Raw genomic sequence first — 56432 nt, forward strand, 5'->3', positions numbered from 1 at the left:
ACCTCCGGCTGGCCGGGGGCCGATTGGATCGCCGACCTCCTGCTCGCCCAGGGCGGAAAGGACCGCTACGAGCAGTGGCTCTCAGGAGACCTGACGTGGACGTCGGGGCAGGTGGCCGCGGCGTGGACCGCCTGGCGCAACCTCGTCCGCGACAGTGTCCACGACGCGCCCACGCTTGAGTTCGCCGACGCGGCCAAGGGAATGACCCGGTCGCCGGCAACCTGCTCCCTCGCGCACGGCGCGCTGTCCGCCATGGGTTTCGCGGGATCCGCGAGCCCTGGGAAGGACTACGACTTCCAGACCCCCGACCTGAAGCACCCGCTCGAGGTCTCGGCGGACTTCGTCGGAAGGTTCACCGACAACCCGGCTGCCACCACGCTCATCAACTACCTGTCGAGCACCGACGCCCAGCGGGACTGGGTGCAGGTGCCCGGCAGCTACGCGATCTCCGCGGACAGCCAGGTGCCGGACGGGGACTACCGCAACACCGTCCAGCGGCGGATAGCAGCGATGCTCCGGCCGAGGTCGGGATACACCCTGTGTTTCAGCGCCGCTGACGCGATGCGTCCCGACGTGTCGGCCGCCTTCTACCGGGCCGTACTGGACTACGCGGCCGACGCCCAGGCCCTGAGCCGGCTCCTCGACGACCTCGCCACCGTGCAGGAGGAGCAGAAGAACTCCCCGGTGTCACCCGACAGCCTGTGCGCGCCTGCCTGATCCCGTCACAAGGTGCTTCAGCACCAGTCACTCCCCTCCATGGCAGAGCTTTCCCACCCCGTTCACCACACCAGGAGACACCCATGCCGGACGCCGTCACGTTCACCCTTTCCGACGGAACCGTTGTCCTCGTGACACCCACCACTCGGGAAGGAACGGGAGTAGTCGGCCTCGGCGGTCGGCTCGAAGCCGCGCGGCAGAGCCTCCTCGACGCCCTGGTCCCGGTCACCTCCGCCGCCTCCGACGTGATCGACGGCTTCCGTACCCTCACCCACCGCCCCGACGAGATCGAAGTCAGCTTCGGCGTCGTCCTGGACGGCAAGCTCGGTGGCGTCCTCGCCAGCACCAGCGCCGGTGCCCACCTCGACGTCACCCTCCGCTGGAGCGGCTCTCCCGCCACCCCGCCTCCGGACGGCCCCGTATCTTCCTGACCGGTCACCCCGGCGCGGCCTGAGAGCACGAACGCCGCCGCCGGCAGATCGAACCAGCCCTGGCGGCGCCGCCGCCTCAGCCTCATCGCGCTGCTGGCAAGCATCCTCGGAATCCTCGCAACCGCCGTGGTCGCCGCCCCGGCTTCTACTACATCGTCCTCAGCGAGGACCAGAATTTGTGCCTGACCCACCTCACGCCCTTCAACAACTCGCAGCTCACCGATCCCCGGCGCCAACACCGGCTGGTCCGTCGCGGTCAACACCTGGCCTTGCGGGCCCTACAAGGACCAGCACTGGGCGTTCGTCTGAGTGCGTTGTCGCGGCAAGAGGGAGCCCCTGCTCATCGAGCAGGGGCTCCCCCCGTGACCTGCCGGCCGCCTGGCCACTGTGAGATGTCCGCTGACCTCGGGTGGTGGGGAACCGCAGAGGGCCGGATGGTGTCTTGGGTCTTGCGGGGTAGGAGAGTACGAGCATTGGGGCGGGCGTCGGCGTGAAGCGTGTCAGCAGGGTTATCGGTGTGGTCGCGGTGGTGGCGGCGATGGCGGCGGGTGTGAGTGCCTGCGGTGGCGGGTCGGACTCCTCCGGGGGCCGGGCGGCGGATCAGCTCGCCACGGAGAAGGCCAGCGTGGCGCCCGCGCCGAAGTCTTCGCAGCCGAAGAGCTCACCGACGCCGCAGCGGCCGAAGATGCTGCTGAACACCATCGCGCCGTCGACCGGTACGACCGTGGGCGTGGCGATGCCGATATCCGTCAACTTCAGCAAGCCGGTGGCCTCCTCGGCCCGCGCGGACATCGAGAAGCACCTGAAGCTGACCACCTCGGTCCCGGTGACCGGCGCCTGGCACTGGTTCAGTTCGCAGCGGGTGGACTTCCGCCCCAAGGCGTACTGGCCCTCCGGGACGAAGGTCACCCTCGACGCGCAGCTCACCGGCGTGGGTGACGGGAACGGGCGCTACGGGGTCCACTCCTACGTGCACTCCTTCACCGTCGGCTCGGACGACGAGGTGCACGTCTACGCCGACCAGCACCTGATGAAGGTGTACCGGAACGGCGCGGTGATCAAGACGTTCCCGATCGACGCCGGCAGCGCGAAGTACCCCTCGTGGACCGGGACGATGGCGGTCATGGGCAAGGCCCGCAAAGTGCTCATGGACTCGTGCAGCGTCCACATCGCCTGCGACAAGAGCGACCCGGACTACTACCACGACTACTACCCGTACGCCGTGGAGCTGACGACCTCCGGAACGTACGTGCACTACTCCGACGGCGACCCGCAGCCGGGCAACAGCGCCGGCTCGCACGGCTGCGTCCACCTGTCGATGGCCAACGCCCAGTGGTTCTACGCCTTCGCCCAGCAGGGCGACCCCGTCACCATCACCGGCTCCGCCAGCCCCGCCGCACCGGCCGACAACGGCTACTCCGACTACGACGTGACCAGCTGGAGCAGCTGGACCTCCTCGACCGCCAGCGGCCTCGGCCAGCTCACCACCTCGACCACGGCCTGACCGGGCGCGGGCAGGGAGGATCGGGATGGGGACGGACCAGGCGGGTCTGGAAGGCGCTCTTCGCGAGGCCGAGGGGAGGCTGCAGGCCGCTGTGCGGTCAGGGGACGTCGGGGCGCTGGACCTCCTCCTGGACGACCGGGTCGTCTACACCGGGCCCGACGGCAGCACCATGACGAAGGAGGACGACCTGGCGGCACACAGGTCGCGGGTCCTGGTCGTCGACGTCTTCGATCAGCAGGAACTGCACGTGACCGTGGCGGGCTCCACCGGGATCACCCGCGTGCTGGCGGGACTTGAGGGCACCGCCGGGGGACAGGCGTTCAAGGCGCGGCTTCGCTACACCCGCGCCTGGGTGCACGCCGACGGCAACTGGCGCGTCCTCGCCGCCCACGCCGGCGCGGTGCCGGAGCCCGGGCAGTAGCGCCCGGTCAGGCCGGCGGGTAGCAGGGCCCGGCAGGCGGCCGCGTCGCAGCAGGTCTGACCCCAGGTCGTCGGGCCGTCCACCTTGAGGATGACCCGCGGGCGGCACCGCGGTACTGCCCGCGGCGGCTCATTCACCTCCGTGGGCCCACGGAATCGCGGGAAGCCGTTCATAGCGTGGAGCTCGGGTCGGATCGCGGCCCCGTCCCGTACTCCGCACGCTTCCCGGGGGTTCTCCGTGGCCACGTTCCTCTACCGGCTCGGCCGGTTCTCGTTCCGGCAGCGAAGGCTCGTCCTCATGCTGTGGATCGCCGTGCTGGCCGTCGTCGGCATCGGCGCGATGGGGGCGTCGAGCAAGACGTCCGACACCTTCAGCATCCCCGGCACCCAGTCGCAGCAGGCGCTCGACCTGCTGAAGACGGAGTTCGCGCAGGCGTCGGCCGACGGCGCCACCGCCCGGGTGGTCTTCGAGGCGCCGGCCGGGCAGAAGCTGACGTCCGGCGCGCAGAAGGCCGAGGTCGAGTCGCTGGTCGCCGAGCTGGGGAAGGCCCACCAGGTCAAGACGGTGGCCGACCCGTACACCGGCGGCACCGTCAGCAAGGACGGCACGATCGGCTACGCGCAGGTGACCTACCGGGTCGCCGACACCGACGTCACCGACCAGGCCCGCACCGACCTCAAGGACATCGCCGCCCAGGGCGAACGGGCCGGCCTCTCGGTCAGCATGGGCGGCACCGCGGTCGCCGAGGAGACCAAGCAGAGCTCGACGGAGCTGATCGGCATCCTCATCGCCGCCGTCGTCCTGGTCATCACCTTCGGCTCGCTGGTCGCGGCCGGGCTGCCGCTGCTGACCGCGCTGTTCGGGGTCGGCCTCGCCGTCCTGTCGATCACCCTCGCGAGCTCGTTCATCGACCTCAGCTCCAACACGAGCACGCTGGCGCTGATGCTGGGCCTCGCGGTGGCCATCGACTACGCGCTGTTCATCGTCTCCCGCTACCGGGGCGAGCTGAAGGAGGGCCACGCGCCGGAGGAGGCCGCCGGGCGGGCGCTCGGCACGGCCGGCTCCGCGGTGGTGTTCGCCGGGCTCACCGTGGTCATCGCGCTGGCCGGGCTCAGCGTGATCGGGATCAAGATCCTCAGCGACATCGGGCTCGGCGCCGCCTTCGCGGTGGTCGTCGCCGTGGCCATCGCCCTCACCCTGCTGCCCGCGATCCTCGGCTTCGCCGGCGGCCGGATCAGCACGGGCAAGCTCAAGACGCGGCGGATGCGGGCCGTCGAGCGCGGGGAGCGCGAGCCGATGGGCGTGCGCTGGTCGCGGTTCGTGCTGCGCAACCCGGTGAAGGTGCTGGTCGTGGCGGTGGCCGGGCTGCTGCTGCTCGCGACCCCCGCGCTGTCGCTTGAGCTGGGGATGCCGAGCGACGAGTCGGCGACGCCCGGCAGCACCCAGCGCGTCGCCTACGACACGATCACCGACGGCTTCGGCGCCGGCTACAACGGCCCCCTGTCGGTGGTGGTCGACGCCCGCGGCAGCGCGGACGCCAAGGCCGCCGCGGGCAAGGCGGAGGACCTGCTGCACGGGATGCCCGACATCGCCTCGGTGAGCCCCGCCTCGTTCAACAAGACCGGCGACGTGGCGCTGATCCGCGCCGTCCCGGGCTCCGGGCCGAGCAGCCGGCAGACCGTCGACCTCGTGTCCGACATCCGCGACCGGGGCGCGGCTGTGCGGGCGGACACCGGCGCGGAGCTGATGGTCACCGGCACCACCGCCCTCAACATCGACATCTCCGACAAGCTGAGCAGCGCGCTGATCCCGTACCTGTGCGTGGTCGTCGGGCTGGCGCTGATCCTGCTGATGCTGGTGTTCCGGTCGATCCTGGTCCCGCTCAAGGCCGCCGCCGGCTTCCTGCTCAGCATCCTGGCGACCCTCGGTGTGGTGGTCGCGGTCTTCCAGAAGGGCTGGTTCGCGGACGTCTTCGGGGTGGACCAGACCGGTCCGGTGGTGAGCATCCTGCCGATCTTCATGATCGGCGTGGTGTTCGGCCTCGCGATGGACTACCAGGTCTTCCTGGTGACGCGGATGCGGGAGGAGTACGTCCACGGGGCGGAGCCGCGGGAGGCGGTCGTCGCCGGCTTCCGGCACGGCGCCCGGGTGGTCACGGCCGCGGCGATCATCATGATCGCGGTGTTCTCCGGGTTCATCTTCAGCGACGCCTCGATCATCAAGTCGATGGGCCTGGGCCTGGCCGCCGCCGTACTGCTGGACGCGTTCGTGGTGCGGATGACGATCGTGCCCGCGGTCATGGCGCTGCTCGGCCACCGCGCGTGGTCGCTGCCCGGCTGGCTGGACCGGCTGCTGCCCAACGTGGACGTCGAGGGCGAGAAGCTGCGGCACCTGCTGGACGCGGCCCCGCCGCGGAGCGCGACCGCGCCGGAGCGCGTGCCCAGCGGGAAGGGCTGAGCGGCCGGCCGTACGATCCGAGGGACACGAGAGGGCGTACGACGTGACCACACCGACCGCGGCCGAATCGGCGGGCTCCCTGTTCGCGCCCGAGGCGCTGCTCGGCGGGGAGGAGCGGCGCTCGGACGTCGTGATCGTGCGGATGCTCCGGCAGACCATGCTGGCCGACCAGAACCACCAGTGGGTCAGGCGCTGGAGCGTCCCGCTGTTCTGCGTGCTGATCGGCATCCCGGCGCTGCAGAACGGCGACGGCGGCGGCAGCGCCGGCGTACCGCTGCTGCTCGCGCTGATGGCCGCCTTCTGCGTCCCGCTGCTGTGGCGGCAGCAGCGGCCCATCCTGGTCTTCGCCCTCACCTCGGTGGTCTCCGCGGTGGCCCTCGCGCTGGACGCCGACACCGGGTCGGAGGCCGCGCGGGTGGTGGCACTGCTCAACGTGGGCCGGGCCGGCCGGCCCGTCCAGCTCGCCGTCTGCCTGGCCATCGCCGTCGGGCAGACGGCCACCTCCTTCGCCCTCAGCGACCAGTCCCAGCAGGTCGGCCTGCAGACCTGGGTGGTGGCGCTCGTCCAGGCGGCCCTGGTGGCGGCCGTCGCCGCGGCCGGCCTGGTCGCCCGGGTGGTCAACGCGTACATCAGGGCGCTGCACGAACGCGCCGTACGACTTGAGGTGGAGCGCGACCAGCGGGCCAGGCTCGCCGTCGCCGCCGAGCGCGCCCGGGTCGCCCGCGAGATGCACGACATCCTCGGCCACACCCTGGCCGTCATCGTCGGCCTCGCCAGCGGCGCCGCCGGGCTGACCGAGGCGAAGCCGCAGCGGGGCGCCGAGACGCTGCGGATCATCGCCGACAGCGGGCGCGGCGCGCTGGCCGAGCTGCGCCGGCTGCTCGCCGTCATCGGGGACGACGACAGGACCGCCGCCGAGGGCACCCCGCTCGCCCCGCAGCCGGGTCTCAGCGACCTGGCCCCGCTGCTGGAGCGGGTACGCGCCGCGGGTCCCGCCGTCACCCTGCACACCGAGGGCGACCGGTCCGACCTGCCGCCGGGACTACAACTGGCGGTGTACCGGGTCATCCAGGAGGCGCTGACCAACACCCTCAAGCACGCGGCGGCCGACACGTCCGTGCAGGTGACGATCACCGCGGACGACACCGCCGTCCACCTCACCGTCCAGGACAGCGGTCCGTCCCTCACCCCGCGGGCCAACGACGACGGCCGCGGCCTGGTCGGCATGCGCGAGCGGGCCGCGCTCTACGGCGGCAGCGTGACCGCGGGGCCCGACGGCCGCGGCGGCTGGACCGTCACGGCCCGCTTCGAGATCGCGACCACCTCGGCACCCACGGAGAAGCGCCCGGTATGACCACCGTCCTCATCGTCGACGACCAGGCCCTGCAACGGCTCGGCTTCAGCATGCTCATGGAGCAGCACCCCGATCTGACCGTGGTCGGCGAGGCCACGCACGGCGCCGAGGCGGTGCGCAAGGCCGCCGAACTGCGGCCCGACGTCGTCCTGATGGACGTCCGCATGCCCGGCATGGACGGCATCGAGGCGACCCGCCGCATCGTGCGGTCCGGTGGCCGGTCCCGGGTGCTCGTGCTGACCACCTTCGACCTGGACGAGTACGCGTACGCGGCACTGCGCGCCGGGGCCAGCGGGTTCCTGCTGAAGGACGCGCTGCCCGAGGAGTTCATCTCCGGCGTGCGGGCGGTGGCCGCCGGGGACGCCGTCATCGCGCCCGGGCTGACCCGCAAGCTGCTCGACGCCTTCGCCGACCGGATGCCCGGCAGGACCGTCGAACAGGAGCGCAGGCTCGACGCGTTGACCGAACGCGAACGGGAGGTGCTCACCGCCATGGCCGGCGGCTGGAGCAACACCGAGATCGCCGAGCGGCTGTCGCTCGCGGAGTCGACGGTCAAGTCGCATGTGAGCCGGGTGCTGGGGAAGATCGGGGCGCGGGACCGGGTGCAGGCGGTGATCTTCGCGTACGACGCGGGGCTGGTGCGGCCGGCGTGACGAAGAGCGGCGCGACCGGGGTCGCGCCGCTCTTCACAGGCCCGCGTTCGGCCGTGCCGGCGCCTCAGTACAGGTTGCGGTAGCCCTCCCAACCCGTGCCGATCCAGGTGCCCTGGCCGAGCGTGCCGTCGCCGTGGCCGCTCCAGCGGAACAGGTTGCCCGCGGTGGTGCGGCCGACCAGGTCGGCCTTGCCGTCGCCGTCGTAATCGCCCACGCCCACAAGGGCGTTGAACGAGTTGAGCCCGGTGGCGATCTGCACCCTGGCGTTCCAGCCGGTGTCGCTCTTGCCCGACCAGTACCACAGGGTGCCGGCGCTGTCGCGGGCGACCAGGTCGCCGATCCCGTCGCCGTTCAGGTCGCCCGCGCCCACCAGCATGGTGTAACCGGCAAGGCCCCAGCCCACCTTGACCCCGGGCTTGAGGCCGCCCTTGCCGTCGGCGGCGAACAGCCACAGGTCGCCGGCGCTGTCCCGTCCCAGCAGGTCGGGGCGGCCGTCGCCGTTCTGGTCGCCGGAGGAGACCAGGGCGTTGTACGCGTTCCAGCCGGTGCCGAGCGACGTCTTGCGGTTGGCGGGGGTGAAGTCGGAGTCGCAACTGCCCTGCCAGGCCATCAGTTCGCCCGCCGAGGTGCGCACCAGCAGGTCGTTGCACCGGTAGCCGAGCTGGTCGCCGAACGGGATCAGCGTCGATGACGTCGACCAGCCCGTCACGGTGGTGGTGCGGGAGTCCGCGCCGCCGATGCCGTTGCCCGGCTGGAGTTGCAGCGAGCCCGCGGAGTTCACCGTGAAGAAGTCGCCGACGCCGTCGTCGCTCCGGAGGCCGGAACCGTAGTCGCGTACCTCCATCGACTTGGCGTCGACCTGCCCGTCGAGCTTCAGCGCCTGCGCGCCGCCGTCCGCCGGGGCCGCGGTGAGCGTCCAGGCGAACGGTCCGCTGACGACCGGCAGGCCGGTCAGCGGGTCGCGGGCGTTCCAGCCGGAGAGCGCGAGAGCCCCCTTGACCGGGCCCCCCGAGGTGTTCCACACGACCGATCCGGTGCGGGTGTCGCGCAGTTGGAACGTCCAGGAGGCGATCGGCTGCGAGAACAGGAAGTACGGACCCCAGTACGGCGTCGCGCCCCTGAGCTGCGGGTCATCGACCCGGGTCGCGGTGGCCGCCAGCGCCGAGTGGGTGACCTGCGGAACGGCCACCTGGACCGCGCCGGATTCGTCGAACCAGGCGGCTCCGCCGCCGAACCGGTCAACTGCCCAGTACAGGCCGCGCAGATCGGTGGGGGCGTCGGTCCCGGTGGGGGTGGGCAGCGGCGCGAGGTCGGAGGTGCCGACCTGGTCGGCGGGCACGGCTCCGGGCAGGTAGGTGATCTTCAGCTTGCCGGCCGCCGTGTCCTGGCTCACCAGGTAGCCGTCGGCGAGTTGGGCCGGGCCGCTGGGCACGGTGGTGCTCTTCGCGGCGGTCTTGTCGTAGACGCCGGCCGGGCCGTCAGGACCGCAGGACCAGTACAACCGGTCGGCCACGGCCTGCAGTTCGCTCGGAACGCAGGGCGCGCCCAGGTTCACCGCGGCGCCCGCCTTCAGCGTCCCGATGTCCGTCGGCACGGCCGTGCCCTTGGCCGTTCCGGCCGTCCACAGCGTGCCGCCCCACAAGGCGGCCGCGCCTTGCGCCAGTTCCTTGACGGTCACGTACGGGTACCAGGTGCTCTCCAGCCGCTGGGCGCCGGAGTCGTTGTCCCGGACGACCTTGTAGCGCCCGGCGGCGGAGACGACCGTGGTGTCGGCGTCGTTGAAGAGCTTGAGTTCCTCGGTGGCGGTCAGCCGGCGGCAGGCTCCCTCGCAGTAGTCCTGCCCGTTCGGGAAGCTGAGCCCGTAGTTGTCGTCGGACGGGGCGCTGCCGAGCTTCCCGTCGGCCGAACGCGTGATGTCCACGCTGGCGACGTTGCTGCCGTACATGTCCGACGGGTCGTGCTCGGCGACCAGCAGTCGGCTGTCGGCGAACGCGAGGCCGCCGCCCTGCCACAGCGAGACCGGCGGGATCGCCGCGAGCGACGCGGCGGCGGGCGTGCCGTCGGTGCCGATCGACAGCCTCTGGACCGCCCAGTGCTGCGAGTCGGTGCCGCCGGCCACCACGGCGGTGCCCTCAGGCCCGCCGGGCACCGGGTTCTGGCCGGACGAGCTGTCCAGGACGGTCTGCCACTCGTTCCTGCCGATCGGCGTCGCCTTCACGGCGAACTTCGGGCCGGCGCTCACGAGGGCCACCCAGTCGCCGAGTACGGCGGTGCCGGCGGGCATGTAGGCCGAGCCGGCCGGGAAGACGTCGACGGCCGGACCGCTGCCGGGATTGTCCCAGCTGAACGTCGCCAGGCCGCGCTGGGTCAGGGAGGCCACCACGTGGTCGCCGCTCAGTGCCAGCGGGCCGGAGACGTCGAGGCCGGCCGACCTCGCGAACGGGGTGAACTGCGCGGTGTCCAGGTTCACTTCGGCCAGTTGCGGGGTGTCGGCGGCCACGTAGACGACGGCCGCCCGGTTCCCGTCGACGGCCGGGTACTCGAGGTACGACAGGTTCGCCGGCGCGCCCTGCACCGCCCGGTCGACGACATCGCCGCCGCCCTGCGGCACCTGGAGCAGGTGCAGCGTCCTGCCCCCGGCCGCGTCGCTCCTGGCGGTCAGCACCGAGTGCGAGGTGAAGACCCCGGTGATCGAGTCGCCGATCGGCACGGCCACGTTGACCGAGGTGCCGTCCGCGTAGTCGTAGATCCGGTAGGTTCCCGACCCCGTACGCAGCAGCCCGTAGGCGCCTTCGTACTGGTCGGCCTTCGGCTGGTCGGCCCGTGTGGAGCCGTCGTAGCCGTGCCAGGTCGTGCCGTCCAGATAACCGGAGCCGTCCGCGGCCTTGATGTCGGTGGACCGCGGCTGCGCCGAGTAGTTCTGCGTGACCGTGACGGTCGGCATCCCCCCGGTGTCGGCGCTGGCCGTCCCGACCGCGGAAAGCCCCCCGGCCACCGCCATCACCGCCACCCCGACGGCGAACTGCTTTCGTCTGACCCCCACTTGGGCCCCACCCCCCTGCCCGGCGCACCCCCCGCCGCCCCGTACGGACGACCCGGTACGCGCTTTTCCTATGTCGCCGGTTGGACCACTCCGGCGGCACGATGTTTGCCCGCCCGAAAGTTAACAACAGATGAACAGATCCGGAGTCCCCGCCACCGCGGGCGCCCCGGTCCGGGTCAGGTGAGGGCCGGGTCGGTGAGATTCAGGGTGAGGACGTTGCGCCAGTCGTTGGTGAGGTGGGCCGTCGGGCCCTCGTAGCGCACGGTCGTGAACGGGTTGGAGCTGAACATGACCGCGACCCACCGCAAGGAGTGGTCGGCTTGCAGGCGGGCGACGTAGCCGATGTTGCCCATGCCGCCACCGCCGCCGGCCATCCATCCCGATCCGTCCGGCAGCGGCCTCTCGAAGTACGGGTCCATCTCCGTGCTGCCGCCCTCCGCGATCTCCAGGGCCACGTCGAGCGGCCCGCCGAGCCGGAACGGGATCGGCTGCCCGGCGTCCGGATGGTAGGCCCCGGGCCCGGGCACGTCGAACTCAAGACCGGTGTCGTCCGACCGGTACAGCCCGTCATACCCCGGCATCTCCCCGGCCGCCCACAACTGCCCGACCATCCCCACGACTTCGCCCCTTCTCGGGTCACACCTTGATGATCTCGATTGCCGGGCCGCACAGGAGGGTCAGGTCTTCGGGGTCGGAGGTGAGGACGGTTGCCGGGTGGGGGGAGGTGCGGGCGAGGGCGGCGAAGGCTGCGTCGATGGCGTATGTGTGCCCGTGGAGGTGGTGGTCGCGGAGGAGGTCGGCGGCTTGGGCGGCGAGCTCGCGGGTGATGCCGTGGACGTCCACGCGGGACAGGACCCACTTGATGCGGGCCGGGTGGATGCGGTCGTAGTCGGCCTCCAGGGTGGTCATGGCGCTGGTGGCCACCCGCACGCCCTCCTCCGATGCCGCCTGGACCAGGGCGACCACCACGCGGTCCTTCCGGTACAGCTTGGACAGGCCCTCGCTGTCGAGCAGCAGCGTGCCGGGCATCAGGCGGCGGCCCCGCCCGCCTGGTGACGGTCGTGGCGCAGCAGGGCCCGGGCCGCCTCGATCTCCTCGCGGGTGAGTGCGTGGTTGTCGGTCTCGAAGTCGGCGACGATCTCCCGGAGTTTGTCCATCGCGACCCGCTGTTCGAGCGCTTCGGCGACGTACGCGGAGAAGCCGCCGGACCCGACGTGCGTGCGTACGGCCTCGGCGAGATCCTCCGGAAGGCTGATCGAGTACTTCTTGCTACCGCTCATGGTGTCAATCCTACCGCTGGTGTCAGCCTGCCGCCTCGGCGTTCCGCTTGCGGGGTTTGCGGGCCCCGTCGAGCGGCTCTGACCTGCGGGGGAAGCGTTCATGGGGAATTGATGTGCGCATGCGAGGTGTGGCGTTTGCCGCGCAAGTTACCGGGCAGGACTGCTTTGGCGCGCGCAGTCTCAGCCAGAAGTGTCATTCGTCAGGTGCACCTTGTCGCTGGTGAGCGGAGCGTAGAGTGATCGACTTACGGGTTCTTGGTCCGGTACGCGTTCTCGCGGGCGGACGGGATCTGGAGATCGGGCATGCACGGCAACGGGGCCTTCTGGCATTGCTCTTGGTGGACGTCAACGCGGTGGTGCCGTTCGACCGGCTGGTCGAGCTGCTGTGGGACGAGCGGCCGCCGCGGATGGCGCGGAACGTCATGGCGGGGTACGCCACCCGGCTGCGCAAGGCGCTGGCCGCCGTACCGCCGTACGAGCGGGCGCCGGAGCTGTCCACCCGCGACGGCGGGTACGTCCTGGAGGCCGACCCGGCCACCGTCGACCTGTGCCGGTTCCGCGACCTCGCCACCCGCGGCGCCGTCGCGACCGGCGACGACGAGCGGCGCTCGCGCCTGCTGCGCGACGCCCTGGAGCAGTGGTCGGGCGCGCCGCTCAGCGACCTGTGGGGGACCAGGATCGAGTCGCTGCGCGCGTCGCTGGAGGCGCAGCAGCGCAGCGTGCTCACCGGGCTCTACGACGCGCAGCTGCGTCTGGGCCGGGCCCGGGAGATCCTCCCGGAGTTGCAGTGGCTGATGGCCGAGCGGCCGTACGACGAGGAGCTGATGCTGCGCCTGCTGGCGGCGCACCGCGACAGCGGCAACCAGGCCGAGGCGCTGCGGCAGTACACCGCGTTCCGGGAGCGGCTGTCGCAGGATCTGGCGGTCCAGCCGGGCCGGGAGCTGCGCGCGGCGGGGGAGTCGCTGCTCCAGCCGCAGTCGACCCGCTCGCAGACCGCCGCGCAGAACGCCCCGCAGACCGCCGCGCAGACCGCGGAGCCGGCCCGCGAACTGCTCTCGCTGCCCGCCGCCCCCGACGTCTTCCTCGGCCGCGAACCCGAGCTGCGGGCCATGGACCTGCTGGCCCAGCCGCACGAGGCCGCCGCCGACCCGGCCGCCGCCCGCAGCCGGAACCTCTTCGTGATCAGCGGCCTGGCCGGCTCGGGCAAGACCACCCTGGCCGTGCAGTGGGCGCGGCGGGCCCGCGCCTCCTTCCCCGACGGCCAGTTCTTCGTCGCGATGCGCGGCCACCACCCCAACCTCGAACCGCTCTCACCCGCCGAGACCCTGGCCCGGGTGCTGCTCGCGCTCGGCCTGCCCGCCGCCGACATCCCGTACGGCCTGGACGAACGCGCCGCCCTGTACCGGACGTTGCTGGCCCGCCGCCGGGTCCTCATCCTGCTGGATGACGTCACCGAGCCGGACCAGGTGCGCGACCTGCTGCCGACCAGCGTCAACGGCAGCGCCGTGGTGGTGACGGGACGCAACCGGATGCCGGAGCTGACGGTCCGCTACTGCGCGGGCGAGAGCGCGCTCGACGTGCTGGACGAGAAGGCGTCGCTGGCGCTGCTGAGCCGGCTGGTCGGCCCCGAGCGGGTGGCCTCCGACCCGGAGGCGGCCGGCGCCTTCGTCCGGGCCTCGGGACGGCTGCCGCTGACCCTGCGGCTGAGCGCGGCCTACGCCGCCGGCCGGCCGGAGGAGTCGCTCGCCCAGCTGCTCGCGCACGTGGCGGGCGCCCCCGGCCGGGACGGCGAGCAGGACGAGGGCGTCGAGGCGCACCGGGCCATGCGCCAGGCGCTCGGCCTGTCCTACCGCAGGCTGACCCCCGCCCACCGGCAGATCTTCCGCTGGGCCGGCCTCATACCGGGCTCCGACTTCGGCACCGAGGCGGTCGCCGCCCTCGCGGACTGCTCGTTCGCCGAGGCGGAGGAGCGGATCGGCGCGCTGGTGCGGGCCAACCTGGTGACGGAGTACGCCTCCCGCCGCTACCGGCTGCACGACATGGTCAAGCAGTACGCCGTCGAGGCCGCCACCGAGGACCCGCGGACCGTCCGCGAGACCGTCCTCGTACGCCTGCTGGAGTGGTACCGGCGGTGCGTGGAGGAGGCCAGCCACACCCACCAGATACAGATCGCCGGCTTCCACCGCGGCGCCGCGCCGAGCTGGATACCGCTGTCCACCCCGCAGCCGGACAAGGGGCTGCCCCGGGTGGACATCAACTGGCTCGACCAGGAGAAGTCCAACATCTGCGCGGCGATCAAGCACAGCGCGGAGATGGGCCTCGGCCCGTCCAGCTGGCGGCTGGCCGACGCGATGCTCGGCTTCATCCGGCTGCACCCGGGCGGTGAGGACTGGGCCGCGGCCGTCGTCGCCGCGCTCGACCAGACCGCCAAGTCCGGTGACAGCAGGGCCCATACGGGCATGCTGCTGAACGTCGCCGACGTGCACTACCGCTACGGCCGCAACGACGGGGAGCTCAGCCACGCGCACGAGGCCGTCCAGGTGGCCAGGTCGGCCGGCTGGCGGGCCGGCGAGGCGCTGGCGCTGACCGCGATCGGCCGCTCGTACTGGTCGGTCGGCGAGGTCGGCCTCGCCGACCGCTACCTGACCGGCGCGCTGCGCATCCACCAGGACCTCGGCGACTGGGCGGGCCAGGCCAACGCGCTGGCCAGGATCGCCAGGAACGTCTACGACGCGGGCGCCATGGAGGACGCGCTGCGCGACTACCGGCGGGCCCTGGTGCTGGTGGAGCGGGCCGACTCGCGGTTCGGCCGGGTACGCCTGCCGGGCTACATCGCCCTGACCCTGCGGCACATGGGCCGGTACGAGGAGGCCGAGCGGTGGTGCTCGCTGGCGATCAGGCTGAGCGAGGAGATGTCCTTCCACGAGGGGCTGGCCATCGCGCTCACCTGCCGGGCCACCATCCACAGCGACCTGGGCGCCCAGGCCAAGGCGGTCGCGGCGGCCCGGGTGGCGCACGTGACGATCCCGCACCTGTCCGACCCGCGGATCGAGACGGACTGCCTGATCCACCTCGGCGGGGTCGAGGCCGCCGCCGAACGCACCGACCAGGCGCTGCGCAGCTTCGGCAACGCCCGGGTGATCGCCGAGAAGTTCGGCTACCGGCAGGGCGTGGCGCGGGCGCTGTCGGAGAGCGCGGCGGTCTACGTGCGGATGGGCATGTACGAGGAGGCGGTGGAAGCCTGCCGGCGCAGCCTGACGGTGCTGCGCGGCACCGCGCTGCGGCCGGTGATCGCGCAGACCCTGATGTCGGAGGCCGACAGCGCGCTCGCCTCCGGCCGCTGCGCGGCGGCAGTCGCCCGCTACCGGCGGGTCGCGGCGATCTACCGGAACGGGCAGCAGCCGCTGGGCGAAGTGCGCGCGCTGCTGGCGTGGAGCCGCGCGGTGCAGACCGTCCCCGGCCACGGCCGCCCCGGCCGCCCGGCCGCCCGCGGACTGCGGATCGCCGAGCGGCTGGGCGTCCCGGAGGCGGACTCGCTGCGGGCGCTGGTGTGAGCCGGCCGGGGGAGTGAGCCGGCCGGGGGAGTGAGCCGGCCGGTGGTGTGAGTCGGCCGGTGGGATGAGTCGGCCTGGGGTATGAGGCGGGGCGCCGGCCTGCAACGGACCCCGGCCCGCACCGGCGCCCGGCGTGTGCCGACGCCGGCCCCGGGCGGCCCTTGGCGGGCGACGGCCCGCCCCCGTTCCTCAGCTCACGGCATGCGGATCACGGTCGCCGCGTACGACAGGCCCGCGCCGAATCCCACCACCAACGCCAGCCCGCCTCCGCGCAGTGTCCCGGACGTGCGCATCCGGTCGAGGGCCAGCGGGATGGACGCGGCCGAGGCGTTGCCCTGGTCGACCACGTCGCGGGCGACGGCGACATGCTCGGGGAAGCCCACCGAGTCGGCGACCGACTCGATGATCCGCAGGTTCGCCTGGTGCGGGACGAACGCCTGGACGTCGGCCGCGGTCAGCCCCGAGCGCTCCAGCGCGGCCGTGACGACGCCCGGCAGGCTGGTCACCGCCCAGCGGAAGACGGACGACCCCTTCATCCGCAGGTACGGGTGCCCGTCGTGCTCGGGCTCCGGCAACACCGTGATGAGGTCGGCGAGTTCGGGCTCGGTGCCCCACACCACCGGGCCGATGCCCGGCTCCGCCGCGCTGCCGACGACCGCGGCGCCGGCCCCGTCGGAGAACAGGAACGCCGTCCCGCGGTCGTGCGGGTCGATGATGTCCGACATCCGCTCCACCCCGATGACCAGGCAGTTGCGGGCCGCGCCCGAGCCGACCAGGGACGCGGCGAGGGTCAGCCCGACGGTGAAGCCGGAGCACGCGGCGCTGACCTGCCAGCCGCGGGCCGCGACGCCGAGCCGGCGGCCGATCTCGTCGGCGAGCCGGTCGGTGCCGTAGGGGTCGGACATGGTGGCGACCAGGATCTGGTCCACGTCGGTGGGCGCCATGCCCGCCTCGGCCAGCGCCTTGCCGGCCGCGGTGGCACCCATCTCCACCAGCGTCTCGTCGCTCTGCGCGAAGGGGCGCGTGCTGATGCCGCTGCGGCGCAGGATCCAGTCGGGGCTGGAGTCCAGGGTGCGGCAGATCTCCTCGTTGGTGACGATGCGCCGGGGCCGGTAGGTCCCGATGCCCAGAAGGGCCGCGTGCCGGTTTCCGGCCGCGGGCGGGAACGTGCGCTCGGTCTCGGTGCTGTGCACTGGTGGGCTCCCGTCGTCAGCGCTGCTTCCGAGGGTCTTACGCGGCAGGGCCCGTGATCCCGCGCTCCGGTTCCGTTCCGCTTGACATTCGCATACCTTGGGTATGTACTCACATACCCAAGGAATGTTAGTTGGAAGGACGCGACTGTGACCTCAGCAACCGCCACACCACCGGCCGAGCGGTCGAGGGCCGGCACCACGCTGCTGCTGACCGCGGCGGCCACCTTCATGGCCTTCCTCGACACGACCGTCGTCAACGTGGCCTTCCCCGACCTGCGCTCGGACTTCCCGCACGAGTCGCTGACCAACCTCACCTGGGTGGTGACGAGTTACGGCGTGCTGTTCGCCGCGCTGCTGACCACGGCGGGCCGGTACGCGGACGTCGTCGGCCGCCGCAAGGTCTTCCTCGGCTCGCTGGCCCTGTTCGGCCTCGCCTCCGCGGCCTGCGCCGCCGCCCCCAACGTGGACTTGCTGATCGCGGCCCGCGCCGTCCAGGGCATCGGCGCGGCCGGCATGATCCCCGCCGCGCTCGGCCTCGTACTCGCCGAGACCCCGGCCGAGAAGCGCGCCGAGGCCGTCGGCCTGTGGGGCGCGTCCGGCTCGGTGGCCGCCGCGGCCGGCCCGTCGCTCGGCGGTCTACTGGTCAGCTGGTTCGACTGGCGTTCGGTGTTCATCATCAACGTGCCGATCGCGATCGTCGTCATCATCGCCGGCATGAAGCTGCTGCCCGAGCGCCCGCCGACCGAGAGCAAGCTGCCCGACGTGGTCGGCACCGGCACGGTGGCACTGGGCATCGGCGCCATCATCGTGGGCCTGACCAAGGGCGGCGACTGGGGCTGGAAGTCCGCCGAGACCTGGATCTGGATCGCGGCCGGCGTCGTCCTCGTCGGCTACGCGCTGCAGCGCTCGCGCCACCAGGAGGCCCCGGCGGTCGACACCGGGCTGTGGAAGTCCAAGATGTTCGCCGCGGCGAACCTCACCGTCTTCTTCCTCGGCGCCGGGCTGTTCGTGTGGTTCCTGTCCGGGCCGCTGTACCTCACCACGATCTGGCACTACTCGATCCTCAAGGCCGGACTCGCGGTCACCCCCGGCGCGGTGCTGTCGGCGGTCACCGCCATCATCGTCGGCACCAAGATCAAGCCGGAGAACCAGCGCCCGGTGGTGGTCATCAGCGGGCTGATCTTCTTCGCCCTCAGCATCTGGGCGTACTTCGCGCTCGGCTCCGAGCCGAAGTTCCTGGCCATCTGGCTGCCGTACGGCGCGATCGGCGGCGCGGTGATCGGCGCGTCGCTCACCAGCGTCACCACGGCGGCGGCCATCTCCGTGCACCCGCTGAAGTTCGCCGCGGGCACCGGACTGAACACCACCGCCCGGCAGTTCGGCGGCTCCATCGGCATCGCCGTGATGGCCGCGGTCATCGCCGCGCGCAACCCGCTGCAGCCGCAGGCGTACCTGGACGCCTTCCTGCTGGCCGGCATCTTCATCCTGGCCTCGATCGTCCCGGCCATGGCGCTGTTCAGCAAGAAGTCGATGGCGATCATCGCTGAGACGCAGGCGCAGGTCCAGGCCTACATGGCCGCCCAGGCCAAGGCCGCCGCGCAGGCGCAGGCCGCCGCCGCGGGCTCCCAGCCGGGCGCGGCCGCCGCGCCGGGCGGGCAGGCCGCGGTGGCCGACCGCAGCTGACCCGGCACCCCCGAATACCCGGTCGTACGTAGTCCCCGCGTCGTACGACCGACCCCCGGGGCGGCGGAGCCTTCTGGCCCCGCCGCCCCACATTCGGCGTTCCGGCGGCCGGCGCCCGACAAGCGGGCCCGCCGCCCGCGCCCGACAAGCAGGCCCGCCGCCCGCGTCCGACCGACGGCCCGGCCGGCCCGCCCGCGCCCAACCGGCGCCTCGGGCCCCGGACTTCAGAACTTCGACAGATCGGCAATTGGCGCGAGGGTGCCCCCCGCCCGGCACGTAACACAAGGCGAGTGTCCGTCCGTTGAGAGGGAACCGTTGAACACCGTCCTTGACTGGCTGGACGATCCCGTGGCCGAGCGCGGGGTCCACTACTACCGAGCGGACGGCTGGCACCTGCGCGGCTACCGGGAGATCGCCGACCACGCCCGCCGGATCGCGGCCCTGCTGCGGGCCTCGGGCGTCACGCGGGGCGTCGTCTCCCTCCAGGTGGAGGACCCGGAGACCTTCGTCCCGGCCTTCCTGGGAACGATGTACGCCGGTCTGACGCCGTCGCCGATCGCGTCCCCGGTGACCTTCACCAACCACGACGCCTACAGCGACCACGCCGCCGCCGTGATGGCCGCCGCCGCCCCCGCCGCCGTCCTCACCGACACCGCGATGAGCCCGCTGGCCGCCGACTCCTGCGTCAAGGCCGGGCTGCCGGCGCCGCTGGTGATACCGGAGTCGTACGCCGAACTGCCCGACGCGGCCGAAGCCGTGCGCAGGGACGCGGAGTTGGCGCTGCTGCAGTTCACCTCGGGATCGAGCGGTACGCCCAAGGGCGTACGGGTGACCGCCGACAACCTGGCCGCCAACGTAGCGGCCATCCACGGCTGGCTCGGCGTCACCAGCGAGGACTCCTGCTCCTCCTGGCTGCCGCTCTACCACGACATGGGCCTGATCGGGACGTTCCTCGGCTCCGTGGTGGCCCAGATCGACCTGTGGCTGATGACGCCGCTGGACTTCATCCGCTCGCCCGCGCGCTGGCTGGAGGCGCACGGCAAGCACGCCGTGACCATCACCACCGCGCCCAACTTCGGCTACGGCTACGCCACTTCACGGGTCCGCGAGACCGACCTGGCCGGCAGCGACTTCTCCGCCTGGCGGGTCGCGATGAGCGGCGCCGAGCGGGTCGACCCGCGGGTGGCCGCCGACTTCGCCGCCAAGCTGAACCCGTACGGCTTCAGCACCGCCTCCTTCACCCCCTGCTACGGGATGGCCGAGACCACCCTCGCCGTCACCGGCGTCGTACCCGGCAGCGGCGCGAAGATCGTCCGCCCGGCCGGCGACCTGGTGATCGGCGAACCGGTCACCGTCACCGGCTCCGGCGTGCTCGGCTTCGACCGCCCGGAGGACCCGGCCCGCTGGCTGAGCTCCTGCGGGGTGCCGGTGCCCGAGACCGCGGTGGAGATCGTCGACGACGAGGGGAAGCCGCTGCCCGACGGGTCGTTCGGCGAGGTCCGGGTCTCCGGCGCCTCGGTCGCCCTCGGCTACCAGTCGCCCGACCCCGACGCCTCGGCGCCGTTCACCGAGAACGGCCTGCACACCGGCGACGCCGGCTTCCTGCTCGGCGGCGAGCTGTACATCGTCGGGCGGATCGGCGACAGCCTGAAGGTCCGCGGCCGCAAGGTGCACGCCGAGGACCTGGAGGCTCAGCTCGCCGCCGTGCCCGGCGTGCCGGCCGGCCGCTGCGCGGTCGCGCTCGGCAGCAGCGGCGGGCGCGGGCGGGCGGTGGCCGTCGTGGAGTCCGCCGGCGACGAGTGGCTGCCGGCCGTGACCACGATGCTGCGCACCAGCCTCGACGCGTCCGTCGCGGTGACGGTGCTGCGCGCCCGGCGCGGCGTCATCCCGCGCACGTCGAGCGGCAAGCCGCGCCGCCGGCTGATGTGGCAGCAGGCCGGCGACGGCACGCTGCCCGGCGACGTCCTGTACGACACGTTCGCCTCCCCGAACCCGGCGCCCGCCGCGACCAGCACCGCGACGGGCGCCGGCACCACCGCCGCCGCGCCACCCGCGACCGCCAGGACCACCACTGCCAGGACCAGCACCGCCACAACCACCGCAACCGCCACGCAGACGGCACGATTGGATGGGGCAGCGACATGACCGCCACTCCCGCAGGGCTCGTTCTCGATGTGACCGAGACGGCTCCGGAGACCTCCGCAGAACAGCACGGCCGGCTCGCCGGCTCGGCCGACCTCTACCGCCGCTGGGAGCGCCAGCAGTGGGCCGTGGCCCAGGTGAACCCCGCCAGGGACGCGCCCGTCTGGAACGCGCTGTCGAAGTTCTCCCGCGACCAGATGCTCGGCTCGCTGGCCGAGCTCGAGGTCGGCGAGGTCGCCGTGACGCACACCCTGGGCTCGCTGATCGACGCGCCGCCCACCGAGGACGACCGCATCTTCCTGTGCACGCAGCTCGCCGACGAGGCCAGGCACGTCCGCTTCTTCCAGACCTACCTGGAGGACGGCTGCGGCGTCGCGATGGGCGAGGCCGCCGGCGCCGAGCTGGAGGGCTCCGCCGACTACGCGGACGTCTTCGCGCCCGAGCTCGTCCGGGTCACCGACGCGGTGCGCGCCAACCACGACGACCGCGACTCCTGGTACCGCGCGTTGACCTACTACCACCTGATCACCGAGGGCGTGCTCGCGGCGACCGCGCTGCGCACCACCCGCTTCCTGGCCAAGCGGCTGAAGCTGCCGGCCCTGGAGGAGGGGCTGACCAACGTCACCCGTGACGAGTCGCGGCACGTGTCCTTCGGCCTGCGGGCCGCCCAGGACGGCGTGGTCAACGGCGGCTTCGGCCAGGTCGTGGAGGACGCGCACTTCGAGTCGCTCGGCGCGGCCGCCTGGGTGCTGATCGGCCCGTCCCGGTTCAACCCGGTGCCGGCCATCCAGGTCGCGCTGATCAGCCGGGCCGCGCAGCTCAGCGGCGCGATCGAGATCGCCCGCGAGCGGCTGGTCAAGCAGCTGCGCCTGGTGGGCCTCCCGCACCTGACCGAGAAGGCCGGACTCGCCTGGGACCAGGCCGTGGACCGGGCCATCGACGCCTACGAGGAGCGCTGGAACGCGCCGCACCCGATCAGGGCCGCCGCCGCGCTCACCGCCTGACCCGCCCCGACCGCAACGCGAGACACGCGACACGCGACACCTCGCGACCCCACGCCAGACCACCAGAAAGCGAGCAGCCCGTCATGGACAGCAGCACCCTGCGCAGCAACGTACGGCAGATCGTCGGCGAGATGAGCCCGCTCGGCGCCCGCGAGGCGAGTTCGGAGGACCGGCTGGTCGAGGAGCTCGGCTACGACTCGCTGGCCGTCATCGAGCTCTCGCTGCGCATAGAGCAGGACTTCGGCCTCAACGCGATGTCCTCCGGCGGCACCCCCGACATCAGCACCGTCAAGGACATCGAGGACTTCGTCGAGGCGCAGGTCGCGGCCCCGACGGACGCCGCCTGACCGTCGCCCGCCGAGGGACGCGCGCAGGCACCAGAGGCACCGCAGAAGCCAGAGCAGAAGGAAAAGGACACCATGACCGAGGACCTGAGCCGTGAGGCCGCCGACCCGCTGTGCCTGTCGCAGGACGAGGCGGTGCGGCTGCTGCACGGCGCCCCCTGGCGGCGGTTCGCCGCGATGGGCGACAGCTTCGCCGCCGGGATCGGCGGCCCCAGCCACGGCTACGCGGACACGTCCTGGCCCGAGCGGATCGCCGCGGCGCTGGGCGCCGGCCGGCCGGACTTCCAGTACCTCAACACCGGTGTCATCGGCAAGCGCGCCGCCGAGGCGCGCGCGGAACAACTGGAGCAGGTAATGGCCTTCGAACCCGACCTGGTCAACGTCGCCGTCGGCGGGAACGACCTGTTCGACCCGGAGCCCGACCTCGACGCGGTGGAGGCCGACCTCGACGCCGTCTACGGGGCCCTGCGCTCCCGCGGCGCCGACGTCTTCGCCTTCACCGTCGCGAACGTCTTCGACACCGTGCCCGAGCTCGCCGACTTCGGCACCCGGGTCGCCGCGTTCAACGACCGGATCCGCGCGGTGGCGACGCGGCACGACGCCATGCTGGTCGAGATGTGGGACCACCCGGTGCGCAAGCGCCCGGAGTTGATGAGCAAGGACGGCATCCACTTCGCCATGGAGGGCCACGCGGCCCTGGCGGCGGAGATCGTCAGGACCCTCTCGCAGCGGCTCAGCCAGCTCGGCGCGGAAGGCCGGGTGGGATGAGCGCCGCCAGTCCCGGAGGCGCCGGGACCACGGTCACCGCGCGCTATGTCGTGGTCGGCGCGGGCTCGGCCGGCTGCGTGCTGGCCGCCCGGCTCAGCGCCGGCTGCGACGGGCAGGTGGTGCTGATCGAGGCCGGCGGCTCCGACAGCAGGGCCGGGATCACCATCCCGGCCGCCTTCCCGACCCTGTTCGGCACCGACGTGGACTGGGGCTACCGCACCCTGGAGCAGCCCGGGCTCGGCGGCCGCTCGCTGAACTGGCCGCGCGGCCGGACGCTGGGCGGCTCGTCGTCGCTCAACGCGCAGATCTGGACCCGCGGCCACCGCGCCGACTACGACGACTGGGCCGCGCGGGGCTGCGCGGGCTGGTCGGCCGCCGAGGTGCTGCCGTACTTCGAACGGGCCGAGGACCGCGCCGAGGACCGCGAGGCCGGAGCCTTATCCGGCCACGATCAAGGGGCCGACTCCGGGTACGGCACCGGCGGCCCGATCCGCATCGAGGACCTGCGCGACCCCTCGGAGGCCACCGCCGAGTTCCTCGCCGCCTGCGGCGAGGCCGACATCCCCCCGCTCACCGGTGCCACCGCCCTCACCCCTGAGGGCGCCGGCCCGGTGCACACCACCCAGCGCGGCGGCCGGCGGTGGAGCTCGGCCGACGCCTACCTGCGGCCGGCCACCGGCCGCGACAACCTCACCGTCATCACCAAGGCCCAGGTCGAGCGGGTGCTGATCGAGGACGGCCGGGCCGTCGGCGTCGCGTACTCCACGCCCGACGGGCCGGCCCGGGTGATGGCCGACGGCGAGGTGATCCTCGCGGCCGGCGCCATCGGCAGCCCGCACCTGCTGAAGCTGTCCGGGGTGGGCCCGGCCGACGAGCTGGCCGCGCACGGCATCACCGTGCACGCCGACCGGCACGAGGTCGGCCGCAACCTCGCCGACCACCTGTACGTGCCGCTCGCGTTCGACGCGTACGGCAACGTGTCGCCCGGGGTGGCCGACCAGGCCACCGAGATCGGCGAGTTCATGCGCGGCCGGCGCGGCCGGCTCACCTCCAACATCGCCGAGGCGCTGGCCTTCGTCCGCAGCTCGGACCGGCTGCCCGCGCCCGATCTCGAACTGGTGTGGATGGTGCTGCCGTTCCTCGACGGGCGCAAGGCGGAGCCCAAGCACGGCGTCACGCTCGGCGTGGTGCTGCTGCGCCCACGCAGCCACGGCACCATCCGGCTGAACCCGGCCGACCCCGCCGGGCACCCGCTGATCGACCCGCGCTACCTGTCCGACCCGGCCGGCGAGGACCTGCGGGCGCTGACCGCCGGGGTGCGGCTGGCGCAGCGGGTGCTCACCAGGCCCGCGCTCGCCGACCGGCTCGGCGAACCGATCACCCCCAACGCGTACGACCGCTCCGCCGCCACCGTGGAGGCCCTGACCCGCGGATACGCCGAGACGCTCTACCACCCCGTCGGCACCTGCCGGATGGGGCCGGACGAGGACTCGGTGCTCGATCCGCACCTTCGGCTGCGGGGGGTCGAGGGGCTGCGAGTCGTCGATGCCTCCGCCATGCCCTCGATCCCCCGCGGCCACACCCACGCCCCCACCGTGATGCTCGCCGAGCGCGCCGCGGACCTGATCCTCACCGATGCCGGCAGCGGTGCGGGCGCCGCCGCCGTGCCGGCCGGCGCCGGCGCCCACTGACGACCACACCCGACCGAACCCCATGGAGAGGCCCCGTCCCGTGACTGTCCACGCCACCGCACAGCAGGCCCACCGGATCCTCAGCGACGCGTCCCAGGCGGCCCTGAACGACGCCACGTTCGCCGCCGTACTCAAGGAGCACGACTTCTCGCTGCAACTGGTCCTCGAAGACCCGCAGGTGGCGCTGCGGATCGACAAGGACGGCGTGACGCAGGGCGCGGCGGGCCGCTCCACCGTCCGTCTCGAGGGCGAGACCGACGCGCTGCACGAGGTGCTGCTCGGCAAGGTGTCCGTCCCGCGGGCCGTCGTCGAGCACCGGCTCGTGGTCAAGGGGCAGGTGTCGTCGGTGCGCAGGCTGGCCGGCCTGCTGCCCGCGCTCGGCCGCGAGTACTACCAGCTCGTCAGCAAGGCCGCGCAGGCCGCACCGACCGCCTGAGTCCGCCCGCCCACGCCAGAGACAAGAAGAAAGAGTGCAGTCGTGACTGTTACCGCCGATACCGCCGTCCCCGCCGATATCGTTCCCAACGCGCCGACGCTCTCCGACCTGCGGGCGCTGAAGAGCGCCGCGATGCCCTCGATGTTCGACCTGCCGCCGGATGTGGAGCAACTGCGCGACGAGGTGCGCGAGTTCGCCCAGACCGTGGTCAAGCCGCGGGTGCTGGAGAACGACCTCGCCCCGGCCGACGAGTTCGACTGGGAGATGGTGCGGGCCGGCCACGAGCTGGGCCTGCTGCGGCTGACCATCCCCAAGGAGCTCGGCGGGCGCGGCATGGGCGTGCTCGGCGTGGCCGTGGCGATGGAGGAGCTGGCGTCGGTCTGCGCGAGCACCGCGCTGATCTTCGGCGCCTCGATGCTCGGCCAGACCTCGGTGCTGTTCTCCGGCGACCAGCAGCTCCAGGCCCGTTTCGTGCCGCCGTTCCTCGGCGACGAGCCGGTGCTCGCGTGCAACGCGATCACCGAGGAGATCTCGGGCTGCGACCTGCTGATCCCGGAGAACAAGGAGCTGGCCGCCGACGTGATGACCGCCCGCCGCGACGGCGACGGGTACGTGCTCAACGGCATCAAGCGGTTCATCACCAACGGCGCGGTCGCCCAGTGGGCCACGGTGTTCGCCAACATCGAGGGCAACCCCGGCGCCACCGGCCTGACCGTCTTCGTGGTGCCGCTGGACAGCGAGGGCGTCACCCGCGGGGCCGTCGCCGACAAGATGGGCTACCGGGCGTGCCTGGGCACCACGTTGACCTTCGAGGACGTGCGGGTGCCCGGCGAGAACGTGGTCCTGGGCGAGGGCAACGGCTGGAACTACCTGTCCATCCAGTCCAACCAGGCCCGCGCGATCGTCGCGGCGATCTCCACCGGTGTGGCCCGCGGCGCCTTCGAGTACGCCAAGGAGTTCGCCGGCGAGCGGGTGCAGGCCGGAAAGCCGCTGTACGAGCACCAGTTCACCGCCCGCAAGCTCGCCGAGATGTCGGCGAAGGTCGAGGCATCCCGGCTGCTCTACCTGCAAGGCGCCTACCAGGCCGACAACATGCTGCCCGCGCCGGTCTACGGGCCCGCGGTGGCCAAGCTGTTCGCCGACCGGGCCGCGATCGAGGTCGCCGACGAGGCCATGTCGATCCTCGGCGCCCGCGGCTACTGCCGGGAGAACCACGTGGAGAAACTGGTCCGCGAGTCCTTCGGCGCCCGGATCTACGAGGGCACCCCCGAGGTGCTGGCGCTGGCGATAACCGGCGCCCTGTACGGGCGGCGGCTGTGACCGACACAGTCACCGAGGCGCCCGCGGAGCAGGCGTCCGCGCTGCGGGTCACCGCGGCGGAGGACGCCCGCTCCGCGGGCCGCCGCGACCGCTACATCGCCGACGTGCTCGCGCTGCACGACCGGGTCAGCCTGCGCGGGCTGACCGCGCAGGTGGACCCGCTGTACGTGGTGCGCCGCCCGGACGGCCTGACGGTGCTCGCCGTCCCGCAGTCCGGGCTGCCCGAGCGCTACCGGCTGATGGTCTACGGCTTCCGGCTCGCGCAGTACCTGCGGCTGAACTACGCCAGCGACCGGATCGCGCACGACAGCGGGCTGTTCGCCGAGCCGCACGACCCGCACGGGCCGCACGGCGAGGAGATCCACGTCATCGCGCTGCGCGAGGACACCGGGGCGATCCTGCGCTACGTGTCGTACATCGGCACCGCCGACGAGTCGCCGCGCGAACTGACCGACCCGCGGCGGGAGTTGTTCCCCGCCGAGGTCGCGCACGCGGTGAACTTCTTCGACCACGTGCCGGCCGACGAGCCCGCCCTCAGCAACGAGGTGTGGGAGATCAAGCGGCTGGTCGCGCGCGGCTCCGAGGTACGCACCCCGGTCACCCAGCGGCTGCGGATCACGCTGGAGATGATGCTCTGCTTCTACTCCACCCTGCAGCGGATCAGCCCGCGGCCGAAGTACCTGATCGGCGACGGCGAGGAGGGCCTGGCGATCCGCCGGCTGACCCGCAGCCTGAAGGACATCACGGTGATCGAGGGCACCACGCCCTCGCTGCCGGAGGACGACCTGTACTTCCCGCTGTACGTGACGCGGCCGGTGGTCAAGCCGTTCGTGGCGCGTGCCCCGCGCGGCGAGGAACTGGCCGGGCTGGTGCGGTGGATGGAGACCGCGCTCGCCACGTCGGACCCTCTGTCGGGCTTCAGACAACTCGTCGCCCGGGTCGAGGGCGAGATCAGGAGGGTTCGGATATGAACGCCCCGCAGGGCAGCGCCCTACCGGAGGTCCCGCAGGACGCGGACGCCTACTACCGCGATCTGACCGAGCGCAACCGGGGGTTGATCCCGGAGCACGCCCAGGCGCGGCTGCGGGCCGGCAAGGTGCTGGTGGCCGGCTGCGGTTCGACCGGCGGCGCCGCGATCGAGCCGCTGGCCAGGCTCGGCCTCGGCGCGTTCGTGCTCACCGAGCCCGGCGAGTACGAGCTGAACAACCTCAACCGGCAGAGCGCGAACCGCTCGGACATCGGCCGTAACAAGGCCGAGGTCGGCGCCGACCGGGTGCGGGCGGTCAACCCGTTCGCGCGGGTCACGGTGGACACCGCCGGGGTGCAGTCCGACAACGCCGTGCTGCTGCTCGACGGCGTGGACGTCGTCGTGGACGGCGTGGACGTCACCACCGCCAAGGGCTGGCAGGCGAAGTACACGCTGCACGCCGAGGCGGCAAGGCTGGGCGTGCCGGTCGTCTCCGGCTACGACATGTCGGGCACCCAGCACATCCGCTACTACGACTACCGGGCCGGTCTCGAACCGCTGGCGGGCGAGGTCACCGAGCATGACCTGGCGCAGGAGACGCTGTGGAACCTGCTGCTGAAGGTGATCCCGCGCGAGATCGTGCCCGCCGACCTGATCGCCGACATCACCGCGCACCGCGGCGAGGACGAGTACAGCGTCCCCCAACTCGTCTACGCCTCGCACCTGTTCGGCGTGCTCGCCGCTCGCTACGTCGTGCAGATCCTGGCCGGCAACCCGGTCCGCGACGTCGTCACCGTCGATGTGCACAGCCTCGTCACCCCCGCAGAGCAGAAGCAGAGCTGAAGGAGTTCCGATGACCACCGCAACCGAACGGCGCCGCGACGCGGACCCGCTGGCCCGGCAGACCAAGAAGGCCGCGCAGCTGCTGATCGCGTCGGCCAAGCACTCCTACGACCCCCGGGTCGACATCAACTGGGACGAGCCGCTGCAAGAGGGCATGTGGTTCCTGCCGGAGAAGCGGATATCGATCTACGGCACCGACCTGTACGAAGCGCTGACCCAGGAGCAGAAGCTACTGCTCAGCCGGGAGGAGCTGGGCTCCTCGCTGGCGGCCGGCGTGTGGACCGAGCACATCCTGATGCACCTGGTCTCGCGGTACGCCTACAAGCGCGATGTCACCAGCCCCCAGGTGCAGTTCGCGCTCACCGAGGTGGCCGACGAGGTCCGGCACATGATCATGTTCGCCCGGCTGGCGGAGAAGATCGGCATCGACTGGTACCCGGTGTCGGCCAAGACGCAGCGCAACGGCCTGATGCTGAAGACCTTCGCGCCGGTGCCCGCCCTGTGGGCGATGATCCTGCTCACCGAGGAGTTCTTCGACCGCTTCCAGCGCGAGCAGTCCACCGACGAGACGCTGCAGCCGGTGGTCCGCGCGGTGGCCCGGATCCACGTGGTGGAGGAGGCACGGCACATCAGCTTCGCCCGCACCGAGCTGGAGCGCTTCGTGCCGACGCTGTCCAAGCGCCGGCTGGAGATGCTGCGCGGCTTCCTCGCCAACGTGGTCAAGACGATCCGGCACGACCGCTACAACCCGCTGATGTACGAGCGGGCCGGGCTCGACCCGAAGGCGTGCATCGAGGCGGGCCGCAACAACCCGATCGCCAAGGCCAACGGCGCGTACGGCGCCGAGCGGCTGGCCCCGTACTACAAGTCGATCGGCCTGATCGGCGGCAAGTCGGAGAAGGTCTGGCGCGAAGCGGGCTGGCTGTCCGAGCGAGAGGCCTGAGGGGAGTCATCATGGAGGACGACGGCTACGAAGGCCCGGCGGTACTCATCGTCGGGGACGAGCGGTTCGCGCTGCGGGCCCATCTCGTGGGGCAGTTCCAGCCCATCGACGGGCGGTACCGCTGGTACGGCCGGCTCGACGCCGACGAGGCGCTGACCCGGCTGGTCGGCGCCGGCCCGGCGGCCGTCGTCCTCCGCACGGAGGAGGGCCACGCCGAGGGGCAGCTCGGCGAGCCCGACTTGTGGAACCGGTACCGGATCGAGGGCGTCAGCCTGCCGCCCTTCCACGTCCCGTTCGGGCTCGAGGACGCCGGCGCCCAGTAGCCGGGGCCCTGAGGTCGGGCCCCGGCAGAGCAGCACCACCGCAACGACCAGCACCGCAACGACCAGCACCGCAACGACCACCACCGAGCGCGCAGGACCGGCGCGCCAGACGAACGAGGACGAGCCATCCATGTGCTTTGACGAAGACGCGGTGCCCCCCGTACCGACCGTCCCGGACGCCGAGACCGAGTCCCGGTATCTGGAACTGACCGCCTCGGACGGCAACGTCTTCGGCGCGTTCTCGGCCGCGCCGGCCGGCGGCGCCGACACCGCCGTGGTGATCCTGCCCGACGTGCGCGGCCTGTACGGGTTCTACACCGAACTGGCGACCCGGTTCGCCGAGCACGGCGTCGCGGCCCTGGTCTACGACTACTACGGCCGGTCCGCCGGCACCGGCCGCCGGGCCAAGGACTTCCCGCACAGCGCGCACATGGCCACGCTCACCCCGCGCAACATCTACACCGACCTCGGCGCCGCCATCGCGCACGTCCGCTCGCCCGAGGGCGGCGGCGCCAAGGCGGTGCTCACGCTCGGCTTCTGCATCGGCGGCCGGATCGCGGTGATCGCCGGGACGATGGACTTCGACCTGGCGGGGGTCGTCGGCTTCTACTGCTGGCCGGCCACCGGGCCTGACGGCGCACCCGGCCCGACCGGCCGCGCGGCCACCCTGAAGTCGCCGGTGCTCGCCCTGATGGCCGGCGCCGACCCGGGCATCCCGCTCAGCGACGTAGAGGACTTCGAGCAGGCGCTGACGGCCGCCGGGGTCGAGCACGACGTGGTGACGTACCCGGGCACGCCGCACAGCTTCTTCGACGCGGCCCGCTCGGAGTACGCCGACGAGTCGGCCGACGCCTGGCAGCGGGTGCTCGGCTTCGCCCGGCAGGTGGGCGTGCCCGCCCCGCACTGAGCGCGCCCCGCCGTGTGCTTGCCGGCACCATTACGTACCATCGGAATGGAAATGCCTGTACGATGTACGGATGCGCCCGACCGGGGAAGTGGCTGTGATGCAGACGACTCGCGCCCGTACCCGTCCGACCCAGCGCGAGCGGTCGGACGGCACCATCGAGGCCCTGCTGTCGGCGGGCCGCGAGCTCTTCGCGGCGCACGGCTACAACGCGACCTCGCTGGACGCCGTGTGCGGGCTCGCACACGTCACCAAGGGCGCGCTGTACCACCACTTCGCCGGCAAGCAGGACCTCTTCCGTGCCGTGTACGAGATCGAGCAGTCCCGGCTGGCCCGGGTCGTCGCCCGCGCCTACCTCGACGCGGAGCCTGACTCGTGGGAGGCGGTCTACGTCGGGGCGCGGGCCTTCCTCGCCGAGGTGCTCGCCTCCGACGTGCAGCGGATCAGCCTGCTCGACGCCCCGAGCGCCCTGGGCATGGACGCGATGCGCGAGATCAGCACCGACTGCCTGCTGATGATGCAGGAGGGCATCCGGCGTGCCGTTGCCACGGGCGACATCGTCTCCCGATCCGTCCCGGCCCTCAGCCACCTGCTGTACGGCGCCCTGTGCGAGTCGGCGATGGCCGCGGCCAGGGCCGACGACCAGAAGGCGGCGCTCGACGAGGCTCTGGTGGAGCTGCGGGCGCTGTTCGACGCCCTCGCGGCGGTGGCCGTGAGGGTGTGACCGGCGGCGTCTCGGTGGGCGCGGGCGGGATGACGTCTCGCGCGGGCGGCGCGGGCGGTGCGGTGGTTCGCGAGCGGGTGCCGGGCGCGGCGGTCAGGACGCCGTGGACGGCCGCTCGCCCGGGGCGTCCGGCGGACGCTCACCCGGACCGCGCCGCCGCTGCGTGAGCGGACAGCTCTCCCCGCCGTCGGGTCTGGTGCCCGGTCTGGTCCGCCCGTCGTACGTCCGCCCGTCGTACGTCCGGTCGCGGTGGGACTGCGCCTGGGCCTCGCGGACCGTACTCCTGCGCTCGGCCTCCAGGGCCATCGTCATACTCAGGTCGGACAGGCTCAAGTGCGGTCGGCCCAGCGCGTGTTCGGCCACCCCGATGAGCGCCTGCGGGGTACGGCCGGACAGCTGGATCAGCCGGGCCACCGCCTCCTCCTCGGCCTCCACCCGGGCCTCGCCCAGGATCCCGGCCAGCATCCGTTCGGCCTGCCGGTTGCTCAGCTCGCGCAGCCGCACGAAGCGGATCGGCACCGAGGTCTCCAGCGCGGCCAGCGAGGCGGCCGAGCGCGCGGTGACCACCACCGTCGTGGCGTCCGAGACCTCGCGGAGCAGCCCGGCGGCGGCCTCGTGCTCGGCCAGGTCGTCGAGCACGATCAGCAGCCGCCGCCCGGTGACCGTCTCGCGGTACAGGCGGGCCAGATCCTCGGCGCCGCCGCCGTCCGGTGCCTGGACGCCGAGCCCGCGCAGGATGAACCGGATCAGCTCGTCCGGCTCGTGGATGCCCCGGTCGTCGTCGCTGCCGTGCAGGTCGGCGAAGATCTGGCCGTCGGGGAAGCGCGGCGCCACCCGGTGCGCCCAGTGGATCGCCAGCGCCGTCTTGCCGACGCCCGGCGGCCCCTCGATCACCCGGATGCTCGGCTCGACCGCCGCCGCCGCGATGGAGCCGTCCAGCATCGCGAGCTCCTGCTCGCGGCCCACCAGCCGGGTGGCGCGCGGCAGTTGGAGCGGGACCCGGGGCGCGGCGCGTACCCCGGCCGCGGCCGGGGCGTCGGCGGGGCCGGGCGGCGCCGGCGCCTCCGCCGTGGGGCCCGCGTGCATGATCTCGGTGTGCAGCTCCTGCGTCTCGCCCGCCGGGTCCACCCCGAGGTGGTCGGCCAGCCTCCTGCGCAGCACGGTGTAGGCGCCGAGCGCCTCGTCCCGGCGGCCCGCGCGGTGCAGCGCGGTCATCAGGTTCCGGAGCACGATTTCGTTGTCGGGATGCCGCTGCGCGACATAGCGCAGCTCGTCGAGTATGCGCTCGTGGTTGCCGAGGTCCAGCTCGCGTTCATGGCACTCCACGAGCACCGAGAGGTGTTCCATCTCCAGGAGTTGGCGGACCTTCGCGGCCCAGCTGCCGGTCACACCGCCGAGTGCGGTGTCCCGCCAGATGTCCAGGCCCTCGCGTAAGAGCCGGACGCAGGCGTGCGCGTCCTCCTCCTGCGACCGGGCCGCCGCCACCAGGGCCCGGAACCGGCACAGGTCCACCGCGGCCTCGTCCACCTCCAGCACGTAGCCGCCGTGCCGGCGCTGCAAGGTGGCCTCGGCCGGCGAACCGGCCGCCTCTAACGCGGTGCGCAGGCGCGATATGTACGAATGCACCACATTGCGGGCCGACAATGGCGGTTCGCTGCCCCACGTCCAGTCGATGAGCTCACTGGTCGTCACCACTTCATTCGCGGTTACCGCGAGCATCGCGAAGATTCCACGTTGTCTGGTGTGGCCTAGTTCCACTGCCTTCCCCGCGGCAGTTCGACATTCCAGCTCCCCTAGCAGGCGAACGAAGGCCACTTGGTCTTCCTTTCGGTGGCGGTGACTTCCGGCGTCCTCACACTAGGGGCGCCACCCGCCGAAGGGCGCGTGACAACAGGTGAGAGATCGGCCACGCACCGTCCTGTGACATGCCGGCGACATACCGACCGGGATGGAGGAATTCTTGACTCCTGGAATCGCCCTGGTCACACGGCTCAAGCTTTACCTCACCGCTCCCGTCGATGCTCGTTTCCAACAGGCTCCGGACGAGACATGACCGATGGTGATGGGGGCAGTGGCATATGCCGGCGATAGCGGAGGCACGACGAGACGAACGGCGCGACCAGCGGGAAGAACATCCGGAAGAACAGCGGGCAGAAGGCCGTGAAGACGGCCGGAAGGAGCACCACTGGACGGCGGTGCTCGCCGAGCGCGACCGGCTGCTGCGGCTGGTGGCGGGCCGGTTGGGCCGGTCGGCCGACGTGGAGGACTGCGTCCAGGAGGCACTGATCCGCGCCGCGACGTACGCCCCGCTGGACGAGGCCAGGGTCGGCGCGCTGCTGACCACCATCACGCTGCGGCTGTGCGTGGACCAGCAGCGCCGGACCTCGCGCGACCAGCGGCTCGCGGTGCGGGTGCGGTACGTGGCCGGCGCCGAGCGCGGGCCCGACGTGGAGAGCCAGACCTGCGAACGGGCGGCCGGCAGCTGGCTGCTTGAGCAGATCTCCCTTCTCGGGGTGCGCGAGCAGCAGGTGATGCGGGCGCGCGCCGACGGCATGTCCGTCGCCGAGGCCGCGCAGGCACTGAACATCACGCACAAATCGGCGGAGAGTGCCTTCACCCGCGCCCGCAGCCGGCTGCGCACGCTCTACCAGGAGGAGATGGCGCGCTGATCGCCGCCGCTCCATGATGTATTCAATTTCAATTACCCCGTACGTCACTCAATTCCCATGCGTGACAGTGCGTACGGCCAATTCCCGTTAACGATTAATCTACTTAGCGGAAATCGCGAAGCGCCGGGGCGCCGGGTACCCGAATTGTCGAACTCACCCCTCGGGGCCGAGTTCGGCGTTCGCCATGGCCGTCACATGGGCGAGCGCGCGGGCGGCCGTCTCGCGCTCAGCGGCCGGCAGGCCGCCGTACAGCCGCTCAGCGACCGCGTTCACGGCGTCGGTGAATCCCCCGTGCAGGCCGGCGCCCTTACCGGTGAGGGACGCGGTGGCGGGGTCGAGCAGGCCGGCCTCGGTGAGGCCGTCGAGCAGGGCGTGCGCCCGCGCCGGGTCGATCTTGAGCGTCGAGGTCAGCCGGCCGGCGTTGGCGGCGCGGTCGAGCCCCTCGGCGGCGGCCCTGAGGGCCGCGGACTGGTGGAAGGTCAGGCCCGAGTCGGCGAGCAGCCGGTCCCGGACGGCGGCGATCGCGTGGTAAGTGATGCCGATCAACTGGCCGTTGAGCAGCGGGGCGGGGGTGGTGGCGGTGTCGGCGGTCATGGCGTACGCCTCCTGGGTGGCGGGGTGGTCCCGGCGGGCCGGGAGTCAAGCGGAGAGTTCTCCGGTTGGCCTGCCGCAACTGTAAGCGGAGAGCTCTCCGATTATCAAGAGGTAACCGGAGAACTCTCCGCTACGCTGATCCGTATGACCGCCCGCCCGGAACCCGCCGAACAACCGGACCCCGCCGACCCCGCCGACCCCGCCGACCCCACGGAGCAGCCCGCGCAGCGCACGCAGCGCACCGAACGCGCCGACGCCGCCCGCAACCGCGTCCGCATTCTCGACGCGGCCCGCCGCCGGCTCGCCGCCGCCGGCTTCGACGGCTTCTCGCTCGACACGGTGGCCAAGGAGGCCGGGGTCGGGGTCGGCACGGTCTACCGGCGCTTTCCCAACCGGGCCGAGCTCGTCTACGCGCTGATCGAGGACAACGAGTCCCGCTTCCAGGAGGCGTTCGCCCGGCGCTGTGCCGACGGGGCGCCGCCGGCCCGCGAGCGGCTGCGCGCATTCCTGCACGGCATGGCCGAACTCATGGACGACAACCGGGAGTTGCTGCTGCTCGCGGAGGCGAGCGCGCCGGGCGGGCGCTATCACAGCGCCCCGTTCCGCCGGCACCACGAGCAAGTCGCCGCGCTGGTCGCGGAGTCGGCGCCGGGCGCGGACGCGGACTACCTGGCCGATGTGGTCCTGATGGCCTTCACGCCCGGCCTGTTCGCGTTCCAGCGCGCCGGGCGCGGCTGGGACATGGACCGGATCAAGGCCGGCCTGGACTCGCTGGTCGCCGTCATCGATCCCGCGGAGTAGGACGGAGTTCGAGGCCGGCCAGCAGCCGGTCGAGCGCCTGTCCGGTCTCCTCGCGGGCCGTCGCCTGGTCCTCGGAGCGCGCGATGTACAGGCTCGCCTCGGAGATCAGCGCGGCCAGCATCCGGGTGAGCGGCTGGACGGCCAGCTCGTCGATGCTGCCCTCCCGCATCGCCACCGTCAGCACCTCGGCCAGCAGCACGTATCCGTGCTGGTCGACGAGTGAGTCCCAGACGCTGTGGCCGAGTACCGCGGGGCCCTCGATGAGCACGATCCGCTGGAAGTCGGTGTCGGAGCAGGCGTCCAGGAAGGACTGGAAGCCCAGCCGCAGCATCGTCCACGCGTCCTGCTCCGGGTGCGCCACGGCGCGCGCGGTCTCGGTCTCGATCAGGTGCTCCGCCATGTCGCGGGCGGAGCGCTCCATCACCGCGCGGAACAGGTCGGCCTTGTCGCTGAAGTGGTGGTAGAGCGCGCCGCGGGTCAGCCGGGCGGCGGCGACGATGTCCTCGGTGCCGGTGGCGGCGTAGCCGCGCTCGGCGAACAGCGTGCGTCCGGCGGCGACCAGCGCCTCCCGCGTGTCGGCCTTGTGCTCGGCTTTTCTGCGCCCCCGGCCGGGCTCGGCTCGCTCCATCTCCATACGCTCATCATCTCGCATACAGTGTGTATGTTGGATACAGGGTGTACGCCAGAGGCGTCGGTCTCTGGCCCGGAAGCAGCACGCCAGAAGCAGGCAAGCCAGAAGACGGAGCAGTGGACCATGGCACTTCCGCTCAACCTCACCATCAAGGTCGGCGGCTACCTGCTGAAGCAGAAGCTGCGCAGGCGGGACAAGTTCCCGCTCATCGTGGAGATCGAGCCGCTGTTCGCCTGCAACCTGGCTTGCAACGGATGCGGCAAGATCCAGCATCCGGCCAGCGTGCTCAAGCAGCGGATGCCGGTCGAGCAGGTGATCGCCGCGGTCGAGGAGTGCGGCGCCCCGATGGTCTCGCTGGCCGGCGGCGAGCCGCTGATGCACCCGAAGATCGACGAGATGACCGGCGAACTGCTCAAGCGCGGCAAGTTCGTGGTGCTGTGCACCAACGCGGTGCTGCTCCCCAAGCACCTGCACAAGTTCAAGCCGCACCGGAACTTCGCGTGGATGGTGCACATCGACGGGCTGCGCGAGCGGCACGACGAGTCGGTCAGCAAGGTGGGCGTCTTCGACCAGGCGGTGGAGGCGATCCGGCAGGCCAAGGCGGCCGGCTTCGCCGTCTACACCAACTCCACCTTCTTCAACAACGACAGCCCGCAGGACGTCATCGACGTCCTGGACTACCTCAACGACGACCTCAAGGTGGACATGCTCCAGCTGTCGCCGGGCTACGCGTACGAGAAGGCGCCCGACCAGGAGCACTTCCTCGGCGTCGAGCAGACCAGGCAGCTGTTCCGCAAGGCGTTCGCCGAGGGCCGCCGCAAGAAGTGGCGGTTCAACCACTCCGAGCTCTACCTCGACTTCCTCGAGGGCAAGGCCGACTTCGAGTGCACCCCGTGGGGCATCCCGTCGTACTCCCTCAAGGGCTGGCAGCGCCCCTGCTACCTGATGGCCGACGGCTACGCGACCTCGTACCAGGAGCTGCTGGACACCACCGACTGGGAGAAGTACGGCCGGGGCAAGGACCCGCGCTGCGAGAACTGCATGGCCCACTGCGGCTACGAGCCGACCGCCGTGCTGGCGACGATCGGCTCCCTCAAGCAGTCGCTGCGCGCGGTCTCGCCGCGCTGATCACGCGGCGCCGCCGCCGGACGGGGGCCGCCGGACGGGGGAGGCGAACGGGGGAGGCGGAACGGTTCAGCGGCGGTCGTCGCCCTCGGCGCGGGCGGCGTGCTTCTGCTTGATCCGGACCGCCTCCTTGCGGACCTCGGCCTGGGTTGCGTGTTCCCGCTCCAGCCACTCCGGGCCCTCCTGCTTGAGGGCCTCGATCTGCTCGGTGGTGAGCGGGTCCATGACGCCGCCGCGGGCCAGGCCCGCGATGGACACGCCGAGCTTGGCGGCGACCACCGGACGCGGGTGCGGGCCGTTGAGCCGCAGGTCGAGCAGCCACTGCGGCGGGTCGGTCTGGAGGGCGTTCAGCTCGGTGCGGGTGACGACACCCTCCTGGAACTGCGCGGGGGTGGCCTGGAGGTACACACCCAGCTTCTTCGCCGCGGTCGCGGGCTTCATCGTCTGGGTGGTCTTCTGCGTCGTCATACGGTCAAGGGTAACGAGCCCGCGTGCCGCCCCTGACCATGGCCGCAGGCCGTCGCGGCTAGCCTTGCGGGGTGACCGGCTCGCACGTACCTCCCTCGTTCCGGCTCGGCTTCGTCCCCGGCGTGACACCCACCAAGTGGGTACGGGTGTGGAACGAGCGGCTGCCCGACGTCCCCCTCACCCTCGTCCCGATGGCCGCCGCGCAGGCGGCGGGGCTGCTGCGGGGGCGAGAGGCCGACGCGGGCTTCGTACGCCTGCCGGTGGACAGGGCCGACCTCAGCGCGATCCCGCTGTACACCGAGACGACGGTGGTGGTCGTCCCGAAGGACCACCTGGTGTCGGCGGCGGACGAGGTGACGCTCGCCGACCTCGCCGACGACGTCGTCCTGCACCCGCTGGACGACACCCTCCCCTGGGAGCGCCCCCCGGGGCGCCCGGCCCTCGACCGCCCGGCGAGCACGGCCGACGCCGTCGAGCTGGTGGCGGCGGGCATCGGCCTGCTGGTCGTCCCGCAGTCCCTCGCCCGGCTGCACCACCGCAGGGACCTCACCTACCGCCCGGTCGCGGACGCCCCCCAGTCCCAGGTGGCCCTGTCCTGGCGCGAGGACGCGACGACGGACCTGGTGGAGGACTTCATCGGCATCGTCCGCGGCCGGACGGTGAACAGCACCCGCGGCCGTACGCCCGGCCCCGAGCCGACCCCGAAGTCGAAGCCGGCCAAGCGCACGGCCAAGACGACCGGCGGCAAACCGCCCGCCAAGTCGGCGAAGACGTCGAGGGGCGCCCGATCCGCCACCCCCAAGACACCCAAACGCCCCAACAGACCCCGCCGCCGCTCCTAACCGCCCCCGCCGCCCTCGCCCGCGGCCGGCCCGCCCCGCGGGATCAGCAGCGCCGTGGCCGCCGACCCGCCCACCGCGAGCGCGGCCAGGTTCATGGTGGCGCCGATCCCGATCCGCTGCCCGAGCGCCGCCCCGGCGAGCATGCCGACCAGCGTGGCCGCCGCCTGCACCACGCCGTAGGCCGAACCGGCCCGGCCGGTGTCCGGTTGGGGAGGTAATGTCGCCTTCGTCTTCGCTCCGGGGCGGCTCACCGGGGGCGCGGCATCGGACGGAACGACGAAGGGGCTCGACGTGCGACGGTATCCGCTCATCGCAGATCACGGGATCGTGGGCGACCTCCAGACGGCCGCGCTCGTCTCGTCGGACGGGGTGATCGACTGGTTCTGCGCGCCGCGGTTCGACTCGCCGAGCATCTTCGCCGCGCTGCTCGACCGCGACAAGGGCGGCCACTTCACCATCACCGCGGACGCGGACGCCGCCGAGCGCGACGGCGACGGCAGCGACGGCGCCGGGGTCACCGTGCGGCAGCTCTACCTGCCCGACTCGGCCATCCTCATCACCCGGTTCCTCACCCTGGACGGCATCGGCGAGGTCATCGACTTCATGCCGCTCGACGAGCCGGAGCGCGCGAGCGACCGGCATCGGATCGTCCGGGCCGTGCGGTCGGTGCGCGGGCAGGTGCGGTTCCGGATGGAGTGCCGGCCGCGGTTCGACTACGGGCGGGCCGAGCACCGGACGAGCACGCCGCCCGGGGCCGGCGGCATGATCGGGTTCCAGGCGCCCGGTGCCAGCGCCTACCTCCAGGCCGTCGGCTCGCCCGAGCTGCGCGCCGAGGACGGCGACGCCGTCTCCGCGTTCACCCTCGGGCAGGGGGAGTTGGCCGCGTTCGTGCTCACCACCGGCGCCGCCGGCGCGCAGCCGCCCGAGCCGGAGACGGAGCCCGCGATCCGGGGCGCGTTCGACGCCAGCCGGGCGTTCTGGCACGAGTGGATCGGCCGCTGTACGTACAAGGGACGGTGGCAGCAGGCTGTCAACCGCTCGGCGATCACCCTCAAGCTGCTCACCTACGCGCCGACCGGCGCCCTGGTCGCCGCCGCCACCGCCGGGCTGCCCGAGCAGGTCGGCGGCGAGCGCAACTGGGACTACCGCTTCACCTGGATCAGGGACGCCTCGCTGTCGGTGGGCGCGCTGATCGCGCTCGGCTACACCGAGGAGGCGGACGCGTTCCGGCGCTGGCTCGGCGCGCGGCTGCGGGCCGGCGGCACCGCGTCCGGCGAGAAGCTGCAGATCATGTACCGGGTGGACGGCGACCCGCAGGTGTCGGAGGAGGAGCTGCGGCACTTCGAGGGCTACCGCGGCTCGTTCCCGGTCCGGATCGGCAACGGCGCCGCCGACCAGCTCCAGCTGGACATCTACGGCGAGGCCGTCTACGCCCTCACCCTCGCGGAGGACATCGCGTACCTGGCCGGCTACGACGGCTGGCTGGAACTGGCCGGCCTGCTCGACTGGCTGGCCGGCCACTGGGACCGCCCCGACGAGGGCATCTGGGAGACCCGCGGCGGGCGGCAGGACTTCACCTACAGCCGGCTGATGTGCTGGGCCGCGTTCGACCGGGGCATCCGGCTGGCGAACCGGCTGGCCAGGCCCGCCGACGTGGCCGGCTGGACGCAGGCCCGGGACGCCATCCTGCGGCAGGTGATGGAGAAGGGCTGGAATCCGGACCGCAAGGCGTTCGTCCAGCACTACGGCAGCGAGGTGCTGGACGCCTCGCTGCTGCTGATGCCCAAGACCGGCTTCGTGTCGCCGCGCGAGGACCGGTGGCTGGCCACCCTGGACGCGATGGACGAGGAACTGGTCTCCGACAGCCTGGTGTACCGCTACAACCCGGCCGCCTCACCGGACGGGCTGCGCGGCAGCGAGGGCACCTTCTCGCTGTGCAGCTTCCTGTACGTCGACGCCCTGGCCCGCGCCGGCCGGTACGAGCAGGCGCACTACGCCTTCGACAAGATGCTCACCTACGCCAACCACGTCGGCCTCTTCGCCGAGGAGATCGGCCCCACCGGCGAGCAACTGGGCAACTTCCCGCAGGCGTTCACCCACCTGGCACTGGTCAACGCGGCCATCGCGCTGGACGCGGAGCTCGACCGGGGGTGACCCCGGCGCACCGCGGCACGTCGTAGCAGCGGCTTACGGCCGGGGCGCCGGCCCCGCCAGCGACGGCCGCACCTCGAACTCCATCGGCACCAGATGCGGCCGGTCCGAGGCCGGCGTGGTGGCCAGTACGAGTTCGACGGCCTTGCGGCCCATCTCGTAGTGCGGCAGCGCCGCGCTCGCCAGCGCCGGCCGCATCCAGGCGGCGAGCGGCGAGTCGTCGAACGACACCACCGAGACGTCGTCGGGGATGACCAGTCCCGCCTGGTGCAGCGCCTGGTAGGCGCCCAGCGCCAGCCGGTCGTTGCAGCAGATCAGCGCGGTCGGCCGGGGCGAGCGGGAGAGCAGCGAGGACACCGCCTGGTAGCCGTGCTCGGGTTCCCAGCCGCACTGGAACACGCTGGCGGGGCGCAGCGAGCAGTCACCGAACGCGTCCATGATCCCGCGCATCCGCGAGTGGCCGGCGATGGCCCCGTCCGGGGTGCGGTCGGTGTACTCGTGGCCGCCTATGACGTGCACGTTCGCCCGGTGCCCCGCGTCCAGCACCGCCTGCGCGACCGCGCGGCCGGCCGCCCGCTCGTCGGGCACCACGAAGGGCGCGTCGAAGCCGGCCGCGTTGCAGTTGAGCAGCACCACCCGGCGGCCGGCCAGGCTGGCGGCCGGTTTCACCTGGCGGTGCGACATCGTCGCGTAGACCACGCCGTCCACCTGCCGGTCGAGCATGCCGTCCACCACCCGGGCCTCGACCTCCGGGTCGCCGCCGGTCTCGGCGATGAACAGCAGGTGCTCGCGGGCGGTGGCCGCCTCCAGGCTGCCGCGGATCATCTCACCGGCGAACTGGGTCGTGGCAACGCTGTCAGAGAGGAAGCCGACGGTGTGCGTCACCGAGGTGCGCAGGCCCCGCGCGGTCAGGTTCGGCCGGTAGGACAGCTCGCGGGCCGCGACCAGCACCCGGCTCTGGGCCTCCTTGGAGATCCGCATGTCGTTGCGCCCTGACAGGACGAAGGAGGCGGTGGTCCTCGACACCCCGGCCTGCTGGGCGACGTCGGCCAGCGTCACGCGTCGCGGCATCACGGATGACTCCTACCGGCCGAGGCAAATCGATTTACCACCTGAAGCTAGAAGCGGGGCAGGAAGCTGTCAAGACTCCCGTCGAACGCCGAGTTCCGGTCATCGCGGACCCCGAAAGCCCCCGGAAGGTAGATCGTGCACGAGGGTTGACACCCCGGAAAGCTGGCGAGCATTGTCTTCGCTAACTCGATTCAGCACCACGGGCCAAACGGGAGATCAAGTGAAAACTCGAAGAGAGCGGCTTCTGGCGTCCGTCGGCCTGCTGGCCGTCGGTACGTTGATCGCGGCCTGTGGGGGCTCCGGCGGGGGGAGCTCGGACAAGAAGAGCGATGCGAGCCGCGGCCCGATCACCTACGTCCAGGGCAAGGACAACACCGGTGACGTCAAGAACATCGTCGCCAAGTGGAACAAGTTGCACCCGGACCAGAAGGTCACGCTCAAGGAGCAGACCGACAACGCCGACCAGCAGCACGAGGACCTGGTCCAGCACTTCAAGGCCAAGGACTCCGGCTACGACGTGGTGAGCGTGGACGTCGTCTGGACCCCGGAGTTCGCCGCGCAGGGCTGGCTGCAGGAGCTGTCGGGCGACTTCAAGCTGGACACCAGCGCGCTGCTGAAGGTCGCCGTGGACGCGGCCACGTACCAGGGCAAGCTGTACGCGGCGCCCGGCACGTCCGACGGCGGCATGCTCTACTACCGCTCCGACCTGATCTCCAAGCCGCCCACCACCTGGGCCGAGCTGACCGCGGACTGCAAGGTCGCCAAGCAGCACAACATGGGCTGCTACGCGGGCCAGTTCGCCAAGTACGAGGGCCTGACGGTCAACGCCTCCGAGGCGATCAACGCGGCCGGCGGCGAGATCGTCAAGTCCGACGGCAAGACCGCCAACGTGGACACCCCCGAGGCCAACAAGGGCCTGTCCTTCCTCGCGGACGCCTACAAGAACGGCGACATCCCCAAGGAAGCCATCACCTACCAGGAGGAGCAGGGCCGGCAGGCGTTCGAGGACGGCAAGCTGCTGTTCCTGCGCAACTGGTCCTACGTCTACAACCTGGCGGCCACCGACGGCAGTTCGAAGGTCAAGGGCAAGTTCGCCGTCGCCCCCGAGCCCGGCCCGACCGGTATCGGCGCGAGCACGCTCGGCGGCCACAGCATCGGCATGAGCAAGTTCTCCAAGCACAAGGCCACCGCGCTGGACTTCATGAAGTTCTACGAGAGCGCCGACATCCAGAACGAGCTGCTGCTCCAGGAGTCCAACGCGCCGGTGCTCAAGAGCCTCTACACCGACCCGACGCTGCTGGCCAACCCCAAGCTCGGCTACCTCAAGGTGCTCGGCCAGAGCCTGGCGAGCGCCAAGAGCCGTCCGGTCACGCCGTTCTACCCCGGTGTCACCTCGGCCATCTCGGAGAACGCCTACGCGGCCATCAAGGGCAGCAAGCCCGTGGCGCAGGCGCTGAAGGACATGCAGGCGGCGATCAACTCCGCGACCAGCGGCGGCTGATCACTGAAGCGGGCGTAGGGACCCCGGCCGGCGCGCGGGCACGCGCACGCGCCGCCGGCCGGGGCACCCGCGGGGGAGCTTGACCAGCACCGAGCAGCAACGCCGAGCGGCGACGCCGACCAGCAGACACGAGTAGGGGCCAGACAGCCATGACCGCGACCACCGAATCACCGCCACCCGCCTCCCCGCCGGGCGCCGAGCCCGGCTCCGGCCGCCGCGGCCTGCTGCGCCGCCGCAAGCCCGCCGGCGACAGCCAGACCCGGCTGGCCATCGGCCTGGTCGCGCCCACCATCGTGGTGCTGGCCGTGGTGATCGGCTACCCGGTGGTCGCCGCGATCGTCACCTCGTTCAAGAAGGACCAGTCGCTGCAAGGCGGCTTCTTCAACAAGGGCGGCGGCTTCGCCGGCTTCTCCAACTACAGCCACTGGCTGCTCCAGCACTGCGGCTCGGCCAAGTGCGCGCCGGGCACGCTGGGCAGCGAGTTCTGGGACGCGATCACGGTCACCGTGCTGTTCACGGTGATCACGGTGGTGATCGAGGTGGTGCTCGGCATGATGATGGCCCTGGTGATGAACCAGGTCTTCAAGGGCCGGGCGCTGCTGCGGGCCGCGGTGCTGGTGCCGTGGGCGATCCCGACCGCGGTCACCGCGAAGCTCTGGTACTTCATGTTCGCCTACGACGGCGTCGTCAACCATGTGTTCGGCACCCACGTGCTGTGGACCGACGGCCAGTGGGCCTCCCGGTTCGCGGTGATCACCGGTGACGTGTGGAAGACGACTCCCTTCGTGGCGCTGCTCGTGCTGGCCGGCCTCCAGGTCATCCCGGACGAACTGCACGAGGCCGCCCGGGTGGACGGGGCCGGCGCCTGGCAGCGGTTCTGGCGGATCACGCTGCCGCTGGTGCGGCCCGCGCTGCTGGTGGCGGTGCTGTTCCGGGTGCTCGACGTGCTGCGGATCTACGACCTGCCGGCCATCCTCACGCACGGCGGCGGCGGCACCGGCCACGCCACCACCACCGTGTCGATCCTGGTCGTCCAGCAGCTCCAGCAGGGCTACGGCGGCGCGTCGGCGCTGTCCACCCTCACGTTCCTGTTCATCTTCGCCATCGCCTTCGGCCTGGTGAAGCTCTTCAACGCGGACCTCATCCGCTCGACACAGCGGTCGGTGAAGTGACATGGCGACCACCACAGCCACCAGCACGGGCAGTTCGGACGCCCCGGTCGTCAACTCCCGCCCGCCCGGCCGGATCGGGCGCAGGGTCGGCCTCTACATCGGCGTGGCCGTCATCGCCCTGTGGTGCCTGGCGCCGTTCTACTGGATGGTCGTCACCGCCTTCCGGGACGTCGGCTACACCTTCGACACCACCCCGTGGCCGACGCACGTCACGCTGGACAACTTCCGTACCGCGTTCGACACCGGCCGCGGCAACCACTTCGGGCGGGCGCTGTTCAACAGCCTGTTCATCGGGGTGGCGACCACCGCGATCGCCATGGTGGTCGGCACCTTCGCCGCCTACGCGCTGGCCCGGCTGCACTTCCGCGGCAAGTTCCTGGTGCTCGGCACGGTGCTGGCCGCCGCGATGTTCCCCGGTGTGGCGCTGGTGACCCCGCTGTTCCAGCTGTTCACCAACATCCACTGGCTGGGCACCTACCAGGCGCTGATCCTGCCGGACATCTCCTTCGCGCTGCCGCTCACCGTGTGGATCCTGACCAGCTTCTTCGCGGAGATGCCGTGGGAGCTTGAGCAGGCCGCGCGGATCGACGGCTGCACGCAGGGCCAGGCGTTCCGGCTGATCATCCTGCCGCTGGCCGCGCCGGGTCTGTTCACCACCGCGATCCTGGTGTTCATCTCGTCGTGGAACGAGTACCTGCTGTCCAGCCTGATGTCGAACGGCAAGTCCGCGGTGCAGCCGGTGACCGTGGCGATCGCCAACTTCACCGGCGCGCAGCCGCACCAGGAGCCGTACACCGCCGTGATGGCGGCCGGCGCGGTGGTCACCGTGCCGCTGGTCATCCTGGTGCTGCTCTTCCAGCGCCGGATCGTCACCGGCCTGACCGCGGGCGCCGTCAAGTAGCCCAGCCCGCACCACCGTTACGACAGGAAGCAGCTCCACCGTGCCTCAGGACTCCACGCCCGCCACGACCACCGAGACGTCCGCCGCGTCCGCCGATTCCGGCGCGGCGGCACCCGGCGCCCGGCCCTGGTGGCGGGACGCCGTGATCTACCAGGTCTACCTGCGGTCGTTCGCCGACTCCGACGGCGACGGCATAGGCGACCTCGCCGGCCTGCGGTCCCGGCTGGACTACCTGGCCGGCCTCGGGGTGGACGGCCTGTGGCTCAACCCCTGCTACCCGTCACCCCAGGCCGACCACGGGTACGACGTGGCCGACTACACCGACGTCGAGCCGGCCTACGGCGACCTCGCCACGCTGGACGACCTGGTCGCCGACGCGCACGGCCGCGGCCTGCGGGTGCTGATGGACCTGGTGCCCAACCACTGCTCCAGCGCGCACCCGTGGTTCCGGGAGGCGCTGGCGGCGGCGCCCGGATCGGCGGAGCGGGCCCGGTTCATCTTCCGCCCCGGCCGCGGTGAGAACGGCGAACTGCCGCCGAACAACTGGCCGTCGGTCTTCGGCGGCCCGGCCTGGACCCGGGTCCCTGACCCGGACGGCACGCCGGGGGAGTGGTACCTGCACCTGTTCGACGCCGGCCAGCCGGACTTCGACTGGCGCAACGAGCAGGTGCAGCAGATGTTCGACGACGTGCTGCGGTTCTGGTTCGACCGCGGGGTCGACGGCTTCCGCATCGACGTCGCCCACGGCCTGTACAAGCACGCCGACCTGCCGGACTGGGACACCGCCCACTACAACCCGTACGCCTGGAACCAGCCGGACGTGCACGAGGTCTACCGGCGCTGGCGGCGGATCGCCGCCTCCTACGCCCCGGACCGGGAGTTGACGTTCGTCGGCGAGATCTGGGTGCCGACGGTCACCGACCTGGCCCGGTACCTGCGCCCCGACGAGCTGCAACAGGCCTTCTTCTTCGACCTGTTGATGCAGCCCTGGGACGCGGCGGGCTTCCGCGACTCCATCGACCGGGCGTTCACCGAGATCGGCGCCACCGGCGCGGCGATCACCTGGACGCTGGCGAACCACGACGTGCACCGGGCCGCGACCCGCTACGGCATCGTCCGGCCCGAGACCCCGCACGAGTCGGTGGACCTCCAGACCCGGTTGACCCGCCCGCGCGGCGAGGTCGACACCGACCTCGGGGAGCGCAGGGCGCGCGCCGCCGGGCTGCTGCTGCTCGCGCTGCCCGGCACGCAATACCTGTACCAGGGCGAGGAGTTGGGGCTGCCCGAGGTGCTCGACCTGCCCGACGAGGCCCGGCAGGACCCGACCTGGTTCCGCTCCGAGCACCACGACCCGGGCCGGGACGGCTCCCGGGTGCCGCTGCCGTGGACCACCAGGAGCGGCGACTTCGGCTTCTCCGGCCCCGCCGAGCCGACCGCGGCGCCCTGGCTGCCGCAGCCCGACTGGTTCGCCAAGTACGCGGTCGCCGAGCAGAACGACGACGCGGACTCGACGCTCTCGATGTACCGGCACGCGCTGCGAGTCCGCCGCGAGGCGTTCAGCGGCGCCGACGAGACGGTCAGCTGGCTGCCCGTCGAGGACCGCCCCGACGTGCTCGCCTTCCGCCGCGGGGACGTGACCTGCGTGGTCGCCTTCGGCACGGAGGCGGTGGCGCTGCCCGAGGAGTGGGGCGAGGTGCTGGCGTCGAGCGACGCGCTGGAGGGCCGCCGGCTGCCCGGCGACACGGCGGTGTGGCTGCGGGCCTGAGCGGCCCGTGGGCGGGGCCGCCGGTCGGCGGCGCCGCCCCCGGTCCCGGAGGTGCGCGGTCTGACCGCCGTCCACCCGCCTCAGCGGGTCGCCCGGCGGCAGGCCTCCACGTACGCGCGGACCAGCGGGCCCGGGCGCGTCGAGGCGGTCGGCGCGGGCCAGGCCAGGGCGAAGCGGCTCGGCGAGATGCCGGTGACCGGGCGGGTGGTGACCCCGCCCAGCGTGATCAGCGGGGCGTTGCCGGTCGCGAGCAGCACCACGCCGAGGCCCGCGACCAGCGCCTCGTACGTCTCCTCGGTGCTCGCCACCTCCGCGCCGATCCGCGCCGGCCGGCCGCCCCTGGCGTCGGTGGCCAGCCAGTAGTCCCGCAGCGGCCCGGCCGCCTCCGGCAGCGCGAGGAACGGCTCGTCCAGCAGCTCGGCGAACTCCACCGACTCGCGGCCGGCCAGCCGGTGGCCGTCCGGCATCGCGACGAGCCGCGGCTCCTCGGCGACCACCACGTACTCGTACCGCCGCTGGTCGGGCAGCGGCAGCCAGACGAAGGCGACGTCGCTGCCGCCGTCGGCGAGCCCGGCCGTCGGGTCCTGCCAGCCCACCTGCCGCAGCCGCAGCACCGCGTCCGGCATCGCCGCGGTGAACCGGGACCGGATCGCCGGCAGCAGCCCGCCGCGCCCCGGGCTGGTGCTCATCCCCACCACCAGCGTGGCTGCCTGCGCCGCCGTCGCCTCCTGCACCGCCCGCCACCCCTCGTCCCAGGCGGCGAGCACGGCCCGCGCGTGCGGCAGCAGCGCCTCGCCGGGCGCGGTCAGCGTGACGCCCTGCGGCTCGCGGGCGAACAGCGGCGTGCCCAACTGCCGTTCCAGCATCCTGATCTGCTTGCTGAGCGCGGGCTGCGACACGAACAGCCGCTCGGCGGCCCGGGTGAAGTGCAACTCCTCGGCCACCGCGACGAAGTACCGCAGATCGCGGCCGTGAACGTTCATGCCCTTCGGTTATCACCAAAGGTCTTGGACCGACAAGTTCCGGATCGCGCAGGCTGTACCCAGTCGCGGAACGCGGCCGGCGCCGGCGGACAGCAGGCGCGCTGACGAACTCGGGAGTATCACCATGAACAAGGTCTGGCTGGTCACCGGTGCGAACAGCGGCTTCGGCCGGGCGATCTCGGAGGCGGCGATCGCCGCCGGGGACGTGGTGGTCGCCGCGGCCCGCCGGGTGGACACCCTGGACGAGCTGGTCGCCGCGCACCCCGACCAGGTGGAGCCGCTGCGCCTGGACGTCACCGACATCGACGCGATCGGCACGGCGGTGAGCGATGTGGTCGCCCGGCACGGCCGGATCGACGTCCTGGTCAACAACGCCGGGCGCACCCACGTCGGCGCCTTCGAGGAGACCACCGACGAGGAGCTGCGGGCGCTGTTCGACGTGCACGTCTTCGGTCCCGCCGCGCTGGTCCGCGCGGTGCTGCCGGGCATGCGGGCCCGCCGCTCGGGGGCGATCGTGCAGATGAGCAGCATGGGCGGCCAGATGTCGTTCGCCGGCTTCTCCGCCTACAGCGGTACGAAGTTCGCGCTGGAGGGCATGACGGAGGCGCTGGCCGGCGAGGTCGGGCCGCTGGGAATCAAGACGCTGATCGTCGAACCGGGTTCGTTCCGCACGTCGTTGATGACCAACGGCAGCATCAGCGAGGAACTGCCCGACTACCAGGGCACGGTGGGCGCCACCCGGGAGATGATCGCGGCCGGCGACGGCGCCCAGGCCGGCGACCCGGCGAAGGCCGCCGCGCTGATCATCGAGGCGCTCGCCGCCGAGGACACCCCGCTGCACCTGCCGCTCGGCGAGGACGGGGTGAGCGCGGTGCAGGCCCACCTCGACCAGGTGCGGGACCAGGTCGCCACCTGGGAGAAGCGGACCCGCGCCACGGCCTTCGACGCGTAGCCGCTGCCGCTGGGCTTGGGGGATCGGCGCCGCCGTGGGGCTTCCGGTCCGTCTGCCGTGTGCCGGCCGTCATGGGCCGGCCGCGCAGTTCCTCGCGCCCCTTTGGAGCTTTACCGGGCGGGGTGTGCCGTGATGCCGGCCAGGACGAGGTCGATGCCGGCGAGGAACTGCTCGTGGTCGTCGTGGTCGCGGATCTGCTCCGCGAGCGCCCGGGTGAACGGGTACGCGTCGGGGTCGAGCTCCCGCCAGGCAGCGGACACGGTGCCGAGGAACGCGGCGCGGTCCACGCCGGGCCCGAGATCCCGGGCGCTCGCCGCGTTCGCGGCGTTCTGCCCGGCGGCGCCGAGGATGTAGTGCACCAGGACCGAGGTCGCGTGGAACCAGCCGGCCTCGGGCACGCCCAGCGCGCGCACGCGGCGGCCGATGCTCTCGTAGATCCGCGGTGCCACCGGGCCCCAGGGGTCGCGGGAGAGCTGCGCCGGGAGCTGGGTGGCGAGCCACGGGTGCGCGTCGATCGCGTCGAACAGGCCGAGCGCGACCGTGCGTATCTCGTCGCGCGGCGAGTCGGCGGAGCCCGCTGGGCCCGGTGCGCCCGGTGTGCTGTCGGGCGGGACGGCCAGCGCGGCGGCGACGACCGCGTCCGTCGCGGCCCGCAGCAGCTCGTCCTTGTTCGCCACGTGCCAGTAGATCGCCCCCGGTCCGGTGGCCAGCCGCTCGCTCAGCGCCCGGAACGTCAGCCCGCCCTCGCCCGCGGTGTCCAGCAGCCCGACGGCGGCCTCGATGATCCGCTCCCGGGAGAGCGCGTCCGTACGGCGCTGCGGCCGGCCTGTGCGCGGTGTCATGCCGCTATTTTGACATGACTGGAACGTTGTTCCAACATGGGGATGGAACGACGTTCCATAGCGACACCGCCGCGATCCCCGCGCACGACCGAAGGAGCCCGCCATAACCGCCACGGCCACTCCCGCCACGGACACCTCCGCCACGGACACCCACGTCACGATCATCGGCGCCGGACTCGGCGGCCTCACGCTGGCCCGCGTCCTGCACGTCCACCACATCCCCGCGACCGTCTACGAGGCTGAGCCCTCCGAGCGGGCCCGCACGCAGGGCGGCCAGCTCGACATGCACGAGCACAACGGGCAGGCCGCGCTCGCCGCGGCCGGCCTCACCGAGGAGTTCCGCGCGGCGATCCACGAGGGCGGCGAGGCCCTGCGGGCGCTCGCCCCGGACGGCTCGGTGCTGTACGAGGAGGCCGACGACGGCACCGGCGGCCGTCCCGAGGTGCTGCGCGGCGACCTGCGGCGGATCCTGCTCGACTCGCTGCCCGAAGGGACGGTCCAGTGGGGCCGCAAGCTCACCGGCGTCCGGCCGCTCGGCGGCGGGCGGCACGAGCTGACGTTCGCCGAGGGGCCCGCCGTGACCACCGGCCTGCTGGTCGGCGCGGACGGCGCCTGGTCGAAGGTCAGGCCGCTGCTGTCGGACGCCGTGCCCGCGTACGTCGGCACCTCGTACGTCGAGACGTACCTGTACGACGCCGACACCCGGCATCCGGCGGCCGCGAAGGCGGTCGGCGGCGGCGGGATGTTCTCGCTGCTGCCCGGCAAGGGCATCCAGGCGCACCGGGAGAGCGGCGGCACCCTGCACACCTACGTGGCGCTCAGCAAGCCGCAGGAATGGTTCGCCGGTGCCGACTTCACCGACCCGGCCGCGGCCACCGCGCTGGTCGCCCGGGAGTTCGACGGCTGGGCGCCGGAGCTCACCGCGCTGATCACCGACGGCGAGACCCCGCCGGTGCTGCGCCCGCTGCACGCGCTGCCGAACGGGCACCGGTGGGACCGGGTACCGGGCGTGACGCTGGTCGGCGACGCCGCCCACCTGATGATCCCCTCGGGCGAGGGCGCCAACCTGGCGATGTTCGACGGCGCGGAACTCGCCCGGTCCATCGCCGCCCACCCGGGCGACCCGGAGGCGGCACTCGCCGAGTACGAGCAGGCGATGTTCCCGCGCAGCGCCGAGGAGGCCGAGGAGGCCGTCCTGCTGTACGACCGGATGTACGGGCCGGCCGCGCCGCAGAGCCTGATCGACATGTTCACCGGGGCCGAGCAGACCCGTTGAGCGGCGGCCCGGCGACTGAGTCCCGGCGGATCGCCGCGCCTGGTCGGGCGGTGCGCCGGGGCCGGCGTGCCCGGTGAAGCAGGCCGGGCCCCGGCCGGTCTCAATCCGTCAGGGCGTCCGCTGCCGCCTGGGCCGCGAGCGTGCGGGGGTGGGTGGGGCCGAAGTGGGTGTGCCAGTCGGCGGCGGCGGAGGCGAGGTCTGCGGGGGAGGTCTGGATCGTGGCCAGCAGCGTACGGGCGCGCAACACCCGGGAGTGGACGGGGGAGTAGGCCGCGGCGCACTTCGACAGCGCCTCTTCCGCCGCCCGTTCGGCCTCTTCCGTGCGGCCGAGCCCGTGCAGCGCCTCCGCGCGGGCCAGCGCGGGGCCGCCGACCTGGCGGGGGTCGTCCGCGGGGAGCAGCTCCGCCTCGGCCAGCGCCTCGTCGAAACGCCCTTGCGCGTTCAGCGAGTTGACCAGGTTGAGCCGCAACGCGCTGACGAACTGGCCGCCCTGTCCCTCCCGCCGCTCCATCCGCGCCAGCGGCGCCCGCAGTTCGAGCTCCGCCTCGCCCGCGCGGCCCGACTCGGTCAGGGTGAAGGCGAGTCCGTTGGCCGCGGCGGCCGACAGGGTCAGCGCGTCCGCGGCGGCGCCCGTGTCGGCCAGCCGCCCGGCCGTCGCGAGCAGCGCCAGCGCCTCGCCCTCGGCCTCCCTGAACTGCCCGAGCACGGCGAGCTGCTGCACCCGGTTGGCCCGGCAGACCAGTACGGCCGCGCTCTCGGCGCCCCACTGCCGCGCCAGATCCGGCAGCATCGCGTCGTACGCCGCCAGCGCCTCGCGGTGCCGGCCCGCCTGGCCGACCGCGACCGCGTTCACCTGCCGGGCCATCGTCCGCACCAGGGCAACGGTGTGCCCGGCGTACGTGCCGCCGGCGCACTCCGCGAGCACGGCCTGCGTGTCGGCCGCCGCCTCCTCCGGCCGGCCGGCGACGGCGCGCCCCTCCGCCCGCCGCACGATGGCGAGCAGCGTCTGCGGATGCCCGGCGCCGAAGCGCCCCGAGCACTCGTCCACGGTGGCGTCGAACATGGCCGCGGCCTCGTCGCGGCGGCCGAGGCCGAGGACAGCGGCGGCGTACGCGAGCCGGGTGTCGTACAGCCGCGGGTCGTCGCCGGACAGTGCTGCCTGGCGGTCCAACAGCAGGGCGACGAGCTGCTGTTCGGCCTCCGTCGGCCGCCCCTCGGCGATCAGCCGCCGGGCCTGCTCCACCTCGTAGTCGACCGCGGCGACCCGCGCAGGACCCGGCCGGTCGAATCCCGTGCGGCGTGCCGCGCGCCTGCGCCCGGAAAAGATCCCCATCCCCGACTCCCCCCAAGACCAGGGGCGTTCGCCCCGGGCGATCGTAGCCCCGGGGCCCGCGCCTGAGGACCCGGGCCCCGGGCCGCCGCCCGGCGTGGTCAACGCCGGGCGGCGGTAGGGGTGTCGGGCGGGGATCACAGGCTGGGAATCAGCGGTGACCGTGGTGCGGTGGAGCGAGGCCCTGGTGCACGGCCGCGATCAGCTCGCCGTCGGAGGTGTCACCGTCGAGCGACCACATCATGGCGCCGCCCAGGTGCTGCTGCCGGATGTAGTCGGTCTTGGCCGACACCACCTGCGGGTCGTCGTAGGTCCAGAAGTTGGTGCCGTCGTACAGCCAGGCGAAGCCGTCGCGCGTGTCCCGGTGCACGGCGTAAGTGCCGGACTGCGCAAGCACCTTGAGCGCGTGGTAGTCCTCGTTGCCGGCCTGCCAGGTGGCGGGCGCCGGGCCGGTGGAGGGCTGGAAGAGGCCGGCCGTTCCGCCGTCGGGGACGCCGGTCCAGCCCTGCCCGTAGAACGGGATGCCGAGCACCAGCTGCTTCGCCGGTGCCCCGCGCCGCAGCCAGTCGCCGACCGCCTGGGTGTCGCTGAAGTCGTTGGGCACCGGCGAGCTGCGCGGCGCCTTGAGCGCCGACTGCTGGTTGGTGGTCGCCTCGTACGGGCCGTGGAAGTCGTAGCCCTGCACAGTGCCGAAGTCGAGGTAGCGGAAGATCTTGTTGGCCTCGAACCCGGCGTCGATCTTGGCCGGCGCGGCTGGCAGGAACGCGCTGAGGTCGTAGTGCTTGTGGGTGTGCCGGCCGTACGCGTCGAGCTGGCTGCGGAACTCGGCGGCCAGCGCGGTGAAGTTCTTCTTGTCCTCGGGCCGGTAGACGGTGTCCACGTCACCGGACGAGCCCGGCCACTCCCAGTCGATGTCCACGCCGTCGAACAGCCCGGCGGCCGAGCCGGGGCCGCCCTTGCCGTCGAGCAGCGGCAGGTTGCCCTTGATGAACATGTCCAGGCAGGAGGCGACAAGTGCCTTGCGGGAGGCGGGGGTTCTGGCCGCGTCGGAGATGTGGGTGGACCAGCTCCAGCCGCCGATCGAGATCAGCACCTTCAACTTGGGGTTGGCGGCCTTGAGTTCGCGCAGCTGGTTGAAGTTGCCGGCCAGCGGCTGCTCGGCGGTGTCGGCGGTGCCGTCGACCGAGCTCGCGGCGTCCAGCGGGCGCTGGTAGTCCGCCCAGGCGTCGCCCTCGCCCGGCACGTTGGCCTCGAAGCACTTGCCGTCGGCGCCGATGTTGGCGAAGGCGTAGTTGAGGTGGGTGAGCTTGGCGGCGGCACCCGAGGTCTGGACGTTCTTGACCTGGTAGTTGCGGGCGTAGACGCCCCACTGGGTGAAGTAGCCGACGCTGCGGTAGGCGGAGGAGGAGGGGGCGGGGGAGGAGTGGCCGCCGTGCCCGTCATGGGCCTGGGCGGCGCTGCCGCCGGTGACGGCGGGCAGCACGGCGACGAGGGAGAGGGTGGCGGCGGTGGCGGCCATACGGCCGAGGATTCTTCGACGCATGGCGGTGAAAGTATTGGCCTAGACCAATGCCGGTCAAGAGCTGGGACGCAACCGGCACCACCGCCGGTCCCATCATGTGCACGCTGACCGTAAACTCCCCGGGTGGACATACCCCCGCCGCCCTCGCCGTCGTCCCCCGACGACGCCCCGCCGCCCGGCGCACCCGCCGGGTCGCCGTACGGCGCGCCCGCAGGGCCGCCTCCGCCGCCCCCGCCGCCGTACAGCGGCGGGCAGCCGTCGTCCCCGCAGCCGCCGTACGGGCAGCAGCAGGGGCCGTACGAGCAGAAGCAGCCGCCGTACGACCAGGGCCAGTCCCCGTACGGGCAGCAGCAGCCGTACGAGCAGGCGTCCCCCTACGGCCCCGGCGCCCAGGGTGCGCCCGGCCCGTACGTGCCGCCCTACGCGGGCCAGGTGCCGGGCCAGGTGCCGCCGCAGTACGACGGCCAGGCCCCGTCCCCGTACGGTATGACGCCGTATCCCGGCCAGCCGCAGGGCTGGTTCGCGGTGCAGCAGACCACCAACGGGATGTCCATCGCCTCGCTGGTGCTCGGCCTGACCTGCGTCCCGGTTCTCGGCGTGATCTTCGGCATCGTCGGGCTGCGGCAGATCAAGCGCAACGGGCAGCGCGGCCGGGGCATGGCCATCGCCGGTGTGACGCTGAACGGCATCGGCACCATCTTTCTCGCGGTGGTGGTCACGCTCGCCGTGATCGGCGCGATGAACGAGGGCAACACCCAGGTCCGCGACCTCAACGCCGGGCAGTGCTTCAACACGGTGGGCGACAGCCTGTCCGACTACGGCAGGAGCGGCGCCCGTTCCACCTCGGTCGACGTGGTGGACTGCGAACGCGCCCACGACGCCGAGGCGTTCGACGTCTTCGAGATCGACTCCACGCCCGACGAGCCGTTCCCCGGTGTGGACGAGGAGTCCACGGTCGCGCAGCACACCTGCTCCACCGGCGCCCGCGACTACCTGGACGGCAAGTCGCCCCGGTCCGGCACCGGGCTGTACTTCTACCTGCCGCCCAAGAGCGGCTGGGAGCGGCACCAGCGCACGGTGATCTGCTTCTTCGGCTCCAAGGACGGCAAGGTGACCGGCTCGGAGAAGGACAACTCCGCCGATCCGGACGACAGCGGCGTGCCGACCGATCCGGGGGACCAGGGCACCCAGGGCGACGACGGGGACCCCGGCTTCGGAGTGTGACGCTCAGGGGATGACTTGCGATCGGGCACCGACGGTTGCCAAGCTGTCGCAGACAGTCAACCCCTGGGAGGGGCACGTGCCTTTCGGTGAGCAACCCGCCTACCTTCGCGTCGCCGACGACCTGCGGCGGAAGATCCTCGAAGGCCAGCTCCCGCCGCACGCCCGGCTGCCCTCCCAGGCCCGGATCCGTACCGAGTACGGCGTCTCCGACACCGTCGCGCTCGAAGCGCGCAAGGTGCTGATGGCCGAGGGCTTCGTGGAGGGCAGGTCGGGCTCCGGCACGTACGTGCGAGAACGGCCCAGGCAGCGGCGGATCATCCGCAGCGGGTACCTGCCGACCGCGCCGAGCCCGTTCCGCCAGGAGCAGGCCGACGAGGGCGTGAAGGGCACCTGGGAGTCGCGCAGCATCCAGGACACCGCGTCCGTGGACGTCGCGGCCCGGCTGCGGATCGAACCCGGCGACAAGGTGATGCGCACGCACTACCTGTTCCGCTCCGAGAGCGAGCCCGCGCTGCTGTCCACCTCGTGGGAGCCGCTGGCGCTCACCGGGCGTACGCCGGTGCTGCTGCCCGAGGAGGGGCCGGTCGGCGGGCAGGGCGTGGTCGCCCGGATGGCGGCGATCGACGTACGGGTGGACCACCTGACCGAGGAGGTCGGGGCGCGTCCCGGGCTCGCGGAGGAGACCGCGGCGCTCGGCGGGGTGCCCGGGCACATGGTGATCGAGATCCGGCGCACGCACTACGCCTCCGGACGGCCGGTGGAGACCGCCGACGTGGTGATCCCGGCGGAGAAGTACCGGGCGGTGTACGACCTGCCGGTGCGCTGACGCCTGCCGCTGGGCCTGGCGTCGGCGGGGCTTGGCGTCGGCTGGGCTTGGGGTCGGCGGGGCGGCGCCGGTGGACGCGGGGTGACGGAGCGTCGGCTTCTGGTCGAACAGGTGGCCGGATCAGTGCCTCTTCGTGTCATTGCGTACCCGCGCTGTGAAGTCCGGGCGTAGGGTCGGGCATATGCGCATCGCCGTTTCCTCGGACATGGATGAGCCGGTGGCCCGGCAGCTGACCGAAGAGCTGTGCCTCCGCGGCCATACGGTGCTCGGATTCGGCACGCTGGGTGACGGCGACCGGGCCGACTGGGCCTGGAGCGCCGAGGCCGCGGCCCGCGCGGTGGCGGCGGGCGAGGCCGACCAGGCGGTGGTCTGCTGCTGGACGGGAGCGGGCGCGTCGATCGCGGCGAACAAGGTCAACGGGGTGCGGGCGGCGCTGTGCGCCGACGCGTACTCGGCGCGCGGGGCGCGCGTATGGGCCGACGCGAACGCGCTGGCGCTGGCCTTGCGCACCCTGTCGCACGGGCTGCTCGCCGAGATCCTCGACGCGTGGTTCGACGCGGCGCCGAGCGAGAAACCCGACGACCGGCAGAACATGGCCCATGTGGGCGAGATCGAGGAGGACCAGGCCCGATGACGTCCGACCTCATATGGGTCCTGATCCGGCAGGACGCCGGAGGCCACGGCTACCGGGTCGGCCGGTACGCGACCCGCGCGGAGGCGGAACGGGTGGCGGGCATGCTCGACGGGCGGGGCCGGGCGCAGGAGCGGCGGTACGTGATCGAGCGGGTGGCACCGCGGGCGGTGCAGGCGTGAGCGGGAGAACGACGTGAAGGTAGTGGTCGGCGGGGCGGTCCTGCACGAGGGGCGGCTGCTCGCCGCCCGGCGGACGGCGCCGGCGCGGCTGGCCGGGCGGTGGGAGCTGCCCGGGGGCAAGGTGGAGCCCGGGGAGAGCGAGCGGAGCGCGCTCGTGCGCGAGCTGAAGGAAGAGCTCGGGGTGCTGGTCGAGCCGCTCGAACGGGTCCCCGGCGGGTGGGCGGTCTCGCCGGAGTACGTCCTCCACGTGTGGACGGCCCGGCTCCTCTCCGGC

At 72.4% G+C, this 56432-nt stretch carries 54 protein-coding genes (2 of these 54 running past the window's edge); 38 read left to right on the forward strand and 16 right to left on the reverse strand.

The features are described 5' to 3' along the window. A protein-coding gene (locus tag ACQPW6_RS26290; protein WP_433892141.1) for an ABC transporter substrate-binding protein crosses the window boundary here: on the forward strand, positions 1 to 717 show its 3' portion. 552 nt of this gene lie to the left of the window's left edge; 717 of the gene's 1269 nt are visible here — the last part of the coding sequence; its start codon lies beyond the left edge, outside the window; the stop codon is at positions 715 to 717. Between the two features lie 83 nt (positions 718 to 800). Further along, the gene (locus ACQPW6_RS26295) at positions 801 to 1148 is read left to right on the forward strand and encodes a CU044_2847 family protein (RefSeq protein ID WP_433892142.1); all 348 of its coding nucleotides are present in this window, start codon (positions 801 to 803) and stop codon (positions 1146 to 1148) included. Between the two features lie 600 nt (positions 1149 to 1748). Here ACQPW6_RS26295 and ACQPW6_RS26300 read toward each other — a convergent pair. Then, a complete protein-coding gene (locus tag ACQPW6_RS26300) occupies positions 1749 to 1910 on the reverse strand; it encodes a hypothetical protein (RefSeq protein WP_433894804.1) in 162 nt (53 codons plus the stop codon). On the opposite strand from ACQPW6_RS26300, the gene ACQPW6_RS26305 reads away from it, so the two are divergent. The 5 genes from ACQPW6_RS26305 to ACQPW6_RS26325 all read left to right on the forward strand — a co-directional run bounded on the left by ACQPW6_RS26305 (position 1834) and on the right by ACQPW6_RS26325 (position 7537). Next, on the forward strand, positions 1834 to 2652 hold the full coding sequence (locus ACQPW6_RS26305; RefSeq protein WP_433894667.1) for a L,D-transpeptidase: 819 nt from the start codon (positions 1834 to 1836) through the stop codon (positions 2650 to 2652). The genes ACQPW6_RS26300 and ACQPW6_RS26305 overlap by 77 nt on opposite strands. Before the next feature lie 25 nt (positions 2653 to 2677). After that, positions 2678 to 3073 carry a nuclear transport factor 2 family protein gene (locus ACQPW6_RS26310; RefSeq protein WP_433892143.1) on the forward strand — a complete coding sequence of 132 codons (396 nt, stop codon included), beginning with the start codon at positions 2678 to 2680 and terminating at the stop codon, positions 3071 to 3073. A 237-nt stretch (positions 3074 to 3310) separates the two neighbouring features. After that, entirely contained in the window at positions 3311 to 5530 is a 2220-nt protein-coding gene (locus ACQPW6_RS26315) for an MMPL family transporter (protein ID WP_433892144.1), read from the forward strand. A 43-nt stretch (positions 5531 to 5573) separates the two neighbouring features. Further along, positions 5574 to 6884, forward strand: coding sequence for a sensor histidine kinase (locus tag ACQPW6_RS26320; protein WP_433892145.1), 1311 nt, complete (start codon positions 5574 to 5576; stop codon positions 6882 to 6884). Then, a complete protein-coding gene (locus ACQPW6_RS26325) occupies positions 6881 to 7537 on the forward strand; it encodes a response regulator (protein WP_433892146.1) in 657 nt (218 codons plus the stop codon). The genes ACQPW6_RS26320 and ACQPW6_RS26325 overlap by 4 nt, the downstream gene beginning before the upstream one ends. 64 nt (positions 7538 to 7601) lie before the next feature. On the opposite strand, the gene ACQPW6_RS26330 is transcribed toward ACQPW6_RS26325, so the two are convergent. The 4 genes from ACQPW6_RS26330 to ACQPW6_RS26345 form a co-directional block, all read right to left on the reverse strand. Further along, positions 7602 to 10580: an FG-GAP repeat domain-containing protein gene (locus ACQPW6_RS26330; RefSeq protein ID WP_433892147.1), complete on the reverse strand. Its 2979-nt coding sequence runs from the start codon at positions 10578 to 10580 to the stop codon at positions 7602 to 7604. A gap of 176 nt (positions 10581 to 10756) precedes the next feature. Further along, positions 10757 to 11191 (reverse strand): hypothetical protein, encoded by a 435-nt coding sequence (locus tag ACQPW6_RS26335; RefSeq protein WP_433894668.1) that lies wholly within the window; start codon positions 11189 to 11191, stop codon positions 10757 to 10759. A 25-nt stretch (positions 11192 to 11216) separates the two neighbouring features. Continuing rightward, positions 11217 to 11609 carry a DNA-binding protein gene (locus ACQPW6_RS26340; protein ID WP_433892148.1) on the reverse strand — a complete coding sequence of 131 codons (393 nt, stop codon included), beginning with the start codon at positions 11607 to 11609 and terminating at the stop codon, positions 11217 to 11219. Continuing rightward, positions 11609 to 11860 carry a hypothetical protein gene (locus ACQPW6_RS26345; protein ID WP_433892150.1) on the reverse strand — a complete coding sequence of 84 codons (252 nt, stop codon included), beginning with the start codon at positions 11858 to 11860 and terminating at the stop codon, positions 11609 to 11611. The genes ACQPW6_RS26340 and ACQPW6_RS26345 overlap by 1 nt, the downstream gene beginning before the upstream one ends. Positions 11861 to 12198: 338 nt before the next feature. On the opposite strand from ACQPW6_RS26345, the gene ACQPW6_RS26350 reads away from it, so the two are divergent. Then, a complete protein-coding gene (locus ACQPW6_RS26350) occupies positions 12199 to 15414 on the forward strand; it encodes an AfsR/SARP family transcriptional regulator (RefSeq protein ID WP_433892151.1) in 3216 nt (1071 codons plus the stop codon). Positions 15415 to 15608: 194 nt separating this feature from the next. On the opposite strand, the gene ACQPW6_RS26355 is transcribed toward ACQPW6_RS26350, so the two are convergent. After that, the gene (locus tag ACQPW6_RS26355) at positions 15609 to 16607 is read right to left on the reverse strand and encodes a beta-ketoacyl-ACP synthase 3 (RefSeq protein ID WP_433892153.1); all 999 of its coding nucleotides are present in this window, start codon (positions 16605 to 16607) and stop codon (positions 15609 to 15611) included. 147 nt (positions 16608 to 16754) lie between these two features. Here ACQPW6_RS26355 and ACQPW6_RS26360 point away from each other — a divergent pair, with 147 nt between their 5' ends. From ACQPW6_RS26360 to ACQPW6_RS26425, 14 genes are all read left to right on the forward strand, one after another. After that, positions 16755 to 18290, forward strand: a complete 1536-nt coding sequence (locus ACQPW6_RS26360; protein ID WP_433892154.1) for a DHA2 family efflux MFS transporter permease subunit — start codon at positions 16755 to 16757, stop codon at positions 18288 to 18290. Between the two features lie 315 nt (positions 18291 to 18605). Continuing rightward, positions 18606 to 20435 carry an AMP-binding protein gene (locus ACQPW6_RS26365; RefSeq protein WP_433892155.1) on the forward strand — a complete coding sequence of 610 codons (1830 nt, stop codon included), beginning with the start codon at positions 18606 to 18608 and terminating at the stop codon, positions 20433 to 20435. Then, entirely contained in the window at positions 20432 to 21436 is a 1005-nt protein-coding gene (locus ACQPW6_RS26370) for a ribonucleotide-diphosphate reductase subunit beta (RefSeq protein ID WP_433892156.1), read from the forward strand. Before ACQPW6_RS26365 ends, ACQPW6_RS26370 begins: the two co-directional genes overlap by 4 nt. 83 nt (positions 21437 to 21519) lie before the next feature. Next, on the forward strand, positions 21520 to 21783 hold the full coding sequence (locus ACQPW6_RS26375; protein WP_433892157.1) for an acyl carrier protein: 264 nt from the start codon (positions 21520 to 21522) through the stop codon (positions 21781 to 21783). Between the two features lie 72 nt (positions 21784 to 21855). Beyond that, complete coding sequence (locus ACQPW6_RS26380) at positions 21856 to 22548, forward strand: SGNH/GDSL hydrolase family protein (RefSeq protein WP_433892158.1); 693 nt, start codon at positions 21856 to 21858, stop codon at positions 22546 to 22548. Then, positions 22545 to 24239 carry a GMC family oxidoreductase gene (locus tag ACQPW6_RS26385; protein WP_433892159.1) on the forward strand — a complete coding sequence of 565 codons (1695 nt, stop codon included), beginning with the start codon at positions 22545 to 22547 and terminating at the stop codon, positions 24237 to 24239. Before ACQPW6_RS26380 ends, ACQPW6_RS26385 begins: the two co-directional genes overlap by 4 nt. A gap of 40 nt (positions 24240 to 24279) precedes the next feature. Next, positions 24280 to 24675, forward strand: a complete 396-nt coding sequence (locus ACQPW6_RS26390) for an SCP2 sterol-binding domain-containing protein (RefSeq protein ID WP_433892160.1) — start codon at positions 24280 to 24282, stop codon at positions 24673 to 24675. A 42-nt stretch (positions 24676 to 24717) separates the two neighbouring features. Continuing rightward, positions 24718 to 25995: an acyl-CoA dehydrogenase family protein gene (locus ACQPW6_RS26395; protein WP_433892161.1), complete on the forward strand. Its 1278-nt coding sequence runs from the start codon at positions 24718 to 24720 to the stop codon at positions 25993 to 25995. Beyond that, positions 25992 to 26966 (forward strand): hypothetical protein, encoded by a 975-nt coding sequence (locus ACQPW6_RS26400; protein WP_433892162.1) that lies wholly within the window; start codon positions 25992 to 25994, stop codon positions 26964 to 26966. The genes ACQPW6_RS26395 and ACQPW6_RS26400 overlap by 4 nt, the downstream gene beginning before the upstream one ends. Continuing rightward, complete coding sequence (locus ACQPW6_RS26405; protein ID WP_433892163.1) at positions 26963 to 27805, forward strand: ThiF family adenylyltransferase; 843 nt, start codon at positions 26963 to 26965, stop codon at positions 27803 to 27805. The genes ACQPW6_RS26400 and ACQPW6_RS26405 overlap by 4 nt, the downstream gene beginning before the upstream one ends. A 10-nt stretch (positions 27806 to 27815) precedes the next feature. Beyond that, positions 27816 to 28748, forward strand: coding sequence for an AurF N-oxygenase family protein (locus ACQPW6_RS26410; protein ID WP_433892164.1), 933 nt, complete (start codon positions 27816 to 27818; stop codon positions 28746 to 28748). Positions 28749 to 28759: 11 nt separating this feature from the next. Continuing rightward, the gene (locus tag ACQPW6_RS26415; protein ID WP_433892165.1) at positions 28760 to 29071 is read left to right on the forward strand and encodes a DUF4873 domain-containing protein; all 312 of its coding nucleotides are present in this window, start codon (positions 28760 to 28762) and stop codon (positions 29069 to 29071) included. Positions 29072 to 29201: 130 nt separating this feature from the next. Beyond that, positions 29202 to 29978 carry a dienelactone hydrolase family protein gene (locus ACQPW6_RS26420; RefSeq protein ID WP_433892166.1) on the forward strand — a complete coding sequence of 259 codons (777 nt, stop codon included), beginning with the start codon at positions 29202 to 29204 and terminating at the stop codon, positions 29976 to 29978. A gap of 97 nt (positions 29979 to 30075) precedes the next feature. Further along, on the forward strand, positions 30076 to 30699 hold the full coding sequence (locus ACQPW6_RS26425; protein ID WP_433892167.1) for a TetR family transcriptional regulator: 624 nt from the start codon (positions 30076 to 30078) through the stop codon (positions 30697 to 30699). A gap of 93 nt (positions 30700 to 30792) precedes the next feature. Here ACQPW6_RS26425 and ACQPW6_RS26430 read toward each other — a convergent pair whose 3' ends face one another. Next, positions 30793 to 32514, reverse strand: a complete 1722-nt coding sequence (locus ACQPW6_RS26430; protein ID WP_433892168.1) for a BTAD domain-containing putative transcriptional regulator — start codon at positions 32512 to 32514, stop codon at positions 30793 to 30795. 263 nt (positions 32515 to 32777) lie between these two features. Between ACQPW6_RS26430 and ACQPW6_RS26435 the strand changes: the two genes are divergently transcribed. Beyond that, positions 32778 to 33368 (forward strand): RNA polymerase sigma factor, encoded by a 591-nt coding sequence (locus ACQPW6_RS26435; RefSeq protein ID WP_433892169.1) that lies wholly within the window; start codon positions 32778 to 32780, stop codon positions 33366 to 33368. Positions 33369 to 33521: 153 nt separating this feature from the next. Here ACQPW6_RS26435 and ACQPW6_RS26440 read toward each other — a convergent pair whose 3' ends face one another. Beyond that, positions 33522 to 33962, reverse strand: a complete 441-nt coding sequence (locus tag ACQPW6_RS26440; RefSeq protein ID WP_433892170.1) for a hypothetical protein — start codon at positions 33960 to 33962, stop codon at positions 33522 to 33524. Between the two features lie 144 nt (positions 33963 to 34106). Between ACQPW6_RS26440 and ACQPW6_RS26445 the strand changes: the two genes are divergently transcribed. Continuing rightward, positions 34107 to 34763 carry a TetR/AcrR family transcriptional regulator gene (locus ACQPW6_RS26445; RefSeq protein ID WP_433892171.1) on the forward strand — a complete coding sequence of 219 codons (657 nt, stop codon included), beginning with the start codon at positions 34107 to 34109 and terminating at the stop codon, positions 34761 to 34763. Here ACQPW6_RS26445 and ACQPW6_RS26450 read toward each other — a convergent pair. Next, entirely contained in the window at positions 34744 to 35397 is a 654-nt protein-coding gene (locus ACQPW6_RS26450) for a TetR/AcrR family transcriptional regulator (protein ID WP_433892172.1), read from the reverse strand. The genes ACQPW6_RS26445 and ACQPW6_RS26450 overlap by 20 nt on opposite strands. Positions 35398 to 35517: 120 nt before the next feature. On the opposite strand from ACQPW6_RS26450, the gene hpnH reads away from it, so the two are divergent. Then, a complete protein-coding gene (gene hpnH / locus ACQPW6_RS26455) occupies positions 35518 to 36522 on the forward strand; it encodes an adenosyl-hopene transferase HpnH (RefSeq protein ID WP_433892173.1) in 1005 nt (334 codons plus the stop codon). Positions 36523 to 36588: 66 nt separating this feature from the next. Here hpnH and ACQPW6_RS26460 read toward each other — a convergent pair whose 3' ends face one another. Beyond that, positions 36589 to 36987 carry a DUF5997 family protein gene (locus ACQPW6_RS26460; protein WP_433892174.1) on the reverse strand — a complete coding sequence of 133 codons (399 nt, stop codon included), beginning with the start codon at positions 36985 to 36987 and terminating at the stop codon, positions 36589 to 36591. Positions 36988 to 37058: 71 nt separating this feature from the next. On the opposite strand from ACQPW6_RS26460, the gene ACQPW6_RS26465 reads away from it, so the two are divergent. Continuing rightward, positions 37059 to 37829, forward strand: coding sequence for a LysR family substrate-binding domain-containing protein (locus ACQPW6_RS26465; RefSeq protein ID WP_433892175.1), 771 nt, complete (start codon positions 37059 to 37061; stop codon positions 37827 to 37829). Here ACQPW6_RS26465 and ACQPW6_RS26470 read toward each other — a convergent pair. Further along, positions 37826 to 38140 carry a hypothetical protein gene (locus ACQPW6_RS26470; protein WP_433892176.1) on the reverse strand — a complete coding sequence of 105 codons (315 nt, stop codon included), beginning with the start codon at positions 38138 to 38140 and terminating at the stop codon, positions 37826 to 37828. The genes ACQPW6_RS26465 and ACQPW6_RS26470 overlap by 4 nt on opposite strands. On the opposite strand from ACQPW6_RS26470, the gene ACQPW6_RS26475 reads away from it, so the two are divergent. Then, the gene (locus tag ACQPW6_RS26475) at positions 38121 to 39983 is read left to right on the forward strand and encodes a glycoside hydrolase family 15 protein (RefSeq protein ID WP_433892177.1); all 1863 of its coding nucleotides are present in this window, start codon (positions 38121 to 38123) and stop codon (positions 39981 to 39983) included. The two genes, ACQPW6_RS26470 and ACQPW6_RS26475, sit on opposite strands and share 20 nt — an antisense overlap. Before the next feature lie 33 nt (positions 39984 to 40016). Here the strand turns inward: ACQPW6_RS26475 and ACQPW6_RS26480 are convergent, their stop codons facing one another. Further along, positions 40017 to 41051: a LacI family DNA-binding transcriptional regulator gene (locus tag ACQPW6_RS26480; RefSeq protein ID WP_433892178.1), complete on the reverse strand. Its 1035-nt coding sequence runs from the start codon at positions 41049 to 41051 to the stop codon at positions 40017 to 40019. 220 nt (positions 41052 to 41271) lie between these two features. Here ACQPW6_RS26480 and ACQPW6_RS26485 point away from each other — a divergent pair, with 220 nt between their 5' ends. The 4 genes from ACQPW6_RS26485 to ACQPW6_RS26500 all read left to right on the forward strand — a co-directional run bounded on the left by ACQPW6_RS26485 (position 41272) and on the right by ACQPW6_RS26500 (position 46390). Then, positions 41272 to 42552, forward strand: a complete 1281-nt coding sequence (locus ACQPW6_RS26485; RefSeq protein ID WP_433892179.1) for an ABC transporter substrate-binding protein — start codon at positions 41272 to 41274, stop codon at positions 42550 to 42552. Positions 42553 to 42701: 149 nt separating this feature from the next. Next, a complete protein-coding gene (locus ACQPW6_RS26490; RefSeq protein WP_433892180.1) occupies positions 42702 to 43724 on the forward strand; it encodes a carbohydrate ABC transporter permease in 1023 nt (340 codons plus the stop codon). A gap of 1 nt (position 43725) precedes the next feature. Next, positions 43726 to 44625 (forward strand): carbohydrate ABC transporter permease, encoded by a 900-nt coding sequence (locus ACQPW6_RS26495; RefSeq protein WP_433892181.1) that lies wholly within the window; start codon positions 43726 to 43728, stop codon positions 44623 to 44625. A gap of 40 nt (positions 44626 to 44665) precedes the next feature. Beyond that, complete coding sequence (locus ACQPW6_RS26500; RefSeq protein ID WP_433892182.1) at positions 44666 to 46390, forward strand: glycoside hydrolase family 13 protein; 1725 nt, start codon at positions 44666 to 44668, stop codon at positions 46388 to 46390. An 80-nt stretch (positions 46391 to 46470) separates the two neighbouring features. Here the strand turns inward: ACQPW6_RS26500 and ACQPW6_RS26505 are convergent, their stop codons facing one another. Then, positions 46471 to 47373, reverse strand: a complete 903-nt coding sequence (locus tag ACQPW6_RS26505; protein WP_433892183.1) for a LysR family transcriptional regulator — start codon at positions 47371 to 47373, stop codon at positions 46471 to 46473. A gap of 124 nt (positions 47374 to 47497) precedes the next feature. Here ACQPW6_RS26505 and ACQPW6_RS26510 point away from each other — a divergent pair, with 124 nt between their 5' ends. Then, positions 47498 to 48325 (forward strand): oxidoreductase, encoded by an 828-nt coding sequence (locus ACQPW6_RS26510; protein ID WP_433892184.1) that lies wholly within the window; start codon positions 47498 to 47500, stop codon positions 48323 to 48325. A 110-nt stretch (positions 48326 to 48435) separates the two neighbouring features. Here the strand turns inward: ACQPW6_RS26510 and ACQPW6_RS26515 are convergent, their stop codons facing one another. After that, positions 48436 to 49167, reverse strand: coding sequence for a TetR/AcrR family transcriptional regulator (locus ACQPW6_RS26515; protein WP_433892185.1), 732 nt, complete (start codon positions 49165 to 49167; stop codon positions 48436 to 48438). Between the two features lie 103 nt (positions 49168 to 49270). Here ACQPW6_RS26515 and ACQPW6_RS26520 point away from each other — a divergent pair, with 103 nt between their 5' ends. Then, the gene (locus ACQPW6_RS26520; RefSeq protein WP_433894669.1) at positions 49271 to 50443 is read left to right on the forward strand and encodes an FAD-dependent oxidoreductase; all 1173 of its coding nucleotides are present in this window, start codon (positions 49271 to 49273) and stop codon (positions 50441 to 50443) included. A gap of 100 nt (positions 50444 to 50543) precedes the next feature. Here ACQPW6_RS26520 and ACQPW6_RS26525 read toward each other — a convergent pair whose 3' ends face one another. Then, positions 50544 to 51776 carry a hypothetical protein gene (locus tag ACQPW6_RS26525; RefSeq protein WP_433892186.1) on the reverse strand — a complete coding sequence of 411 codons (1233 nt, stop codon included), beginning with the start codon at positions 51774 to 51776 and terminating at the stop codon, positions 50544 to 50546. A 148-nt stretch (positions 51777 to 51924) separates the two neighbouring features. Next, positions 51925 to 53316, reverse strand: a complete 1392-nt coding sequence (locus ACQPW6_RS26530) for a glycoside hydrolase family 18 protein (RefSeq protein ID WP_433892187.1) — start codon at positions 53314 to 53316, stop codon at positions 51925 to 51927. A gap of 102 nt (positions 53317 to 53418) precedes the next feature. Between ACQPW6_RS26530 and ACQPW6_RS26535 the strand changes: the two genes are divergently transcribed. The 5 genes from ACQPW6_RS26535 to ACQPW6_RS26555 form a co-directional block, all read left to right on the forward strand. Beyond that, a complete protein-coding gene (locus ACQPW6_RS26535; protein WP_433892188.1) occupies positions 53419 to 54519 on the forward strand; it encodes a DUF4190 domain-containing protein in 1101 nt (366 codons plus the stop codon). Positions 54520 to 54595: 76 nt separating this feature from the next. After that, entirely contained in the window at positions 54596 to 55345 is a 750-nt protein-coding gene (locus tag ACQPW6_RS26540; protein WP_433892189.1) for a GntR family transcriptional regulator, read from the forward strand. 181 nt (positions 55346 to 55526) lie between these two features. Continuing rightward, entirely contained in the window at positions 55527 to 55979 is a 453-nt protein-coding gene (locus ACQPW6_RS26545) for an RpiB/LacA/LacB family sugar-phosphate isomerase (protein ID WP_433892190.1), read from the forward strand. Beyond that, on the forward strand, positions 55976 to 56158 hold the full coding sequence (locus ACQPW6_RS26550; protein ID WP_433892191.1) for an SPOR domain-containing protein: 183 nt from the start codon (positions 55976 to 55978) through the stop codon (positions 56156 to 56158). The genes ACQPW6_RS26545 and ACQPW6_RS26550 overlap by 4 nt, the downstream gene beginning before the upstream one ends. 13 nt (positions 56159 to 56171) lie before the next feature. Then, positions 56172 to 56432, forward strand: the 5' portion of a protein-coding gene (locus ACQPW6_RS26555) for a (deoxy)nucleoside triphosphate pyrophosphohydrolase (protein WP_433892192.1). The gene runs 126 nt beyond the window's last position; the window shows 261 of its 387 coding nt (coding positions 1–261); it begins with the start codon at positions 56172 to 56174; its stop codon lies off the right edge, out of view.

The organism is Streptomyces sp. CA-111067, assembly GCF_050956065.1.
Classification (GTDB): Bacteria; Actinomycetota; Actinomycetes; order Streptomycetales; family Streptomycetaceae; genus Actinacidiphila.

Bases quoted from the DNA above. Each gene is read 5' to 3' on its own strand.
- ACQPW6_RS26295 (WP_433892142.1), top strand. From the start codon at position 801: ATGCCGGACGCCGTCACGTTCACCCTTTCCGACGGAACCGTTGTCCTC.
- ACQPW6_RS26305 (WP_433894667.1), top strand. From the start codon at position 1,834: ATGCTGCTGAACACCATCGCGCCGTCGACCGGTACGACCGTGGGCGTG.
- ACQPW6_RS26310 (WP_433892143.1), top strand. From the start codon at position 2,678: ATGGGGACGGACCAGGCGGGTCTGGAAGGCGCTCTTCGCGAGGCCGAG.
- ACQPW6_RS26325 (WP_433892146.1), top strand. From the start codon at position 6,881: ATGACCACCGTCCTCATCGTCGACGACCAGGCCCTGCAACGGCTCGGC.
- ACQPW6_RS26335 (WP_433894668.1), bottom strand. From the start codon at position 11,191: ATGGTCGGGCAGTTGTGGGCGGCCGGGGAGATGCCGGGGTATGACGGG.
- ACQPW6_RS26340 (WP_433892148.1), bottom strand. From the start codon at position 11,609: ATGCCCGGCACGCTGCTGCTCGACAGCGAGGGCCTGTCCAAGCTGTAC.
- ACQPW6_RS26345 (WP_433892150.1), bottom strand. From the start codon at position 11,860: ATGAGCGGTAGCAAGAAGTACTCGATCAGCCTTCCGGAGGATCTCGCC.
- ACQPW6_RS26370 (WP_433892156.1), top strand. From the start codon at position 20,432: ATGACCGCCACTCCCGCAGGGCTCGTTCTCGATGTGACCGAGACGGCT.
- ACQPW6_RS26375 (WP_433892157.1), top strand. From the start codon at position 21,520: ATGGACAGCAGCACCCTGCGCAGCAACGTACGGCAGATCGTCGGCGAG.
- ACQPW6_RS26380 (WP_433892158.1), top strand. From the start codon at position 21,856: ATGACCGAGGACCTGAGCCGTGAGGCCGCCGACCCGCTGTGCCTGTCG.
- ACQPW6_RS26385 (WP_433892159.1), top strand. From the start codon at position 22,545: ATGAGCGCCGCCAGTCCCGGAGGCGCCGGGACCACGGTCACCGCGCGC.
- ACQPW6_RS26405 (WP_433892163.1), top strand. From the start codon at position 26,963: ATGAACGCCCCGCAGGGCAGCGCCCTACCGGAGGTCCCGCAGGACGCG.
- ACQPW6_RS26410 (WP_433892164.1), top strand. From the start codon at position 27,816: ATGACCACCGCAACCGAACGGCGCCGCGACGCGGACCCGCTGGCCCGG.
- ACQPW6_RS26415 (WP_433892165.1), top strand. From the start codon at position 28,760: ATGGAGGACGACGGCTACGAAGGCCCGGCGGTACTCATCGTCGGGGAC.
- ACQPW6_RS26420 (WP_433892166.1), top strand. From the start codon at position 29,202: ATGTGCTTTGACGAAGACGCGGTGCCCCCCGTACCGACCGTCCCGGAC.
- ACQPW6_RS26425 (WP_433892167.1), top strand. From the start codon at position 30,076: ATGCAGACGACTCGCGCCCGTACCCGTCCGACCCAGCGCGAGCGGTCG.
- ACQPW6_RS26435 (WP_433892169.1), top strand. From the start codon at position 32,778: ATGCCGGCGATAGCGGAGGCACGACGAGACGAACGGCGCGACCAGCGG.
- ACQPW6_RS26440 (WP_433892170.1), bottom strand. From the start codon at position 33,962: ATGACCGCCGACACCGCCACCACCCCCGCCCCGCTGCTCAACGGCCAG.
- ACQPW6_RS26445 (WP_433892171.1), top strand. From the start codon at position 34,107: ATGACCGCCCGCCCGGAACCCGCCGAACAACCGGACCCCGCCGACCCC.
- ACQPW6_RS26450 (WP_433892172.1), bottom strand. From the start codon at position 35,397: ATGGAGATGGAGCGAGCCGAGCCCGGCCGGGGGCGCAGAAAAGCCGAG.
- hpnH (WP_433892173.1), top strand. From the start codon at position 35,518: ATGGCACTTCCGCTCAACCTCACCATCAAGGTCGGCGGCTACCTGCTG.
- ACQPW6_RS26460 (WP_433892174.1), bottom strand. From the start codon at position 36,987: ATGACGACGCAGAAGACCACCCAGACGATGAAGCCCGCGACCGCGGCG.
- ACQPW6_RS26470 (WP_433892176.1), bottom strand. From the start codon at position 38,140: ATGAGCGGATACCGTCGCACGTCGAGCCCCTTCGTCGTTCCGTCCGAT.
- ACQPW6_RS26480 (WP_433892178.1), bottom strand. From the start codon at position 41,051: ATGCCGCGACGCGTGACGCTGGCCGACGTCGCCCAGCAGGCCGGGGTG.
- ACQPW6_RS26490 (WP_433892180.1), top strand. From the start codon at position 42,702: ATGACCGCGACCACCGAATCACCGCCACCCGCCTCCCCGCCGGGCGCC.
- ACQPW6_RS26495 (WP_433892181.1), top strand. From the start codon at position 43,726: ATGGCGACCACCACAGCCACCAGCACGGGCAGTTCGGACGCCCCGGTC.
- ACQPW6_RS26505 (WP_433892183.1), bottom strand. From the start codon at position 47,373: ATGAACGTTCACGGCCGCGATCTGCGGTACTTCGTCGCGGTGGCCGAG.
- ACQPW6_RS26510 (WP_433892184.1), top strand. From the start codon at position 47,498: ATGAACAAGGTCTGGCTGGTCACCGGTGCGAACAGCGGCTTCGGCCGG.
- ACQPW6_RS26515 (WP_433892185.1), bottom strand. From the start codon at position 49,167: ATGACACCGCGCACAGGCCGGCCGCAGCGCCGTACGGACGCGCTCTCC.
- ACQPW6_RS26525 (WP_433892186.1), bottom strand. From the start codon at position 51,776: ATGGGGATCTTTTCCGGGCGCAGGCGCGCGGCACGCCGCACGGGATTC.
- ACQPW6_RS26530 (WP_433892187.1), bottom strand. From the start codon at position 53,316: ATGCGTCGAAGAATCCTCGGCCGTATGGCCGCCACCGCCGCCACCCTC.
- ACQPW6_RS26545 (WP_433892190.1), top strand. From the start codon at position 55,527: ATGCGCATCGCCGTTTCCTCGGACATGGATGAGCCGGTGGCCCGGCAG.
- ACQPW6_RS26550 (WP_433892191.1), top strand. From the start codon at position 55,976: ATGACGTCCGACCTCATATGGGTCCTGATCCGGCAGGACGCCGGAGGC.